This is a genomic window from Agrobacterium sp. SUL3, assembly GCF_001263295.1.
In the GTDB taxonomy this organism is placed as follows: domain Bacteria; phylum Pseudomonadota; class Alphaproteobacteria; order Rhizobiales; family Rhizobiaceae; genus Agrobacterium; species Agrobacterium tomkonis.
Map to the genome: position 1 here is coordinate 1 of NZ_KQ414517.1, position 57671 is coordinate 57671.

Consider the following 57671-nt stretch of genomic DNA (forward strand, 5'->3'; position numbering starts at 1 on the left):
ATCACGATCCTCAACGCTATCGCTCGATCAGACCCTGCTTTCCAGCAATAACTCCACGGTTGCTTGTCCCGAGGATCTAATCACGTCGAATGAAATCAAGACGTTGGCAGATCCTCGGGACAAGCCCGAGGATGACGTCAGTGTGATAGGCTCGATTTGCGATTCAATTAAAGGCATGATTCTTTTTCGGGTCCGAGGTGTAGCGGTTCGTCCGAAAACATAATGCAACCATTGCCGGGAAATCCAGACCGCACGGCAGCTGGGCCGGTCCCGAGCATGAAGAGCGAAGGCGGCCGTGAGGCCGCCTTCGTTTTCGTTCGATCAATCCGCCTTGTTGCGGCGCGCCGGGAAGAGGATGACGTCACGGATCGACGGGGCGTTGGTCAGAAGCATGATCAGGCGATCGACGCCGATGCCGAGACCGCCGGCGGGCGGCATGCCCTGGTCGATGGCATCGAGGAATTCCTCGTCCAGCTGCTTGTCCTTTTCGCCGCGGGCGTGCGCCTGCTCCAGCTGCTCCACCATGCGGCGGCGCTGTTCTTCCGGATCGTTGAGTTCCGAGAAGGCATTGCCCACTTCCCAGGCGTTGCAATAGCTTTCGAAACGCTCGACGAGGCGCGGTTCGCCCGGCACTTCCTTGGCAAACGGCGAAATGTCCTTCGGGAAATGCGTGACGTGGCTCGGCTGGATCAGCGTGCCTTCCACCTTCTCTTCGAAGATGAAGGCAAGGCATTCGCCCCAGGTCCAGTCCTTCTCCACCGCAAAACCGGCAGCTTTGGCGGCAGCGCGGGCTTCTTCGTCGGTCTTGATGGCGAGGAAATCGATACCGGTCGCTTCCTTCACAGCTTCAGGCATCGGTACGCGCTTGAACGGACCCTTGAAGGAGATCGTCTGGCCCTGGAATTCAACTTCGGTCGTGCCGTGCAAGGCAATTGCCAGCGTCTCGAACAGCCGCTCCACGAGACCCATGATGTCTTCGTAGTCGGCATAGGCCCAGTAGCACTCCATCATGGTGAATTCAGGATTGTGCCTTGTGGAAACGCCTTCGTTACGGAAGTTGCGGTTGATTTCGAAGACCTTGTCGGTCAGGCCCGAAACCAGCGTGCGCTTCAGGTACAGTTCCGGCGCGATGCGCAGATACATGTCCATCTTCAGCGTGTTGTGGAAGGTCTTGAACGGATCGGCCGTCGCGCCGCCATAGATGGTCTGCAGCATCGGCGTTTCCACTTCGAGGAAGCCTTCGGCCTCCATGAAGCGGCGGATGCCGGAGAGAATCTTCGAACGCTGCAGGAAGCGCAGCTTGGATTCCTCGTTGGAGAGAATATCCAGATGGCGCTTGCGGTAACGCAGCTCGATGTCGGAGACGCCATGCCACTTCTCGGGCATCGGCAGCAGCGACTTCGTCAGCATGGTGATTTCTTCGGCGTTGATCGTCAGCTCGCCGCGCTTGGTGCGGCGCACCTTGCCGGTGACGCCAATGATGTCGCCGATATCGATCATCGGCAGCAGGTTGCGCGCCGCTTCCGGCGTCGTATCCTTGTGGGAGAAGATTTGCACCTTGCCCGAGGCGTCATGGATATCCATGAACATGCCGGAATTGCGCGAGGAATAAACGCGGCCGGCCACCGTCACCGTATCGCCGGTTTCAACGTCAGCTTCGATATCGGCGTATTTTTCCGAAAGCTCCGCATTGGTCAGCGTGCGGTGGAAATGCGCCGGATAGACATCGCCGATCTGCTCGCGCAACAGCGCAAGTTTCTGGCGGCGCACTTCTGTCGCGTCGGAGGAGAGGGCGGTGGTTTCGGTCGTCTTGTCGTTCATGGTGTTCGCCTTTAGCGGGCTTGTTCGTTGCGGTTACCCTGTGCGCTCCGGGCTTACCCCCCTCTGTCCTGCCGGACATCTCCCCCTCAAGGGGGGAGATCGACAAGCGGCGGGCACCTTGCCCATGGAACGAGCGGGTGCGGCACCTGATCTCCCCCCTTGAGGGGGAGATGCCCGGCAGGGCAGAGGGGGGTAAGCCCCAAGCAGAGGGCGTATTCTAGAATGCTGCCGTCACCGCCAGCACGTCATCATCAGCTTCCGCTGCCAACCATCGTGGCCACAACGGCAATCGCCATCTTCAGCCGCTGGCGCACCACGGAGCGGCCAAGCAGCGCCATCGAGTCAAACAACGGCAGCGAGCGCGAGGAACCGGACATGGCGACGAAGAGCGGCGGCGTCACGATGCGCAGCTTCTTGCCGGTGCGTTCGGCGACATCGCGCAGCTCGGCCTCGATCGCTTCCACATTCCAGTCCGGCATTTTTTCGAGGTCTGCGGCAACCGTGGTGAGGATTTCGTGGATTTCCTCCGGCTTGCTCTTCAGGCCCGCAAAGGAGGCCGGTGTCAGGCCGACATCGCTTGCCAGCAGGAAGCCGGCAAGGTTCGGCAATTCGCCGAGCCTTGAAATGCGGCTCTGCGCAAGCTTCAGGCCTTCGGTCAGACGGGCATTTTCCATCGCCCATTCCAGCGTGCGGGAAATGAATTCCTCCGGCGAAAGCTTCTCGCGCAGCCAGCGACCGTTCAGCCAGTCCAGCTTCTGGATATCGAAGATGGCGCCGGCCTTGGACAGCGCTTCCGGGTCGAACTTCGCCGCCAGCTCGTCCATGGTCAAAAGCTCTTCGCCTTCGGCGATCTGGATGAAGAACAGGCCAAGGAAGTTCATCAGCGCTTCCGGCAGGTAACCCAGCGCGGAATAATAGGAGATCGAGGTCGGGTTCTTGCGCTTGGAAAGCTTGGACTTGTCGGCGTTGCGCATCAGCGAAAGATGCATGAACACCGGCTCCTGCCAGCCGAAATAACGGTAAAGCAGGATGTGCTTCGGCACGGAGGCCAGCCATTCCTCGCCGCGCGCCACATGGGTGATCTTCATCAGATGGTCGTCGATGACGTTGGCCATGTGATAGGTCGGCATGCCGTCGGCCTTGATCAGCACCTGCATGTCGACCGAATCCCAGGGTATCGAGACATCGCCATAAACGCCGTCATGGAAATCGCACGAGCCTTCGGTCGGGATTTTCATGCGCACGACATTGGCCTCGCCGGCGGCGACGCGGGCGGTGACTTCCTCGGCCTTCAGGTTAAGGCAATGGCCGTCATATTTCGGCGGCTTGCCGGCGGCGCGCTGCGCTTCGCGCATTTCTTCCAGCCGCTCGGGCGTGCAGAAACAGCGGAAGGCATGGCCTTTTTCCAGCAGTTCTTCTGCATAGGGCCAGTACATCGGCTTGCGCTCGGACTGGCGGTAGGGACCGTAAGGTCCACCGACATCGGGGCCTTCCGACCAGGTGAGGCCGGTCCAGCGCAGGGCTTCCAGCACCTTCTGCTCATATTCAAGGGTCGAGCGGGTGGCGTCGGTATCCTCGATGCGCAGGATGAATTCGCCGCCATGTTTCTGGGCGAAGAGATAGTTGAACAGCGCGATATAGGCGGTGCCGACATGCGGCTCGCCGGTGGGGGAAGGTGCGATGCGGACGCGAACGCCGGAAGTGGTCATGAAATTCACTCGTCGTGACGTGGCAGTGACATCGGGGCGGTTTCACCCTTCTGTCACGATGTTTTCGTTTGGATGCGGCAGGAAATCATGTTGGAAGACGCAATGAAAGCGTCTTTTGCACATTCCCGTTCGGCTTCGGCTTAGGCCATATTCTGCCGCAGGCGTCAAGGAAATACGAAGCCTGCGCTGTCTTCGCACGGCGACGGGACGCGCTGGTTCAGCGTCCTGGCCCAGAGTCCTAGTTCACTGGCCAGACGTAAAGCAGCATGGGAATGCTGGCAATGACGATCATGATCGACAGCGGCAGGCCGAGGCGCGGATAATCGCTGAAGCGGTAACCGCCGGGGCCCATGACCAGCGTGTTGCACTGGTGGCCGATGGGGGTGAGGAAGTCGCAGCCGGCACCGATCGCCACCGCCATCAGGAAGGCCTCCGGCCGGAACCCGAGCGTGGTGGCGAAACCGGCGGCGATGGGAGCCATGACCAGCACGGTGGCGGCATTGTTGAGGAAGGGCGTCACTGCCATGGCGGTCAAGAGGATCATGCCGAGCGCCGCGAAAGGCGGCAGCCCTTGCGCTGCCTGGCCCAGCCAGGCGGCGATCAATTCGCTGGCGCCGCTGGTGCGAAGACTGTCACTGACGGGAATAAGGGCGGCGAGCATGACGAGGATCGGCCCGTCGATCGATTTATAGACTTCGGCAAGCGGAATGGCGCCGACGACGATCATCAGGAAGGCGGCGGCGAAAAAGGCGACCGAGACCGGCACCAGCCCGCTGCCGGCGGCAAGCATGGCCGCGGCCAGCACGATGACGGGCAGAAGCGCACGGCGCTGCACACCGAGCAGGATTTCCCGCTGGGCCAAAGGCAGAAGGGAGAACTCCTGCAATACGTGCGGCAGGTTCTTGCGGCTGCCCTGCAGCAGGATGACGTCGCCCGCCTGCAAGGTCAGGTCGGAAAGCCGCTGGCTGACGCGCTGGCCGCGACGGCTGACGGCGATCAGATTGACGCCGCGCGTGTAGGACAGGGAAAGTTCGCGGGCTGAAATGCCTGTTAGCACCGATTCATTGCTGATCACCGCTTCCATGGAGATGAGATCGCCGGTTTTCTGGCCGTTTTCGGTTAGCGGTTTGCCGGACAGCAGCAATTTCGCCTGCGAAACGATGCGGTCCAACCCTTCGGGGCTGCCTTCAAGCAGAACCGTGTCTCCGGCCTTCAGCTTGACGTCGGGGAAGGGGGAGATGCGCCGCGGTCCGCGCAGGATGGTGCTGGCGATCACGTCGCCATCGGCCTGTTTCAAAAGTTCGCGCAGCGGCCTGTCGGCAAAGGTGCTGTCGGCCGGCAGCGTTGCCTCCGCCGTGTAGGCCGCCTGGTCGAGAGCATCCTCCACCGATGCCTGCTGGCGGTTGCGCACCGGCAGCAGCCGGTAACCGAAGGTCAGGAAGATGATGCCGATCACGGTCAGCCCCGCACCGACGGGGGTGAAGTCGAACATCGAAAAGCTCTGGCCGGTCATTTCCTCCCGCAACCGGGAAACGACGATGTTGGGCGAGGTGCCGATCTGCGTCATCAGCCCGCCCAGCAGCGCGGCAAAGGCCATCGGCATCAGATAATAGGAAACGGGGCTGCCGGATTTGCGGGCAAACTGGAAGGCGACGGGCATCATGATGGCAAGTGCGCCGATATTCTTGATGAAAGCCGACATGATGGCGACGACGATCATCAGAAAGGCCAGTTGCAGCCCCTTGGAATGCATCTCCGGGAAATATTTCTTGATCGTCATATCGACGACCCCCGAACGCGCCACGGCCGAACTGACGATCAGCGCGCTTGCCACGATGATGACGATATCGTCGGAAAAACCGGAGAAAGCCTTGTTGAAAGGCACGACGCCAAGCGCCACCGCCACCAGCAATGCGCTGCAGGCGATGACGTCGTAACGGAACCTGTCCCAGATGAATGCTGCCATCATGCCGGCGATCACGGTGAAGGCGAGGATCTGGTCAGTCGTCATGCTTGCCTATGCTTTCGAAGGAGAGGCACCGATAGAGGGCTCTATCGGTGATGGTGTCGAAGAACGCAAGGCGGGGTCATGCGGTTCCGGGCCGGAGCTTCATATCTCTCCTGTCATGCCGGGGCTTGATCCGGCATGACAGGGACAATGGCGTTGATATCCGGGCGTTAATGCCGGGTGTCGCCCGAAGCTTCTGCCTTCTTGCGCTGCCGCGCATTGCGCGCAAACATGTTGAGCACCTCCACCAGCGCCGAAAACGCCATGGCGGCATAGACATAACCCTTGGGAACATGGAAGCCCATGCCTTCGGCGATCAGCGTCGTGCCGATCATCATCAGGAAGGCGAGCGCCAGCATGACGATGGTGGGGTTGCGCTCGATGAAGTTGGCGAGCGGGGTTGCGGCGAGCAGCATGACGGCAACGGCGACGACGACGGCGACGATCATGATCGGCAGGTGCGGCGTCATGCCGACGGCGGTGATGATGCTGTCGACCGAAAAGACGAGGTCGAGCAGCAGGATCTGGCCGATGGCAGCGCCGAAGTTCATCGCCACCGGGCCACCCACCATGTCTTCCTTGTGATCTTCAGGATCGACATTGTGGTGGATTTCCTTGGTGGCCTTCCACACGAGGAAGAGACCGCCGGCGATCAGGATCATGTCCTTCCATGAGAAGGCATGGCCGAAGACTTCAAACACCGGTGTGGTGAGCTGCACGATCCAGGCAACGGTGCCGAGCAGACCGAGACGCATGACGAGGGCAAGGCCGATGCCGATCTTGCGGGCTTTTTCGCGCTGTTCAGGCGGCAGCTTGTTGGTGAGGATGGAGATGAAGATCAGGTTGTCGATGCCGAGCACGACCTCCATGACGATCAGCGTGACGAGCGCCACCCAGGCGGCGGGGTCAGATAGAAGAGGGAGAATGGACTCCATCAGGTAAGTTTTCCTTTCAGCAACAAGGCCAGCCGAAACATTCGGTGGGTGGAATTTATAGCGCAATACGCGAGAAACAAGCGCATGAGGCCCCCACCACGCAAGATTTCATCGAAATTTCGCGCAGGCCGGGTGTCGGCGCTGGTGCCGTTGCTGAATGAAATCAGGCCCTGTTGGTTCCGTAAGCCGCCATGAATACCGTGATGGCGCTGTTGATCACCCGGTCGAGTTCCTCTTCGGGAACCGGGCCGTCGATTTCTCCGAACAGGCGCAGCTTGAAGAAGGTGCCGGTGGAAAGCTCTATATATTGCCGGGCGGCAAGCTCGACATCATCCACTTTCAGGTGTCCGAGCGCCACGTGGTGCTCGATGAAATCCTGAAGCACGGTGCGCACATTATTGGGCGCCGCGATGAAGAAACGCTGCGCCAGCTTCGGCATGCGGTCGATGACGCCGATGACCGAGCGCATGGCAGGGACCATGTCCGAACAGATCATCTTGTTGGCGAAGGCCTTGCCGAACTGCTTCAGGCCTTCGCGCACCTCTTCGGTGCCGGCCAGAATGTTGCGCATGGAGGTGGCGAATTCCTGCCGGTGCTGATCGACGAGGGCGGCGAACAGATCTTCCTTGTTGGAGAAATAGACATAGATCGTACCCTTGGAAACGCCCGCTTCCCGGGTGATGTCGTTCATGCTGGCGGCGTCGAAGCCCTTGCGTTTGAAAACGCGCCAGGCGCCGGCCAGAATCTGCTCGCGCTTTGCCGGGTCCTCACCCGCCGCAAAACGCCCGGCGGGGTTTCCGGGACAGCCCGTTTCCATGTCCGCTTCCATATCCATGTTTCCCCCTGCCATCGTTATCGCCTCCTAGCACCACAATGGCGTAAAAAAAATTAACCAGACGTCGAACCAATCGGTTCGATAACACTTGATATGTGTCAGGAAAGAGATTAAGTCAATCGAACCGAACGGTTCAGTTCGAAAAACTTTTTTCAATCTATCACGGTATACTCTCATGTCGGCCCAGAAGAATAGCGCGGTTCGCGCCGTCAACGATGCGGAAGAGGCGGATATCTCCGCCAAGGCCGAGACCTCTCCGGCAAAGCCGGCTGATGCCCCGCCGCAACAGCCGCCCCAGACAACCGCTGCTCCGAAGCAGAAGAAGCGTTCGAAGCTCCTGCCGGTCATCGCCGTCGCCCTTCTCGCCGGTGCCGGCTGGTACGGTTACAACTGGTGGATCGATGGCCGCTTCATGGTCTCGACCGATGATGCCTATATAGAAGGTGACATCGCCGTCATCGCGCCCAAGGTGTCGGGTTACGTTGCCAAGGTGAATGTGGTTGAAAACCAGGAAGTCAAGGCGGGCGATCCGCTGGTGACGCTGGATGATGGCGACTATCGCATTGCGCTTGAACAGGCTGAGGCGCAGATCCGCACAGAGGAGCTGTCGCTGAAGCGTATCGATGCGCAGATCATTGGCGGCGAGGCATCGCAGGAACAGGCCGTTGCCCAGAAGGGTGCGCTGGATGCCGCCCTTCGCGGGGCGGAAATCACCCAGAAGCGTGCCAGCGAATTGCAGGCGAAGGACGTCGGCACCGTTGCCGCTTCCGACAATGCCCAGGTTGCGCTCGATCAGGCCAAGGCGAATGTCGTGGCCGGTGATGCGGCGATCTCCTCCGCGAAAGCCAATGTCGAGCTTCTGCGCGCCCAGCGCGAAGAGGCCGAAAGCACAATCCGCTCGCTGCAGCTTTCCCGCGACAAGGCTGCTCGCGACCTGTCCTTCACAGTGCTGAAAGCGCCCTATGATGGCGTCATCGGCAATCTGGCGGTGCAGACGGGTGATCTCGTCTCAGTCGGCAAGCGTCTGGCTTCGCTGGTGCCGATGAATGAGCTTTATATCGACGCTAATTTCAAGGAAACACAGCTGGCCAGCGTTGTTCCCGGCTCGAAGGTTCGTGTCCATGTGGACGCCTTCGATGATGCGACCATTGAAGGCACGGTGCAGTCGATCTCGCCCGGCTCCGGTTCGGTCTTCTCCATGCTGCCGCCGGAAAATGCCACGGGCAACTTCACAAAGGTCATCCAGCGCGTGCCTGTTCGTATCGTCTTCTCGAAGGACGATCTTGCAAAGCACAATCTGCGTGCGGGCCTGAGCGTTGTCGTTGATGTCGACACGCGCACGGCGCCTGAAAATACGAAAACGGCGCAAGCCAAGTAAAGCGTCGTCGAGGGCAAGATCATGGCGGCTACGGTTGTCGGTACGGGCGGGGCGTCGATCCCCGCCGATCCTCCGATGGACAGGCGCAGGCTCATCGCGTTCTTCGCGATGGTCTTCGGCATGTTCATGTCCATTCTCGATATTCAGATCGTTTCCGCCTCGCTGGCGGAAATCCAGGCCGGCCTCGGCGCCGGCTCGGATGAGATCGCCTGGGTGCAGACCTCCTATCTGATCGCCGAAGTGATCATGATCCCGCTGTCCGGCACGCTGGCGCGCATTCTCTCCACGCGCGTGCTTTTCGCCACCTGTGCGGCCGGCTTTACGCTTTCGAGTGCGCTCTGCGCCACCGCCACCAATATTGACCAGATGATCGTCTACCGCGCGATCCAGGGCTTTATCGGCGGCGGCATGATCCCGTCGGTCTTTGCTGCCGCCTTTACGATCTTCCCGCCCTCGAAGCGTTCGGTCGTGTCGCCAATCATCGGTCTCGTCGCCACGCTTGCGCCCACCATCGGGCCGACGGTCGGCGGTTATCTCTCCAATGCCTTTTCCTGGCACTGGCTGTTCCTCGTCAACATCATCCCCGGCATCATCGTCACCATCCTCACCTGGAGCCTGATCGATTTCGACAAGCCGGAAAAGTCGCTCTGGAAGAAGTTCGACTGGTGGGGGCTGATCTCCATGGCGGTCTTCCTCGGCTCGCTGGAATATGTGCTGGAAGAGGGCAATAACAAGGACTGGTTCAACGACGAGCATATCGTCCTTGGCTCCGTCGCCATGGTCATCGGTGCCGTCGTGTTCTTCTGGCGCGCCTTCAAGGTGGAATTCCCGGTCGTCGATATCCGCGCCTTCGCCGACCGAAACTTCTCCATCGGCTCGCTGTTTTCCTTCGTCATGGGCATCGGGCTTTATGGCCTGACCTATCTTTACCCGCTCTATCTCGGCCGGGTGAGGGGGTATGATGCGCTGATGATCGGTGAGACCATGTTCGTCTCCGGCCTTGCGATGTTCTTCACCGCGCCGATTGCCGGCAAGGTCTCCACCAAGCTCGACCCGCGGGCGATGATGGCCATCGGCTTCATCAGCTTCGGCTGCGGCACGTGGATCATGACCTATGTGACGACCGACTGGGACTTCTATGAACTGCTGATCCCGCAGATCCTGCGCGGTTTTGGCCTGATGATGTGCATGGTGCCGATCAACAACATCGCGCTCGGCACGCTGCCGCCCGCCCGTATCCGCAATGCATCGGGCCTGTTCAACCTCACCCGTAACCTCGGCGGCGCGGTTGGCCTTGCCGTCATCAACACCCTGCTGTCGCAGCGCACCGACGATCATTATGTGCGGCTGGCGGAACATATCAGCTATTCCAATCCGCAGGCGCTGGAATGGCTGAACAATGTCGGCGCGAACTACGATTCCTACGGGTTGGACGGCGCTTCCGTCGCGATCAAGAAACTGGTCGGCATGGTCTCGCAGCAGGCATGGATATTGGCCTTCGCGGATGTGTTCTTCGCGCTGACCCTGCTGTTCGGCAGCCTCATCTTCATGACAATCCTGATCCAGAAACCCAAGGCAGCGCCGCCGCCAGACGCGGCGCACTGATAAAAATCCCCTCCCATCCACCGCAGAGCTGGGGCCGTCGAAAATGACGGCCCCTTTTTTGTTTTGAATATGGAGCGAGCGGGGGCGGCATATTTCTTCTCCCCGCCGGGGAGAAGTCCGCGGCAGCGGGATGAGGGGGCGACGGTAGCGATAGACCGAGAGCTGGCCCCCTCATCCGACCCTTCGGGCCACCTTCTCCCCGGCGGGGAGAAGAAACGCGCGGCACCGTTTCGCCAAGAGCCGCCAACCCGATACCGCCTTCCGAAGAAATATGAGGTACGTACATCATTTTTCGGTTTACCTCGGCCTCAAAGCTGGATATTCAAAGGCGAGGGGAGGAGCCATGAAGCCGACAGTTCATGATATTGCCGAGCGCGCAGGCGTCAGCCTCGCCACCATCGACCGGGTGCTGAACATGCGTCCGGGCGTTCACGCCGCCACCCGCGCCCGCGTGGAGGCGGCGATTGCCGAGCTTGGTTATGTGCGCGATATCGCCGCCGCCAATCTCGCCAAGGGCCGTAATTATTCGCTGGTCTTCATCCTGCCGGGCAACGACAATTCCTTCATGGCAACGCTGAGGGCCGAGGTTCGGGCCGCCGCCTCCCGCTCCCATCTGGAACGCACGGCGATCCGCATCATCGAGGTGCCGCCCTTTAATGCCGCGGCGCTGACCGAGGCTCTGGAGGTGGCACGGCGGGAAAAACCGTCGGGCGTGGCTTTCGTCGCCACGGATTCGCAAGATGTGGCGGAAGCGGCAGACCGGCTGGCGGAAGACGGCATCGCCACGGTGACGCTGGTGTCCGATCTTTCCGGCTCGCGCCGCGACCATTATGCCGGTGTCGACAATGCCGCGGCGGGACGCACGGCGGCGAGCCTGATGGGACGTTTCCTCTCCAGCTGCGGTGGCGATATCGCTGTTGTCGCCGGTTCCATGCTGGTGCGCGACCATCGCGAACGTCTGGAGGGTTTTCGCGCGGTCATCGAAGCCGAATTTCCGCAATTGCGGCTTCTGCCGGTGCTGGAGGGCAAGGATGACCCAGCAACCGTCGAGGCGCTGGTTTCCGGAGCGCTTGGCAATGCTGCACTCTCCGGCATCTACAGTCTCGGCGCCGGCAATCGCGGCCTCATCCGGGCGCTCCGAGCCGCCGGCGGTGAAAGGTCGCTGTCTGTCATTGCCCATGAACTGACGGAAAACACCGCCAATGCGCTGCGGGAAGGCGTGCTTGACGCCGTGCTCAATCAGGATGCCGGCCATGAGGTGCGCAGCGCCATCCGCGTATTGAAAGCGCGTGCCGACGGCCAGCCCGTCATCGCAGCGCAGGAACGTATCCGTATCGACATATTCCTCAGGGACAATCTTCCCTGATGAGAGCATTTCCAGGAAAAGTGGCCGCCGGTTTTCCGTCCGGAAATGCGGTGACTTTTAAAAAACGCTGAAAGTGGCGCATGGAGCGCCGGAATGGAGAAATACATGTATCTCGGTCTCGATCTTGGCACGTCAGGCATCAAAGCCCTGCTGATGGATGGCGATCAGAAGATTGTCGGTTCGGCCAATGGCTCGCTGGAGGTTTCGCGTCCGCATCATGGCTGGTCGGAACAGAATCCGGCGGACTGGATCGCCGCCGCGAAAACCGCCGTCGGCGGCCTGAAGCAGAAGTTCCCGAAGGAGCTTGCCGCAGTGAAGGGCATCGGCCTTTCCGGCCAGATGCATGGCGCGACGCTTGTTGATGCCGAGGGCAAGGTACTGCGCCCCTGCATCCTGTGGAACGACACCCGCTCCCATGCCGAGGCCGCAGCACTCGACGCCGATCCACGTTTCCGCAGGATCACCGGCAATATCGTCTTCCCCGGCTTCACCGCGCCGAAGCTTGCCTGGGTGGCGAAGAACGAACCTGAAATCTTCGCCAAAGTGGCCAAGGTGCTGTTGCCGAAGGATTATCTGCGGCTGTGGCTGACGGGCGAATATATCTCCGAGATGTCAGACTCCGCCGGCACCTCATGGCTTGATACCGGCGCGCGCCAATGGTCTTCCGAACTTCTCGCCGCCACCGGCCTGGATGAAAAACACATGCCGTCACTGGTGGAAGGCACGGATGAGGCGGGCGTTCTTCGCGCCGAACTCGCCGGTGAATGGGGCATTTCCGGCCGTGCCGTGGTGGCCGGCGGTGCGGGTGACAACGCCGCCTCCGCCTGCGGCATGGGCACGGTGAAGGAGGGCCACGCCTTCGTTTCGCTTGGCACATCCGGCGTGCTCTTCGCTGCCAATGCCTCCTATCTGCCGAAGCCGGAAAGCGCCGTGCACGCCTTCTGCCACGCGCTGCCCAACACCTGGCACCAGATGGGCGTCATCCTCTCCGCCACCGATGCGCTGAACTGGTATTCCCGCCTCACCGGGCAATCCGCCGCCGATCTGACCGGCGAGCTGGGCGAGACACTGCTTGCGCCCACCGGCGTTACCTTCGCGCCCTATCTTTCCGGCGAGCGCACCCCGCATAATGACGCGGCCATTCGTGGCTCCTTCATCGGTCTTTCGCATGAAAGCGACCGCAAGGCGCTGACCCAGGCGGTGCTGGAAGGTGTGACCTTTGCTATCAGGGACAATCTCGAAGCGCTGAAATCCGCCGGCACCTCGATCTCCCGCGTCACCGCCATCGGCGGCGGCTCGCGTTCGGCCTATTGGCTTGCCTCGATTGCCACCTCGCTCGGCGTGCCGGTGGATATTCCGGCGGAAGGCGATTTCGGTGCGGCCTTCGGTGCTGCTCGCCTTGGCCTGATCGCCGCGACAGGCGCCGATCCGGTGGCGGTCTGCTCCCAGCCGGAGACGGCGCGGACGATTGAGCCGGTGGCTGATCTGGCCGGGGCCTATGAGGAGGCCTATCGGCGGTATCACGCGCTTTATCCGGCTATTCGGGCGCTTTCGCATTGAAGCGCGGAGTGTGCGGTTTACCCCCCTCTGCCCTGCCGGGCATCTCCCCCTCAAGGGGGGAGATCGGCAGGACGCTACCTCTCGCTCCATCTTCAACCTCGCGTGAGGACAAGACTTAGCCGCTTGTTGATCTCCCCCCTTGAGGGGGAGATGTCCGGCAGGACAGAGGGGGGGTGAGCCGCGCCCTCCAACCTATACCGAACACCACCTAACCCACCCCAAGAGGAGGATCACCATGAGCACAGGTTTTTTCGGCGATATCGCCAAGATCAAATATGAAGGCCCAGACAGCACCAATCCGCTGGCCTTCCGCCACTACAATCCCGATGAAGTCGTTGCCGGCAAGCGCATGGAAGACCACCTGCGTTTCGCGGTGGCCTACTGGCATACCTTCACCTGGCCGGGCGGTGACCCCTTCGGCGGCCAGACCTTCCAGCGCCCGTGGTTCGAAGACAGCATGCAGGCTGCGAAGCTGAAGGCAGATGTGGCCTTCGAATTCTTCTCGCTGCTCGGTTCGCCATTTTATTGCTTCCATGACGCCGATGTGCGCCCTGAAGGCCGCAACTTTGCTGAAAACACGAAGAACCTCAACGAAATCGTTGATTATTTTGCTGAAAAGCAGGCTCAGACCGGCGTGAAGCTGCTGTGGGGCACCGCGAACCTTTTCTCCAACCGGCGTTTCATGTCCGGTGCGGCAACCAATCCGGATCCGGATGTCTTTGCATTCTCCGCCGCCACGGTGAAGACCTGCATGGACGCCACCAAGAAGCTCGGCGGCGCGAACTACGTTCTGTGGGGCGGCCGCGAAGGTTACGAAACCCTGCTCAACACCGATCTGTCGCGTGAGCTTGACCAGCTGGGCCGCTTCCTCAACCTGGTGGTCGAATATAAATACAAGATCGGCTTTGAAGGCACGATCCTGATCGAGCCGAAACCGCAGGAGCCGACCAAGCACCAGTACGACTACGACGTCGCCACCGTTTATGCCTTCCTGCAGAAGAACGGTCTGGAAAAGGAAGTGAAGGTCAATATCGAGCAGGGCCATGCCATTCTCGCCGGCCATTCCTTCGAGCATGAGCTGGCCATGGCCAATGCCTTCGGCATTTTCGGCTCCATCGACATGAACCGCAACGATTACCAGTCCGGTTGGGATACCGACCAGTTCCCCAACAACGTGCCGGAAATGGCGCTCGCCTATTACCACGTGCTTGCTGGTGGCGGCTTCAAGAATGGCGGCACCAATTTCGATTCCAAGCTGCGTCGCCAGTCGCTCGATCCGCAGGATCTGCTGATCGGTCATATCGGCGGCATGGATTGCTGCGCCCGCGGCCTGAAGGCGGCGGCGAAGATGGTCGAGGACGGCGCGCTGTCGAAGCCGCTTGCGGAGCGTTACGCCAAGTGGGATTCGCCGGAGGCCCAGAAGATGCTGCGCGGCGAACTGAAGCTTGACGAGATTACCGCGCTGGTGGAGCGGGAGGATATCAATCCCGAGCCGAAATCCGGTCGTCAGGAATATCTGGAAAACGTCGTCAATCGTTACATCTGACACGCAAGTCCATTGTTGAAAAAGCGGGGCGGGGGATCATCTCCCGCCTTTTTTGTGCGCTGTTCCAGGGCAATTTCGCGCCGGTCTCTCGCCTTCTTTTGTTGCGCAATTGTCACAATCTTCGCTCGTACGTCGTCTGTAGGGGGCAATGCCGTTACGGTTTGATCCATCTCAATTGGTGTGTCCCGCCCTTCGCCATAGTGGCCGTGACGGTCTTGGCACCGAGGATTCGCAGCCGGCCGTCATCAGCCGGTTTCTGGGTTGCCCGGTGACGGCTGTGGCATCGGCAAGTTCCGATGCGCCGGTTCGAGAAGGTGAGACGCGCCCTGGGGAATGTCCGAACGGATGCAGGCTGCGCTAAAGGAGAGATGGAATGATGAACAGGAACAAAAGAACCGCCTTGCTTGCCAGCGTCGCGGTTAGTGTTGCGGCGATGCTGGTATCGGCCAATGCCATGGCCGCCGATCTGGCCGCGCCAGCACCGGCGCCCACCGCCGAAGAGGCAATTGCGGCGGCAAGCCCGTGGATGCTGCGCGTGCGCGGTCTTGGCGTCATCACCAATGACAGCGGCAGCGTCGACGGTGTGCCGGGTGCCGGCCTCTCCTATTCGGATACAGTGATCCCGGAACTGGACATCACCTATTTCTTCACGCCGAATTTTGCCGCTGAACTCATTCTCGGCACCACCTATGCCAAGATCAATGGCGAGGGTGTGTTGGCCGGCACGCCGGTCGGCAAGACATGGCTGCTGCCGCCGACACTGACGCTGCAATATCACTTCACCGATTTCGGCGCCTTCAAGCCCTATATCGGTGCAGGCGTGAACTATTCGCTGTTCTACAACCAGTCCGAAGAGCCCGGCTTCAGCAATCTCGACGTCAAGAACAAGCTAGGTGCTGCCGTGCAGGTCGGTTTCGACTATATGCTCGACGAGCATTGGGGCGTGAACTTCGACGTGAAAAAAATCTTCCTGAAGACCGACTGGACCGCCGAACTGGGCGGCACACCGATCAGCGGCAAGGCGAAGCTCGATCCCTGGCTGATCGGCGCTGGCATCACCTATCGCTTCTGATCCCGGAACGGCTTCAACGCCGCCTTTGACGGGCGGCGCGTTCTGAGTTATACGGACGGCCACGGGCAGAGAGCCCCGGCCGTCCGCAGGCATTTTTGCCCCTGGTGAAGCTCTTATCCCTGATAACGGTCATCCCATGTTTTGCATGTCGTCGATGGCAACGCGGACCCCCTTCGGAAAATTCGGCATGTCAATGTTGGAGAACCGTTATGCACGTGTCCAAACCGCTTCCCGCCCTTGAGGGGCTGAAAGAACAGGCAAAACGCCTGCGCTCAGCGCTTGAGGAACAGGGACAGGCAATCACCCACTCAAAGGCGCTGGAACTCATCGCCGCGCAATATGGCTTCCGTGACTGGAATACCCTGCATGCGGCAGCCGGAAACCGCCCCGCCTTCAATCCCTATCTTCTGGGTTCGAGAGTGGAAGGCCTTTATCTCGGCCAGCCTTTCGTCGCCTCCGTGCTCGGCGTCCAGACGCTTGGCGGTGACCCGGAACGCTATCGCCTCACCCTCCATCTCGATAATCCCGTCGACGTCGTGACCTTCGAAAGCTTCTCCGCCTTCCGGCAGCGCGTCCACTGCAATATCGACGCATCCGGCCGCACGGTGGAAAAAACCTCCAACGGCCGGCCGCAGGTGGAGTTGGCGTGGTAGGGGACTGCCCGAGGTTTTGGCGATGCTCGAACACCCGCCGAATGGCGGGTGTTCGATTTTCGTCGATAAGTTTAAATCCGCTTGCCCGTCATATCGAACAGATGGAAATCCTTCGCCTGTGCGGCGATCTTCAGTGTCTCGCCGATGCGCAGTTGCGAGCGGCCGTGGACGCGGAAGACGATGGTGGTGCCATCGGCGAAGGAGCCGTGAACATAGCTTTCGGCGCCGACCAGTTCCACGGCGTCCACCTGCACGGTGCCGGCGAAGGCGGCGTCGGCAGGGGCTTCCGTGGCAAGGGTGATATCTTCAGGGCGAATGCCGAGCGTTGCGACAGTTTGCGGCAGCGCTGTCGCGCCGTTCACCGACCAGCCGGTCGAGCCAGTGGACGAAGCTGCGCCATGGGCGAGAAGGTTCATGGAAGGCGAGCCGATGAAGGTGGCGACGAAAGTGGTCGCCGGCTTTTCGTAAAGCTCGATCGGTGTGCCCATCTGCTCGATGCGGCCGGCATTCAGCACCACCAGCCGGTCGGCCAGCGTCATGGCCTCCATCTGGTCATGGGTGACATAAACGCTTGTCGTGGCGAGCGAGCGTTGGAGGCGGCGGATTTCCACCCGCATCTGCACGCGCAGCTTGGCGTCGAGGTTGGAGAGCGGCTCGTCGAACAGGAAGGCTGCCGGCTTGCGCACAATGGCGCGGCCCATGGCCACACGCTGGCGCTGACCGCCGGAAAGCTGGCGCGGCTTGCGCTCCAGGAACTGTTCGATCTCCAGCGCCTTGGCCGCCTCGGTGATGCGCCGTTCGATCTCCTCCTTCGGCGTGTTGCGGTTCTTCAGGCCATAGGCAAGGTTCTGGCGCACCGTCATATGCGGATAAAGTGCATAATTCTGGAACACCATGGCGATGTCGCGGTCGGAGGGTTCAAGATCGTTGACGACGCGGTCGCCGATGACGATTTCGCCGCCCGATATGCTTTCCAGCCCGGCGATCATGCGCAGCAGCGTGGATTTGCCGCAGCCGGAGGGGCCGACCAGCACGATCATTTCGCCATCGGCGATGTCCATCGATACGCCCTTGATCGCATCGACATTGCCGCCATAAACCTTGCGGACGTCTTTCAGCGCAATTTTTGCCATTATTTTTCGGTCTCCACCAAACCTTTGACGAACCAGCGCTGCATCAGCACCACAACCATAATCGGGGGGATGATGGCGAGGATCGCCGTCACCATCACATAATTCCAGGGCGTCGAAGCGTCGGTGAAATCCACCATGCGCTTGAGGCCGATGATGATCGTGTTCATCTTGGCGTCGTTGGTCACGAGCAGCGGCCAGAGATACTGGGTCCAGCCATAGATGAACAGGATCACGAAAAGTGCTGCGATATTGGTTCTCGACAGCGGCAGCAGAATATCGCGCATGAAGCGGAACGGACCGGCATTGTCGATACGCGCCGCCTCGACCAGCTCACCGGGAATGGTCAGGAAGAACTGCCGGAACAGGAAGGTTGCCGTGGCAGATGCCATCAGCGGCAGCGTCAGTCCCGCATAGGTATCGATCAGCCCAAGATCGACGATGACCTTGTAGGTGGGCAGGATACGCACTTCCACCGGCAGCATGAGCGTGATGAAGATCATCCAGAAAAAGCCCATGCGGAAGGGAAAGCGGAAGAACACGATGGCGAAGGCCGACAGGAACGAAATGACGATCTTGCCGATGGCGATGGCGAGCGCCACGACGAAGCTGTTGAACAGCAGCCGCTCGAGGCTGACGCCGACCACTCTTTCAACGCCACCGACCATGGCTTCGGTGTAATTGGCGCTCAGATGGTCGCCGGGCAAAAGCGACATGGGCGGGCGGATGATATCCGTCGATGTCATGGAAGAGGCGACGAAGGTGTAATAGATCGGGAAGGCCACAACGATGATGCCGAGAATGAGCATCAGATGCGCGACCATGCGGGCGACCGGGCGATTTTCAATCATTGTGAAATCCTCAGCCGTAATGCACGCGCTTCTCGACGAAGCGGAACTGGAAGGCGGTGAGCGCAATGACGATCACCATCAGGATGACCGATTGCGCGGCGGAAGAGCCGAGGTTCAGGTTCACGAAACCATCATTATAGACCTTGTAGACCAGCGTTTCCGTCGCCTTGGCGGGGCCGCCGCCGGTGACGGCATGGATGATGCCGAAGGTATCGAAGAAGGCGTAAACCGTGTTGACGACCAGAAGGAAGAAGGTTGTCGGCGCCAGCAGCGGGAAAACGATGGTCCAGAAGCGCCGCGAACCGCGCGCGCCGTCAATAGAAGCGGCTTCCAGCAATGATTTCGGAATTGCCTGCAAGCCTGCGACAAAGAACAGGAAATTATAGCTGATCTGCTTCCACGCAGCGGCGGCGACGACCAGCAGCATGGCCTGATTGCCGTCGAGCAACGGATCCCACATGATGCCGTTGCGGCGCAGGATATAAGAGAAGGTTCCCATGGCCGGGTTGAACATGAACAGCCACAACATGCCGGCGACAGCAGGCGCCACGGCATAGGGCATGATCATCATGGTGCGGTAAAAGCCCTTGCCGCGCACCACGCGGTCAGCCGCCGTCGCCAGAAGCAGCGCAAGTCCCATGGAGACGAGTGCGGTCAGCACACTGAAGATGACGGTGACGTGCAGGGAGTTGAGATAGCTCTCATCTGACAGCACGGCGGAAAAATTGGCCAGCCCGACGAAATTGCTGTTCAGCCCGAAGGCGTCCTCGCGCATGGTCGACTGGTAGAGCGCCTGGCTTGCGGGCCAGAAAAAGAAGATCACCGTCAGGATGATCTGCGGTGCGACCAGCAGATAAGGCAGGATCTTGTTGGGGAATACGACGCTTTGCACGGCGATCTCCTGATGAGATGGAAACGCCGCCCGCACCCTGTGAGAGCGCGGGCGGTGGCAGGGATCGTTTAGTTGCCGGCGGCCTGCTTGATGGCTGCGTCACCGCGCTCCACGATCTTGTCGAGGGCGGCTTTCGCATCCTGCTTGCCGGCCAGCATCGCCTCGAACTCTTCGTTCATGATGTCGCGCACCTGCGGCAGGTTCACGAGGCGCACGCCCTTGGAGTTTTCTGTCGGCGGCTTGCCCATCATCTGCAGCAGCGGCGTTTCGCGGGCAGGGTTCTTGTCGTAGAAGCCGGATTTCTTGGTTTCCTCATAGGCCGCGATCGTTACCGGCATGTAGCCGGAAACCTGATGCAGGCGAGACTGGATCTTGGTCTGCGAGAGGAAATGGAAGAATTCGGCAACGCCCTTATATTCGGCGTCGCTCTTGCCGCCGAAGACCCAGAGGCTGGCGCCGCCGGGAATGGTGTTCTGCGGACCATGGCCCTCGTAATAGGGCAGCTGGCCGATGCCGTAATTCATGCCGGTCTTGACGATATCGCCGAGACCGCCGGAGGATTCGGTCAGGATGCCGCATTCGCCGGACATGAACAGCTGCTTGGCCTCAGAGGTGCGTCCGCCATAACGGAAGGTGCCGTCCTTGGCGAGATCGGCGATGGCCTGGAAATGCTCGACAAAGAGCGGCGCATTGACCGCAAGCTTCACATCCGTACCACCAAGCCCGTTTTCATTGCTGCCATAGGAGACATTGTTCCAGGCGGCGAAGTTTTCGGTCTGGATCCAGGTAAGCCAGGTGGAGGTGAAACCGCACTGCGCGGCACCGCTGGTCTTGATCTTCTTGGCGGCTTCGAAAACTTCCGGCCAGGTCTTCGGCGGATTGGCGGCATCGAGGCCAGCCTTCTGGAAGACATCCTTGTTGTAATAGAGGATCGGCGAGGACGAATTGTAAGGGAAGGACAGCATGGTGCCATCAGGCTTGGAATAATAGGCGACGATGCCGGCCAGATATTCGTCCTTGTTGAAGGTGTATCCACCTTCCTTCAGCACATCCGCCACGGGCTTGATGGCGCCGGCGGCACCCATCATCACGCCGGAACCGGCATCGAAGACCTGAATGATGGCCGGCGGCTGCTTGGCGCGGAAGGCGGCAATGCCGGCATTCAGGGTTTCCGGATAGGTGCCCTTGAACACGGGCGTGATCTTGTAGTCTTTCTGGCTTTCGTTGAACTCTTTCGCAAGCGCGTCCACGACTTCGTTATTGGCGCCGGTCATGGCGTGCCACCACTGGATCTCCGTCGCAGCGAAAGCATTCGATGTGACAAAAAACGAAAGCGCGGATGCCGCAGCAAGGCGGTAGCTGAGTTTTTTCAAGGCGATTCCTCCCATTGTGAAAACAGTAAAAGATACAGTCCCTTATTACAGCCTTCCTCCTCGATCCAGCTGTGGGCGATCTTTTCTGTATTAGCATTTGGAATTAAAAACGAACTTGAACGAAAATGCAATAGAGCGTGGAACGAATAAAACGAAAGTGAAAGAAACGATTTTATTATTCCATTTTTCCGGCTCATGGTTTTTTCATGCGTCTCTATGCCGACGCCTCGGGCCGCATGATTTTTCGCAGCCGGGTAACGATGATGGGGAGTTTCGGATGCTTTCAGAATAGTATTGATATGTTATTACATTACATACTAAGCTGCCGCGGATTTTATGCGGTTGAAAGGTGTGGATGTGTTCGGAATGAAGCGGAAGAAAACGGTTGCGCGAGGAGATGACACGGCTGTCTCTCCGCCCGTCAGGACGGTGCCGGTCACCCTGCTTACCGGCTTTCTGGGTGCGGGAAAGACTACCTTGCTGAACGAGCTTCTGAACGAACCGGCCATGCGTGACGCCGCCGTCATCGTCAATGAATTCGGATCCGTGCCCATCGATCACGGTCTGGTTCGCAGCGGTTCGGAACGGTATTTCAGAACCACGACCGGTTGCATCTGCTGCAACGCGACCAGCGATATCCGCACCTCGCTTTACGAATTGCATCAGGCCTTTCTGGAAGGGGTGATGCCGGAAATCTCGCGTGTCGTTATCGAAACGACGGGACTTGCCGATCCCGCGCCGATCATCAACAGCCTGATTGCCGGCGGCACACCGGCGCTTGGCCTGCGCGACCATATCGTCGCCCGGCACTTTCATCTTTCCGGCGTGGTCACTGTCTTCGATGTCACGTCCGGCCGGGCGATGCTCGACAGTTTCATTGAAGGCTGGAAACAGCTTGCCTTTGCCGACCACATTGTCCTGACGAAAACCGACCTTGCCGACGCGACCGCGATGGACCGTGAAGGCCTTGCAGACCTCAACCCCGCCGCCCTGTTGCATGACCGCAATGCAGCCGGCTTCGATCTCATGTCGCTTTTTGCAACGAAGAATTACTCGCTGCGCGGCAAGCCGGAGGATGTGCCGGGATGGCTGGCGGCCGACAGGCTGAGCCTGCATGCGGACCATGTCCATGATATCAACCGCCATGGTGTCGGCGTCGAGGCTTTTGACCTCACTTTCGACGGCGCTCTTGATCCGCAGATGATCGTTACCTTTCTCGAACTCGTCACCAGCAACGTGCATTCCGGCCTGCTGCGGCTGAAAGGTATTTTCCAGGCGACGGACGATCCGGATCGGCCGGTGGTTGCCCACGCCGTGCAGCACCGGCTTTACCCGCTGGCAAGGCTGGAAAGCTGGCCGGATGGCGACCGTGCCACGCGTCTCGTGCTGATCGGCATGGATATGCCGCAACAGCCGATCCGCGACCTTTTCGACACATTGGCCTCGCAGGCGAGGCGAAAGGGTGTTTCATGAACAACCCCCTTGCGCGCAGCGGCTCCGCGCTCGTCTCGCAGGCCCGGCTTCTGAAACAATGGGCGCGCGACCTGTTAAATCTGCATGCGGATGACATCGTCACCGTCAGCGAGCTGTCCTGCGCCCTGCCGGATTGCCCGCCACGCGAAACGGTGATCGTCATCCTGTCCGCATCCGGCGATATCAGGCAATTGTCCATTCACAAGGCGCTGCTGGAGGTGGATCATGACGATATTGTGCGTGTCATCGCGACGAATTCCGCCTGATATCCCCTCAGTGATGTCAGGGCGTGCTTGACGGTGCGTGCCATCATCCGGCACTTCAGGGGCAGCGGCGGAATTCGCTGATGATGAAGGGCGGACAATGGCCGATCTGGCGATATATGCGGGTTTGTTTCTGACGGCCTTTGTGGCGGCGACCATTCTGCCCATGCAGTCGGAGGCGGCGCTGGCCGGTCTCATCCTCCTGAAATCGCAGCCGGTCTGGCTGCTGGTGGCCGTCGCCAGTGCCGGCAATGTGGCCGGCTCCTTCGTCAACTGGCTGCTTGGCCGCGGTATCGAAGGTTTCAGGCACAGGCGCTGGTTTCCCGTCGGCGAGGCCGCGCTGCAACGCGCCCAGAACTGGTACCGGCGTTACGGCCGCTGGTCGCTGCTTTTAAGCTGGGCGCCATTGATCGGCGATCCGCTGACGGTTGCGGCCGGCATCATGAAAGAGCCGCTGCCGGTCTTTTTGCTGCTGGTCACCATCGCCAAGGTCGGGCGCTACCTTTTGCTGGCGCTGGTGACGCTGAATTTTCTCTGATTCTTTTCAGGGCGTTGCGACCCGTTTCTCGCTTCCGAAGACAGGGGAGCGGCAGTCTCTTCAGGGCGTCTTGATCGCCTTCTGGGTCCGGTCCTTGCCCACCTCGATCACGTGGCGCATGGCTTTTATGGCGGCATCGGCATCACGTGCGGCAATGGCATGCACGATGCGCAGATGGTTCGAGGCGATTTCGGCGATGGTGCCGGGTGAGGCGGCCGGTGACGAAAGCTGGAAGGAAATGGCGAGTGCGGCTTCAATCAGCCCGCTTGCCGAGCGCATGAAGGGGTTGCCGGACATATGCGCCACGGCAAGGTGGAATTCGAGATCGACCTTGGCGATGCTTTCCGGCGTATGCTGAGGATTATCGAATTTCGCGGCGATGACGTAAAGCGAAACGATATCATCATTGGAGGCCTGCAGGGCTGCTGCTGCTGCGGCTGCCGGCTCCAGTGCCAAACGGATTTCCGCCAGATGCGTGACGAACTCCTCGTCTATGCCGGCTTCGCAGCGCCAGCCGAGCACGTCAGGATCGAAGAAATTCCAGCTTGAGCGATCAAGAACGCGGGTGCCGACCTTTGCTTTCGGTTCCACCAGCCGCTTCGCCGCCAGCGTCTTCATGGTTTCGCGCAGCACGGTGCGCGAGACGCCGAAACGTAAAGACAGTTCGGCGTCGTTGGGCAGCAGGGAACCTTCCGCAATTCGGCCCGAGACGATGGCGCTGCCGAGTTCGGAGACCACATGGGCGTGGCTGTTCCGGCGTTTTCGTCCGCTTATCGTCGTTTCGAGCAGCCCCAAGCAAGCCTCCGTTTGCGGTTATGCCGGATGCGGTCCGGCCAGTCTCCTGTTTGAATACCAGATGATTGCGCGCTGCAACACGATGAAGACGAAAAGCAGCACGCCGATGACGATTTTCGTCCACCAGGAGGACAGTGTTCCGTCAAAAACGATATAGGTCTGGATCAACCCCTGGATCAGCAGGCCGATGAAGGTTCCCGCCACCAGCCCGGTGCCGCCGGTGAGCAGCGTTCCGCCGATGACGACGGCGGCAATGGCGTCGAGTTCAACCCCGACCGTCGCCAGCGAATAACCCGACGAGGTGTAGAGCGTGTAGACGATGCCGGCGAGGCCGGAGAGGAAACCGGAAAGCGCATAGATGCCGATGGTGGTCGCACCGATCGGCACGCCCATCAGCTCGGCCGATTGCGGGTTGCCGCCGAGCGCATAGATATTGGCGCCGAAGCGGGTGCGGCTCGCGATCAGCATGCCGGCGGCAAAGACGAGAAGCATCAGCATGGCGAGCGCCGTCAACCTGCCGCCGCCGGGGAAACGGTAATAAAACCCCTGTATCGCATCGATGAAGGGATGCGAGATCGGCACAGACTGGGTGGAGATAAGGTAAGCCGCGCCGCGCGCCAGAAACATGCCGGCCAACGTCACCACGAAGGGCGGGATGGACAGGAAACGGATCATCGCCCCCATCAGGCAGCCGAACAGGGTGGAGACCACCAGCACGATGGCGAAGGCCAGCAGCGGATGGATATTATAGGTGCCGACCATGACGGCGACGAAGACGCTGGTGAAGGCGATGACCGAACCGATGGACAGATCGATGCCGCCCGACAGGATGACGAAGGTCATGCCCACGGCCGCGATGCCGAGGAAGGCATTGTCGGTCAAGAGATTGCCGATCACCCGTGTCGAGAAGATCGCCGGATATTGCAGCACGCAGAGAAGATAGGCGATCACGAATATCGTCAGCGTGGTGAGGAAGGGCAGGTTGCGGCTGTGGATCATCGCGCGGTTCCTTCCTTGGTCATGCCATTGGTGGCCGCCGGTTTGACGTGCGGCTTCGGCGCTTTCACGAAACCGAGGACGGCCATGATCGCCGGCGATTGCAGCGTCAGCACCACCATGATGATGCCGGCCTTGATGATGAGGTTGAATTCCGGCGGAAAGCCCGAGACGAGAATGCCGGTATTGATGGTCTGGATGATGAGCGCGCCGATCAGCGAGGCGGTGATGGAGAAGCGCCCGCCATTCAGCGATGTGCCGCCGATGACTACCGCCAATATGGCGTCCAGCTCCAGCCACAGCCCGGCATTGTTGGCATCGGCGCCGCGAATATCGGCGGTGACGATCATGCCGGCGATGGCGGCGCAGAGACCGGAAACCGCATAGACGAAAAACAGGAGGAAGCGGGCCCGTACCCCGGCAAGCGCTGCCGCGCGGCGATTGATGCCGGTCGCTTCGATGAGGAAGCCCAGCGCGCTCTTGCGCACCAGAAGGCCGATGACGAGCGCCGCCGCCACCCAGATGATGACGGGCAGCGGAATGCCTGCGAATGAGCCGGAGCCGATGGCGGAAAAACCGTCATTGTTGAAGGTGAGAATGACGCCTTCGGTGATGAGCTGGGCGATGCCGCGCCCCGCCACCATCAGGATCAGCGTGGCGATGATCGGCTGTATGTCGAGAAGGGCGACAAGCACGCCGTTCCACAACCCGCAGGCAATGCCGACCGCAAGCGAGATGACGATGACAGAAGGGATGGAATGGCCATTGCTGATGAGTGTGGCCGCGACCGCGCCGCAGATGGCGATGACAGCGCCGATGGACAGATCGATGCCCTTGGTGGCGATGACCAGCGTCATGCCGATGGTCAAAAGCGCGACCGGTGCGGCGCGCACCAGAATATCCACCAGACTGCCATAGAGCCTGCCGTTCTGGAACGAGACATGCAGGAAACCCGGCGAAAGGATTGTTATCGCTGCCAGAATTATGAAGAGCGCGGCAAGCTGCGGAGCAAGCCTTTTCAGGCGTCGTGTCACTGCTGCCATCATGCCGCCTCCGTTTTTGCCGCATCGGCAATCGCCCGCATGATGTTATCGGCGGTCACTTCGCCGCCCTTCAATTCGCTGACATGGCGGCGGTCGGACAGCACGACGACACGGTGCGCGACGGCGGTGAGTTCCTCCAGTTCGGAGGAGATGACGACGAGCGACATGCCGTCGCTGCAAAGTTTTTCAATCATTTTCAGAATTTCCGCATGCGCGCCGATATCGATGCCGCGTGTCGGCTCATCGAGAATCAGCAGCCGGGGATGGGTGGCGAGCCAGCGCGCCAGAATGGCCTTCTGCTGGTTGCCGCCGGACAGGAATTTGATCGGCCGGTCGGGGTCGGCGGGGCGGATATCGAGCGACTTGATAAAGCTTTCGGCCAGTTCGGCTTTCTGCCGACGTGAGATCGGCCGCGCCCAGCCCTGACGGGCCTGAAGCGCCAGCGCTATATTGTCGGTGACGGAAAAGTCGCCGATGATGCCGTCCGTCTTGCGCTCTTCTGGACAGAAACCGAACCCGGCGGTGATGGCGGCCTCCGGCGAAGAAATCGCCACCGTCTGGCCGTCGATGACAGCCTTTCCGGTATCCGGCCGGTCGATGCCGAACAGCAGGAAGGCTGTTTCCGTTCGGCCCGAACCGAGCAACCCGGCAACACCGACGATTTCGCCGGGGCGGATGCCGAGATCGAAGGGGGCGATGCTGCCGCGTTTGCCGTAACCTTCGAAACGGATCGGCGGCTCGCCCTCGGCAACCGTATCTTCGGTCGCCTGATGTTCGTGGGTGATGTGCTGAAGCTCGCGGCCGAGCATCATCGAGATCAGTTCGGATCTCGGCAGGCTGCCGATATCGCGGGTGCCGACAAGGCGGCCGTTGCGCAGCACCGTCACCCGGTCGGCAATATCATAGACCTGATTGAGGAAGTGGGTGATGATGACGATGCCGATGCCGCGTGCGCGCAGGTTTCTCAAGACGCCGAACAGCATCTCGACCTCATGGGCATCAAGGCTGGCGGTGGGTTCGTCCAGCACCAGCACCTTGCCGGAAAGATCGACGGCGCGGGCAATGGCGATGATCTGGCGGATGGCGACGGAATAGCTTGAAAGAAGCGCGTTGACGTCGATGGAAAGCCCGTATTGGGCAAGCAGCGCCTGCGAATCCTTCTGCATCGTGCTGCGGTCGATCAGCCCGAAGCGGCGCGGCTGGCGGCCGAGAAACAGGTTTTCGGCAACCGTCAGGTTTTCGAGAAGGTTCACTTCCTGATAGACCGTGCCGATCCCAAGCGCCTGCGCCTCGCCGACATTGGCGGGTGAAATCTCTGCGCCCTCCAGAAAGATCGAACCGCTGTCGCGGTGGTAAACCCCGGTCAGGATCTTGATCAGCGTCGATTTGCCCGCGCCGTTTTCGCCGAGCAGCGCGTGGATTTCACCGCGTCCCAGCGAAAAATCGACGCTATCAAGCGCCGTGATCCCGAGAAAGGATTTGCCGATGACGCGTGCTTCCAGAAGTGGTGCCGTTTCGGACATTGAGCAGGTTCCGTATCGAAATGGGTCTCGGTGGAGTGATCGCGTAGGGAGCGGCGGGTTTCTTCTCCCCGCCGGGGAGAAGGTGGCCCGAAGGGTCGGATGAGGGGGTAACCTCTCGGTCTATCGCTACCGTCGCCCCCTCATCCCGCTGCCGCGGACTTCTCCCCGGCGGGGAGAAGAAACAAGCAGCACCGGCTCGTTCGATACGCAATGACTCTGCGGACTGAACCGGAAAGGTCTTTCCTCTCCTCAGCCGAAAGAAACGGCGCAAACCATGCGCCGCTCCCTCCGAAGACATGGCTCAGTATCCCAGGCCCTTCTTCGCCTCGTAGACCTTCATCGGGTCATCGGACGCCGTATAAAGCTTGGATTCCGTCTGGATCCACTTCGCAGGCGCCTTCTTGTCCTTCAGATAGGCTTCAAGCGCGTCGAAGGCAGGACCTGCCATGTCCGGTGTCAGTTCCACCGTTGCATTGGCCTCGCCATCCGCCATGGCCTTGAAGATGTCAGGCACGGCGTCGATGGAGACGATCTTGATGTCGGTTCCGGGCTTCAGGCCGGCTTCCTTGATCGCCTGGATGGCGCCGACGGCCATGTCGTCATTATGGGCGTAGACGGCACAGATATCCTTGCCACCGCCTTCGGCCTTGATGAAGCTTTCCATCACTTCCTTGCCCTTGGTGCGGGTGAAGTCACCCGTCTGCGAGCGCACGATCTTGATGTTCTTGTGGGATTCGATGGCCTGCTCGAAACCCTTCTTGCGGTTGATGGCGGGCGAAGAGCCGGTCGTGCCCTGCAATTCCACCACCTTGCAATCCTTGGAGCCGACATCCTTGACCAGCCAGTCGCCGGCAACCTTGCCTTCGTGCACCTGATCGGAGGTCACGGCGGTCAGGTAAAGATCATCAGGCGCCTCGATCTGGCGGTCGAGCAGGATGACGGGGATTTTTTCTTCCTTGGCTTCCTTCAGCACCGCGTCCCAGCCGGTGGCGACAACGGGCGCGATCAGGATTGCATCGACACCCTGCGCGATAAAGCCGCGCACCGCCTTGATCTGGTTTTCCTGCTTCTGCTGTGCGTCGGCGAATTTCAGCGTGACGCCGCGCTTTTCGGCCTGCTGTTTGGTGACTGTGGTTTCAGCCGCGCGCCATCCGGATTCCGAGCCGATCTGCGAGAAACCGACGGTAAGCGATTGTGCGGAAACACTGGATGCAAGGCATGCGGAAACGGCGACAGTGAATGCCGCAAGAGCTTTTCTCATCTTATCCTCCCAGAGATGATGTCAGCGTGACGGCGATACTATGAGCATATAGTAATACTCTTGAAAAGTGGTTTTTTAGCGCTTTCGAAATTTGCTTGATGTCAGCTGGGACGAAATTTCATCTTAAATTCCAATGAATCAAAGATTTATGCGTGTTTTACTCATCTTTTTTCTCTTCGAAAATGCATTCGAAATGGCGCCCAATCCGCCTTGACAGGCCAAGATGACATCTAATAGTAATACAAATAAATAGATCAGCTTGACACGGAGCGTGGCGCCCAAGGCCAGTCGCTATCCGCCAGGGCAGGGAGGGAGAGACCGTTGCACATAGCCGGTATCATCGTAAGCACCGAAAAATATTCGGCTAAAGCCGAAGAACGGTGCCGATCCACTCGTCTGGACCGGCTCTGTCGGTTATGCGTGATCTCCGAAAGCTGATTCCATTTTCCTTGCGCACAACATAAGCTTGTCGCATTTCGTAATATTTTACCGTTGGCCACTTCCGGCTGGAGACCTGCATCATGACCAAATCCGACAATCTGCCTGCAACCCAAGGCAAGCTTCGTTCGCGCGCGTGGTTCGACAACCCCGCCAATGCGGATATGACGGCACTTTATCTCGAGCGTTACATGAATTTTGGTCTGAGCCAGGCCGAACTTCAGTCCGACCGCCCGATCATCGGCATTGCCCAGACCGGTTCGGATCTTTCGCCGTGCAACCGTCACCATCTGGAACTGGCAAACCGCCTGCGCGAAGGCATCCGCGAAGCCGGCGGCATCGCGATTGAATTTCCGGTCCATCCGATCCAGGAAACAGGCAAGCGCCCGACCGCCGGCCTCGACCGTAACCTTGCCTATCTCGGCCTCGTGGAAGTGCTTTATGGCTATCCGCTCGATGGCGTCGTTCTGACCATCGGCTGTGACAAGACCACGCCTGCCTGTCTTATGGCGGCGGCCACCGTCAACATTCCGGCCATCGCCCTTTCCGTCGGCCCCATGCTGAACGGCTGGTTCCGTGGTGAACGCACCGGCTCAGGCACCATCGTCTGGAAGGCGCGCGAACTGCTGGCCAAGGGTGAGATTGATTACCAGGGCTTCGTCAAGCTCGTCGCCTCGTCGGCGCCGTCCACCGGCTATTGCAACACCATGGGCACGGCAACGACCATGAACTCGCTGGCCGAAGCGCTCGGCATGCAGCTTCCCGGCTCCGCCGCCATTCCGGCGCCTTACCGTGACCGTCAGGAAGTCTCCTACCTTACCGGCCTGCGCATCGTCGAAATGGTCAAGGAAGACTTGAAGCCTTCCGATATCATGACCAAGGATGCCTTCATCAACGCCATCCGGGTCAATTCGGCCATTGGCGGCTCCACCAACGCGCCGATCCACCTGAACGGCCTTGCGCGCCATGTCGGCGTCGAGCTGACCGTGGATGACTGGCAGACCTATGGCGAAGACGTGCCGCTGCTCGTCAACCTGCAGCCGGCTGGTGAATATCTCGGCGAGGATTATTACCATGCCGGCGGCGTTCCCGCAGTCGTCAACCAGCTGATGACCCAGGGGCTGATCATGGAAGATGCCATGACCGTCAACGGCAAGACCATCGGCGACAATTGCCGTGGCGCGATCATCGAAGACGAAAAGGTCATCCGCCCCTATGAGCAGCCGCTCAAGGAACGCGCCGGTTTCCGCGTTCTGCGCGGCAATCTGTTCTCCTCGGCCATCATGAAGACGAGCGTGATCTCGGAAGAATTCCGTGGCCGCTACCTCTCCAACCCGAACGATCCGGAAGCCTTTGAAGGCCGTGCCGTGGTGTTCGACGGTCCGGAAGATTACCATCACCGCATCGACGATCCGTCGCTCGGCATCGACGCCAACACCGTCCTCTTCATGCGCGGTGCAGGCCCGATCGGTTATCCGGGTGCAGCGGAAGTGGTGAACATGCGCGCACCGGATTATCTTCTGAAGCAAGGCGTCAGTTCGCTGCCCTGCATTGGTGACGGCCGCCAGTCCGGCACATCAGGCAGCCCGTCCATCCTCAATGCGTCTCCGGAAGCAGCAGCCGGCGGCGGTCTCGCCATCCTGCAGACGGGCGACCGCGTCCGCATCGATGTGGGCCGCGGCAAGGCGGATATCCTGATTTCAGGTGAAGAACTGGCCAAGCGTTACGAGGCGCTGTCGGCTGAGGGCGGTTACAAGTTCCCCGACCACCAGACGCCATGGCAGGAAATCCAGCGCGGCATCGTCAGCCAGATGGAAACCGGCGCGGTTCTGGAACCGGCCGTGAAGTATCAGCGCATCGCCCAGACCAAGGGCCTGCCGCGCGACAACCATTGAGGCGGCCTAAGGCTTACGCTTTTCTCATTAGCCTCGGGTTTACGCCCGGGGCTGAAACGTCCTTGATAAATTCATCTGCTTACGAAATGTCGTAGCCGGTCAATTCGCTGCTGGCTTTGGATAGGACGCGAGGTTGCCACGCATTTCTTCTCCCCGCCGGGGAGAAGGTGGCCCGAAGGGTCGGATGAGGGGGCAAGCTCTCCGAATATCGCTGACGTTACCCCCTCATCCCGCTGCCGCGACCTCCTCCCCGGCGGGGAGAAGAAACAAGCGGCACCCGCTCGCTTGATTGAGCCTCGGGAACAGGTGTGGGGTTGGCATGCCTTCACAAGTTCAGATCACCGGATAAAGCGACCAGAAGAATAGTTCATATTCCTGGTCACGGTCGTCATCATGCTGTTCGTCGTCCGGTCTGCGCGGTGTCTTGTCCTGAAACTCGGTCTCCACCCGCTCATTGACGACGGGCATTCTTCGGCCGATGCCAAAGAGGTCAAAGGAGAGCATGTTGAACCCTGCTACCATGGCCAGTTCCCTTCTTCACGCGAGTTAACGGTGTGTTAAGTTTCGCGCGTTGCCTTGATTTCGTCAAGATTGGCCATGGAATTTGTCTACTATTTTTAACAACAATGTCGTGATTGGTATTTCACCGGAGCCGGATTTCACGCAATGAATGTTTGTCGGCGGCGTCAACCGTCGTTCGAAGCAACCTCGGAGTAGCTCTTTGCAGCCGCTTCCAGTGCGGAATCGGTATCGGTGGCATGGCCGAGGTTTTTCAGGGCGCTTGAGACGGCTGCGATGTTGGCTTTCACCGCCTCCGGATGCGCGCGCCGGCCGGTGTGGTTGAGCCTTATCAGCCGTTCCGCGCCGGGCCCGACGCCGGCGGAAATATCCGCGCCATGCTCCTTGGATATGGCGGCGAGAAACGCTCCGGCTTCGACGGTATCCGGCAGGATCGCCGTGGAAACGAGGGCTGACGCGTGCGCGTCTTCCACCCAGGTGGGGATGCCGAGTGCCCTGATGCCATGACGGGTGGCCGCCGCTGCCCGCTCGTGGCGCGCATTGGCGGCTGGCAGGCCCTCCGCCTCAATCCTGTCGAGCGCCGCCTCCAGCGCGTAGAATTCCAGCGGTGCCGGCGTTCCGGGCAGGGCGCCGCGGCCGGCATCCAGCCAGAGCTGCTTCTGGTCGAGAAGCGAGAGCATGGAATTGGTGGGCGCCTTGTCGTGCGAAAGAAGTTGCCACGCTTTTGGGCTGACCGAAATGGCCGATATGCCGGCCGGGCCCGCCAGCGCCTTCTGCGGCCCGATGACGGCGATATCAATGCCCAGCTTATCGGCCTCGAAGGCATGGCCGCCAATCGAGGCGACGGCATCGACAAGGGTGACGACGCCTCTCGCCCGCGCAAGCGCGGCGATGGCGGGCAGGGGGTTGAGGATGCCGCTTGCCGATTCCGCATGCACGATGGCGAGAAGATCGAAACCCGGCCCTTCATCCAGCGCCCGTTCCACCTCGGCCAGCGTCACCGGCTTTGCCGGGCTGGCCGTCAGGTTGCGCACCGTTGTGCCGCCGCGCTCCAGCCAGCCGCCGAACCACGCGCCATAGGGGCTGGTGACGATGTTGAGCGCCCTCAGCCCCGGCCGCGCAAGGCTTGTCGCCGCCGCCTCCAGCGCCAGCACGGCTTCCGCCTGTATCAGCAGCACGTCGTTTTTTGTGCCCATCAGGGCCGCCAGCCGGTCGGCCAGCATGGCGTAACGTTCAGCCGGGAAAGCGGGCGGGTCGAGGAGCAATGCGTAATCCGGGGCGGGCATGTCTTATCCTTGCATGGTGGTGGTGAGCCGAGGGGCAGCGGCGATCAGGCTTCTGGCGGTTGAGGATTGCGGCGCGGAAATGATGGCCCCGGTCCCACCGATTTCGACGATCCGACCCGTCTCCATGATCGCGACACGGTGGCAGACGGCGCGGATGACGGCGAGATCGTGGGACACGAAAATACAGGAAATCGCCGTTTCCCGCTGTATTTCCACCAGAAGTTCGAGAATCTGCCGGCGAACCGAAACATCGAGCGCCGAGACCGCTTCGTCCAGAATGAGAAGCGACGGTTTGGGCGCAATGGCGCGCGCAATCGCCACACGCTGCCTCTGCCCACCGGAAAGCTCGAAAACGGAGCGGCCGGCATAGGCGGCGGGCAGGCCGACACGGTCGAGAAGGCGGCGTATCTCCGCCGGGCGGTCACGCCTCTGAACGATGCGGTGAATGCGCAGCGGCTCGCCTATGGCATCTTCGACGGTTGCGCGGGGGTTGAAGGCGCCATGCGTATCCTGAAACACCATCTGCATCTGCTGCCGGGCGGTGCGCAACGCGCTGCCGCCGAGTGCAAGCCAGTTGCGGTTTTCAAAACGGACCGCGCCTTCGTCGGGGGGGATCAGCCGCATGAGGATGCGCGCCAGTGTCGATTTCCCGCAACCGGAGGGGCCGGCAAGCCCCAGCGTCTCGCCACGCTTGAGCGAAAACGAGATATCGGAGAGCGCCGTCACCGTTCTTGCGCCGGTGCGGTAGGTTTTGGAAAGGCCATCCACGCCCAGAAGGGTTTCGTTCATGGCGCGGCCTCGCTGACGAGCGGCGGGGTCGAAAGATCGAGGTAATCGGCAAGCAGGGTTCGGGTGTAGGCATGCGCGGGCGCGGAAAGCACCCGCCGGGCCGGGCCGTGTTCCACCAGCTCTCCGGCGCTTAAAACCGCGATGTCGTCAGCAAGGCTGGAGGCAAGACCGATATCATGGGTGATGAAGACAAGCGTCCTTTCTTCCTCGCGCACGAGATCATCGAGAAGGGTGGCGATGGCCGCCTGGGTGACCGTGTCGAGCGCGCTCGTCGCCTCGTCGGCAATCAGGATCGAGGGGCGCGCCGCAATGGCGGCGGCAATCGCCACACGTTGTCTTTGCCCGCCGGAAAGCTGGTGCGGATAGGCGGTTAGCAGATGGGAGGGATGTGGCAGCCGCACCTTTTCCAGAAGATCGCGGGCAAGATCGCGCGCCGCTTTCCAGGAGAGACCGAGATGCCGCACCGCGCCTTCCGCCACCTGTTCGCCGATGGTCAGGACCGGGTTCAGCGTCGCGCCGGTATCCTGAAAGATCGTGCCGATATCGCGCCCCGGCATCGGCCTGCCGGTGAAAAGACCACTGTCGCGGCTCCAGGATATATCGCCCGAGACCCGTACTGTTCTGGGAAGAAGACCGGCGATTGCCTTGCCGAGTGTGGATTTGCCCGAGCCGCTTTCGCCGATGATCGCCAGCCTTTGTCCCTGCCGTATCGTCAGGGAAACCTTGCACAGCGCCGGGCTGTCGGCCGCGGTGTAGCGGACGCTGAGGTCGTCGATCCGGCAAAGGGCGTTGCCGCTCATGGCGCTTGCCTCCTCGTTGCCATCGCCCTGTTGATGCCTTCTCCGAGAAGGTAGACGCCGAGCACCGTGACCAGCAGGCCGATGCCGGGGATGACGGACAGGAACGCCGCTGAGCGAAGCACGTTGCGTCCTTCCGCGATCATCGAACCCCAGGTGACGATATTGGGATCGCCAAGGCCCAGGAAGGAGAGCGCCGCCTCGGTGAGGATGGCCGCGGCAACGATGATGGCGGCGAGCGCCAGAACCGGCGGCAGGGCATTGGGCAATATCTGCCGGAAGGCGATTTCCAGCGGATGGATGCCGATGGCGCGGGCGGATTGCACATAATCGCGCTCGCGGATGCTCAGCACCTGCGCCCGCATCAACCGCGCCGGATCCGCCCATGCGCCGAGCGCAATGGCCAGAATGACTGTCGGCATGGAGGGGCCGATGGTGCTGACGAAGGCAAGCGCCAGCAGGAAGTTCGGCACGATCTGGAAGGCATCGGTGACGCGCATCAGCGCTTCATCCACGAGGCCGCCGGCAAAACCGGCAATCGTGCCGATAACGGTGCCAAAAACAAGTGCTGCGGCGGCCGCACCCATGCCGACGAGCAGCGATGCCTGCGCGCCATGGGCAAGTTCGGCCAGCACATTGCGGCCCAGCCGGTCGGTGCCGAGCGGCAGGGCGACATCCGTAAAGGGCGCAATCAGCGGCTCGCCGACGATCGCCAGCGGGTCGCCGGGAAACAGGAGGGGTGCGGAGAGCGCAATTACCGCCAGCAATGTGAGGATGACGGTGCCCGTCACACCTTCGAAGCTGCGCAGGAGCCGGAGAACGAAATTCATGCCGCACTCTCCCCGCTGCCGATGCGCGGATCGAGAACGGAATAGAGAATGTCGACGACGAGATTGATTAGGATGACGAAGACGGCGCTGGTGAGGATAATGCCCATGAGAAGCGGCGTATCGCGGCCGCTGACGGCCTCCTGCGCCAGCCGGCCGAAACCCGGAATGGCAAAAACGCTTTCGATCACCACGCTGCCACCCAGCATGGTGGCGGCCTGCAGGCCAAGCACAGTGATGAGCGGCAGGGCCGCGTTGCGGGCAACGTGACGCAACACGATGCGCCGTCTGGAAAGCCCCTTGGACGCGGCAAAAAGCACGAAATCCAGCGGCCAGACCGCCGCCATGGCGGTGCGCATGACGCGCAGGAACAGCGCCAGATAGATGAGGCCGAGACTGGCGACGGGCAGCACGAGATGGCGGGCAATATCCAGCGCCCTTGCAAATCCCTGTTTGCCCGAGGCGATGGTTTCGATGCCCGAGGTTGGCAGCCAGCGAAGCTGCACGGCAAAGACGATGGCCAGAACGAGGCCGAGCCAGAAGCCGGGTGTGGCGTAAAGCATGAGCGACAAGGTGGAGAGTACGCGGTCCGTCAGCCCGCCGGGTCGCGCGCCGGCGACGATGCCGAGCGCGGTGCCGAGGATGAAGGCGAGTGCCGTGGCGCTGCCCATCAACAACAGCGTGTTCGGCAGCCGCTCAAGGATCAGCCCCAGCACCGGCCGGTCAAAGGCAAGCGACCAGCCGAGATCGAGCCGCAGCACCGAACTGGCATAAAGCCAGAAACGGGCGAGCATCGAACCGTTGAGGCCATATTGTTCGCGCAGCGCGTCCCGCAGCCCGGCATCGCCGCCGCCGATGGAAACGAGATAGGCATCCACCGCATCACCGGAGGCATTTTCAAGCAGGACGAAGGTGAAGATGAGAACGATCAGCAGCACCGGAATGGCGCTGAGTGCCCTTCGCCGCAGCAATGTCGCCGTGCGTCTCACGGCGCTGCCTCAGGTATCGACCGCGGTGTCCGCCCAGTTGGAAACCGCCCAGCGCGGATTGCTGGCGACATGTTTGACCGTATCGCGCGCCACGGTGATGAAACCCCATTCGGCGACGTTGATGAGCGGCAGATCGGCTGTAACCTGCTTCTGGAAATCCTTGTAGAGCGCGGTGCGCGCAGTCGTATCCACGGTTTCCGCCGCCTTGTCGATCAGCGTATCGAGCGTCTTGTTCTCATACCCGCCCTGATTGGAGAAACCGACGCCAGCGGGAATGCCGGATCGCACGAGAATGGTGGTGGAGATTGCCGGATCGCCCCGGAACACCGGCGGCGCGACGGCCAGATCGAAGGCGTGGTCGGTATAGACGGCCTTCTGGTGGGCGGCGGCATCATTATTGACCAGCTCGGCATCGATGCCGATTTCCTGAAGCGCCTGACGAAGATAGGAGCCGAATTGTTTGGTTTCGTTGAAATAGGGCGCGGGCAGAAGCTTCAGTGCGAAACGCTTTCCGTCGGGTCCGCGCGCATAACCGGCCTCATCCAGCAGGGCATTGGCCTTGGCGGCGTCGAAATCATAGGTTTCGACATCGTCGGTGTAAAATTCCGGTGCGTTTTTCGGCACGGGACCTGTCGATGCCGTGGCATAACCGAGGAACACCTTGTCGATGACGAATTTTTTGTCGATGGCGTGGGCAATAGCCTTTCTGACCTTGAGGTCGGCCAGTTCCTTGCGGCGGTGGTTGATTTCCACCACCAGCTGATAGGTCAGCGCTTCGTAGCCGTCGGCAATCACCTTGATGCCCGGCTGCTTGGCGATGCGGGCAAGATCGGCGAGCGGCACGGCGGAGAAGGCGGCCAGCTGTATTTCTTCCGCTTCCAGCGCCGAGGCGGCCCCTGCGCGGTCGGGCAAGACGCGATAGATGATTTCCTCGAGCTGCGGCTGGCCTTTGTCCCAGTAATTCGGGTTGCGGGTCAGGCGGTAATATTCGCCGGGTTTGTATTCGGCAAAAACGAAAGGCCCGGTGCCGACCGGTTTGGTGTTGGCCGGATTGGTGGCGATATCGGTGCCTTCATAGAGATGTTTCGGCACGACGCTGGTGACGACCGGCAGCGCATTGCGGATGAGCTGGAACGGCGTGGGCTTGGAAAAGCGGAAGACGGCCGTGTGGTCATCAGGCGTCTCCACCTTTTCCAGATTGGCGAAGACCAGCCGGCCGAGGTTCTGCAACGGTTTCCACACGGAGAGCGCCGAAAAGGCCACATCCGCAGAGGTGAAGGGCTTGCCGTCATGCCAGGTCACGCCTTCGCGCAGCTTGAAGGTGGCGCTGAGGCCATCATCCGATCCCTGCCATTCGGTCGCAAGCCGCGGCTCCAGCCCGTCCTTGCCATTAAAGGAGGCTTCCGCCAGCGGCTCGACGATCTTGCTGGCGATATAAAACACGCCGTTCGAGGCGACGATGGCCGGATTGAGGTTCTTCGGCTCCGAATCGGCCGCGACGATCAGCCGGCCTGCGGCTTTCTCCTGCGCTGCGGCAATCCCCGCCAGTCCCGTGGTTGCGGCAAGAGCAAGCGAGGTCTTGAGAAGCGAGCGGCGGGAAAGCTGGGCAGGCGACATGAATTTCACTCCGGAAATGAGGGCGAGACGGGCTTTTCCGCTTGGCCCGCGGCACGCCGATCTTAAGACTGCAACCTCGGCAGTGTCCACGTTAATTCGCGGCCTTTACAGCAATGATTTTACGTTGCGGGTGAGTTTGAAGAAACAATATGCCTCACGCACGCCAATCTGGTTTTCCCCGGTTGCTGCGGAATATCCCCCAGCCTGCGGAAAAATCGATTTAATTAAATGAAAACAAATTGTTGATCTTCGTTTTTGCCATGGGCGCATACCCAAAAGGGCCAGTGGGTGAGGTGAAATCTGCCGCCGAGGCGCCGTTTGGAAAGGGGTAATTAACCTTTATTTTCTATTTCAGGGAGACCGAAATATGTACGTTTATGATGAGTGTGCACGCTGCCATGAGCTTCTCCCGATCCAGATTCCAGAATTCGTCCAATAACGCAGGGGAGGGGAGCGAAAACGCCCGTCATGCCGGCGGCAAGGCGGTTGCCGGGCAGCAGACGGCGATGAAGGCAAGTGCCGCGCCCCGTCCAAATGCCGATGTCAGCGCAGCCGACGCCATTGAAGGCCGTGCCGAAATGCCCGGCTGGCAGAATGCTTTTGTGCTTGGCCCCAATGTGCGCTTTACCCGCACGCCGGAAAGCGCCTTCAGCCGACGCATGCCGGTCGAGACGCCGAATATTCCGGAAGAACTCCATATTCTCGAAGAGGAAGTCGTGGCTGTCGCTGCGCCGGACACGGTGGAGCCGGAGGCGACGGCGCAGCAGGCCGTCGCGCATGAGGACGCTGCTGCCATATCTCAGCCGGTCGTAAAGCCGGCGGAGCAGCGTGTGCCGCCGCCGCGCATGCCGTTCCTGCCGCAGCCGCCCGATGCGCGCGGTGCCAGGGCGCTGACCTATAAATTGCGTCTCGAACTTGCCCGCAAGCAGGCGGAAGAAGCCGCTGCCGCCGCACAGGCGCCAGCGGAGGTCGCGACATTCGCGCCCATGGTGCAAGCGCCGTTACAGAGGGTATTCTCCTCCGTTCAGCCGCTGCCTGCCGTCCAGCCAGTTGCTGCGGCGCAGGGCCCCCTGCCGGCTGCATCCGTTCCCGCCTTTGCCGCCCATCTGCCGGATGAGCTGTTTTGGGAAGTCATGACGCTTGATTTGCCGGTGGCAGCGGGCGAGACCGTTCCCGCCTATCTGCGTGCCAATTTTGCCGATCCGGCCCTTGCACATCCCGCCCTGGTAAATCCCGCTTTGACGAACCCGGCGCTGACGGTGTCGATCCCTGCCGTTTCTGTGTCGGCGGCCGCTGCCGTCGTGCTTTCAGCCGAGCCTCCGGTCGTCACCGTGCCGGGCGGTTCCGCGATCCGGCTTTACCGGGAAATCGGCGTGCGTCAGGCTGTCGTTCCGGTCGCCACTCCGGCCGCAGAACAGGAAATCGCGCCGCAGCCTGTGGCGGAAGTCCCCGTCTTCGTCGAGCCGCAGCGGCCGATCGAGCAGGCCCAGCCGATTGAAAGCCAGCCGGCAGCAAGAGTGGCGGCAGAGCCGCGCTTCACGCCCCGCGCACCTATTCAGGCTTCGCAGCCGATGTTCCGCGAAGCGCCGGTCTTTGCCGAGGGAGAGTATCAATATCCCTCCATCGATCTGCTGCAGGAAGCCCGTGTCCAGCAGACCACGACCATGACGCCCGAAGCGCTGGAACAGAGCGCCGGGCTTCTGGAAAGCGTGCTGGAGGATTTCGGCATCAAGGGTGAGATCATCGATGTCCGCCCCGGCCCTGTCGTGACGCTTTACGAATTCGAGCCGGCCCCCGGCGTCAAATCCTCGCGCGTCATCGGTTTGTCCGATGATATCGCCCGCTCCATGTCGGCGCTCTCGGCCCGTGTCGCCGTCGTCCCCGGCCGCAATGTCATCGGCATCGAACTACCGAACCCGGTGCGCGAAACGGTCTATCTGCGTGAACTGATCGAAGCGACGGATTATGCCGAAACCCGCCAGAAGCTCGCGCTCTGCCTCGGCAAGACCATTGGCGGCGAACCCGTCATCGCCGAACTGGCCAAGATGCCGCATCTGCTGGTTGCCGGCACCACCGGTTCCGGCAAGTCGGTCGCCATCAACACCATGATCCTGTCGCTGCTCTACCGTCTGAAGCCGGAAGAATGCCGCCTGATCATGGTCGATCCGAAGATGCTCGAACTGTCGGTCTATGACGGCATTCCGCATCTGTTGACGCCGGTTGTTACCGATCCGAAAAAGGCGGTCATGGCGCTGAAATGGGCCGTGCGCGAAATGGAAGACCGTTATCGCAAGATGTCGCGTCTCGGCGTGCGCAATATCGACGGTTATAATGCAAGGGCCGCCGCTGCCCGCGCCAAGGGCGAAACGGTGTTCTGCAACGTGCAGACCGGCTTTGACCGCGCCACCGGCGAGGCTGTTTACGAGCAGGAGGAAATGGACCTTACGGCCATGCCCTACATCGTCGTCATCGTTGACGAGATGGCCGACCTGATGATGGTCGCGGGCAAGGAGATCGAAGGGGCGATTCAGCGCCTGGCGCAGATGGCGCGTGCCGCCGGCATCCACCTCATCATGGCCACCCAGCGTCCTTCGGTCGATGTCATCACCGGCACGATCAAGGCGAACTTCCCGACCCGCATCTCCTTCCAGGTGACGTCGAAGATCGACAGCCGCACCATCCTTGGCGAACAGGGCGCAGAGCATCTGCTCGGCCAGGGCGACATGCTGCACATGATGGGTGGCGGCCGCATCGCCCGTGTCCACGGTCCGTTCGTATCGGATGAGGAGGTGGAAAAGGTCGTCGCACATTTGAAGACGCAAGGGCGCCCGGAATATCTCGGTACCGTCACGGAAGACGCCGAAGAGGCGGATGAAGAGGCGGAAGAGGATACCGCCGTCTTCGACAAGACTTCGATGGGCGACGATGACAGCGACGACCTCTATGAAAAGGCCGTCAAGGTGGTGATGCGCGACAAGAAGTGCTCGACGTCCTATATCCAGCGCCGCCTGTCGGTCGGCTACAACCGCGCCGCCTCGCTGGTGGAGCGTATGGAGCAGGAAGGTATTGTCGGCCCTGCAAACCATGTCGGCAAGCGCGCGATCATCGCCGGTGAGCGCGATCCCTATGATGCGATGGGTGCGGACGACTGATTTGACTATTAGAGCGCCCTGCGCCCGTTCGGGCGCGCAAAGGACGCTCCAACACTCAGAGTCCGCACATCGTTCCTGTCGAAAATCGTTCCGATTTTCGGGCCGATATGCTGGGCGCGATATTCGATTGCAAAAACGCGCTCCGTGAATAGCCTGTGCGGCATGGATTCTGGAATCGGGAGGGTTCCCCGCATGTCGCACAGCAATGAAAACGCCACCGTTCTCGCAAGGCTGGATGAGCTGGAGCGGTTCTGCCGCAGCACCTTCCTGGCCGCCGGCACGGATGACGAGACGGCCGATGCCGCAACCCGCGCCATGATGCATGGCACAAGGCTCGGCGTCGACAGCCACGGCGTGCGCCTGCTTGCCCACTACATCACCGCCCTTGAAGGCGGACGTCTCAATCGGCGGCCGCAGATCCGCCGTGTCTCGGGCTTCGGCGCGGTGGAGACCATCGATGCCGACCATGCCCACGGCGCCCGCGCCACCTATGCGGCCATGGACAATGCCATGACGCTGGCCGAAAAATTCGGCATCGGCGCGGTGGCAATCCGCAATTCCTCGCATTTCGGCCCCGCCGGCGCCTATGCGCTGGAAGCGGCGCGGCAGGGTTATATCGGCCTTGCCGTCTGCAATTCCGACAGTTTCGTGCGCCTGCATGATGGCGCGATGCGCTTCCACGGCACCAACCCGATTGCCGTTGGCGTGCCGGCGGCGGATGACATGCCCTGGCTTCTGGACATGGCCACCAGTGCCGTGCCCTATAATCGGGTTCTGCTTTACCGCAGCCTCGAACAGCAATTGCCTGATGGTGTCGCGTCTGACGGTGACGGCATCGACACGCGCGATCCCCATGCCGTTGAAATGCTGGCGCCGCTCGGCGGCGCTTTCGGCTTCAAGGGCGCGGCGCTGGCGGGCATGGTCGAGATTTTCAGCGCCGTTCTCAGCGGCATGAAACTCAGTTTCGACATAGACCCCATGGGCGGGCCCGATTTTTCCACGCCGCGTGGACTAGGAGCCTTCGTTCTGGCGCTGAAGCCCGAAGCCTTCCTTGAACGGGAAGTGTTCGATGAGGGCATGAAACGTTATCTCGAAGTGCTGCGCGGCTCGCCCGCGCGCGAGGACTGCAAGGTCATGGCACCGGGCGACCGGGAATGGGCGGTTGCGGCAAGGCGGGAAAGGGAAGGCGCGCCCGTCGATCCCGTTACCCGCGCGGCCTTTGCGGAACTGGCGTCGAAATTCTCGATCGTGCCGCCCGCCTATCACTGAGGCAGGGGCCGTAGTCCGTCAGGCGGGACGCAGCAGCATGTTGGGACGCGGATAGGGGGTTCTCGCCGCCCCCAGCCGTTCGGCGACGACCGGGCGTCCGAGATAATAGCCCTGCGCATAATCGATCTCCAGCTGGCGTACCAGCCGCAGCTGTTCTTCCGTCTCCACGCCTTCAATCAGGATTTTGTGGCCACGGTTGCGGATGAGGCGGATCATGTCCTGCAGCATTGCCCGGCCGCGCGGCGTATTGCTGTCATGCAGGAAGGAGCGGTCGATCTTGACGGTGTCGAAATCGGTCATGCGCAGCCAGGAAAGGCCGGCAAACCCGGTTCCGAAATCATCGAGCCAGATGTTGATACCGAGCGTTTTCAGGTCATTCAGGCAGCGCAGCACATCCGAATGCATCTCCATATCCAGACCTTCGGTGATCTCGAAGGCGAGCCTGTTGCCGGCGATGCCGGCCTCGACGAGGATTGCTGCAACCGAGGTGGCAAAGCCCGGATTCTTCAGCTGCATCGGGGATACGTTGACGCTGACTACGTCCACCCGGTCATCGGCAAGAATCTGCTTGCAGACGGTCTTGATGGTCCAGAGGCCGAGTTCCATGATCGTACCGGTGCGCTCGGCAATCGGAATGAAGATGCCGGGCGAAACGGCGCTGCCATCGAGCAGGCGAAGCCGCATCAGCGCTTCGGCGCCCGGCGTTTCATTGGTCGAGACGTTGAGGATCGGCTGGTAGACGAGGGAAATGAGGTTTTCCGCAATGGCGATCTTCAGAAGCGCTGCGATGTTTTCCGTCTCGTCGCTGGTTTGCGGATCGTCCGGATCGAACAGCTTCATGCAGTTGCGGCCATTGCCCTTGGCAATGTAGAGCGCCCGGTCGGCCTCGTTGATGATTTTCTCCAGCTTGCCGTCCGGATTGGCGCGGGTGAAGGACGCGCCGATGCTGACGGTGACGACGAAGGTGCCGTCCCGGCGCTGGTCGTGGGCAAGCGACAGGTCTTCGACGGTGTGGCGGATCGTTTCGGCCAACTCGCCCACCTGCTGCTTGGATTTGAACGGCACGAGAACGATGAACTCCTCACCGCCATAACGGCCGATGGAAGCGCCATGCCCGGCGATTGCATCCTGCAGCGCATTGCCCACCGTCACCAGGCACTTGTCGCCTTCCTGGTGGCCATAACGGTCATTGTATTTCTTGAAGAAGTCGACATCGATCAGGAGAACGGCGAAACCTTCCTCCTTCTTGCTCCAATTGTCCCACAGCAGGCGCAGCTGATGGTCGATGGCGCGACGGTTCTGCAGGCCCGTGAGCGAATCCGTATTTGAAAGCCGCAGCAGCGCCTGGCCGCGTTCATCCGCAGCCTTCTGCTGGGCCTTGGCCTCCAGCGCGTTGAGAAAGACGTGATACCGTTCCCGGTTCAGGTTCCAGTTCACATAGGAGGTGAAAACGAAGCAGGAAATATAGAAGGTGCCGAAAGCCACCTTGTAGAACACATCTTCAGGAAACTGCGTCAACGCCAGAAAATAGGTGACGAGAATGATACCTGATGACACGAGCGACAGGTGGAAACGAAAGGTAAAGAACAGGTTGGCGCCCATCATGAAGATCGCCCCGAAAACCATGTAATAGGACATGTTTTCAAGGTTGTCGGTCAAAAGCGAAGGCAGCAGCCAGCCGATATAGCCCATGACGAGCGCAGTCGCGCAGGTGAGGTCGAGGGCAGCCGTGCTGGCGCCCCTGTGCAGCTGGATTTCCAGCGTCAGCAGCGAGGAGAAGACCACGACCAGACGGGCGATGATGGCGTAGAAAGCGACGTCGGGTATCAGAATGATGTCGGTGACGGCAAACAGAAGATAGATGAAAACGGCCGTCCACAGGCCCTGTCTGATCGAACCACGGCGGCTGCGCTCACCTTCCTGCTGGTAAAGGGCAAGAAGTTCATCAGAAAACCGGGAGTCCGGCCGCCGATAGTCTTGCTGTCCACCCACCTCTCCCAATGTGTGCTTCATGCACTTTCCCATAGTGTTGCGTATACTTTATTAAGTAACTGCTTATTCCACTTTTCCGTGTGCTGTCGCACCCGGTGCGGGTTCCTGCCGATCTCCGCCGATGCGTGCGGAGAACATGGAAAGGAAGAACGCATCATACGTTCGCAACATTAAGTTTCACTAAATCGCGTATCCGCTTTCTCCTATGCCCACGAGTGTGACCAAAAAAATACGCTAATCTACTAATCTATCCCTACACCGCTCAAAAATCGAAAGCGAGTGGCCTTCCGTCTCCGAGAAACGTATAGTTAACAATGTGTTAATACTGGAGGCTGAAGTGGTGCGGGTAAAGAAGAAAAATCTTGACGGGGCAAGTCTGATTACCCCGGATACTGTCGCAAAAGAGATTTTTGCACGCAGAACGGAGACATTCGATGAGCAGTTCGCAGTTGCGAAAGCAGAGATCGCCATCATTCTCGAATTGGCACAGCAGCAATTCGACAATGGCGTTTCGGCGCGTGAGATAATACATCGAACGGCGGGCGCACTGCATGGATTGCGAGATAAGCTCCACTCCAGCGTGTGGGCGGAGTTGATCCCCCTGGTGCAGAATCACTCCGTGTCGGAGCGTTTTCTCGAAGATCCCTTCACCCGGTGGTCGTTCGAAAAGCCGAGGGGCTATTCCGGCGACGCCCAGTTGCTCGACTTCATCTACGCTCATGACAGCGTTGCCGAACTGGTGAAGAACGCCTCGCCGCTGGGGGCCGCCCTTTACGATTACACAAAGGACGCCAGTTCCTCGGTTGCCGTGCGCGAGCGGCGGGATCTGCTGACGCGCTTCGTGGATGAGGCTGCCGCCCGCCACGGCGAAGAGACGGAAATCCTCACCATCGCCTCCGGCCACCTGCGTGAGGCCGATGCTTCGGTGGCGCTGAAAGAGGGCAGGATCAAGCGCTGGGTGGCACTGGATCAGGATCCCTTGAGCGTCGGCTCCGTCGCCCGTGATTTCGGCGGTCGCGGTGTGGAGGCAATTGACGGTTCGGTCCGCGATATCGTGCTGCGCACGCAGGAGCTCGGCAGCTTCGATCTGATCTATGCGGCCGGCCTGTATGATTATCTGAACGACCGTGTGGCGATCAAGCTGACACGGCGCTGCATGGAGATGCTCAAACCCGGCGGCATGTTCCTCTTCGCCAACTTCTCCGAAGATATCGTCGTCGACGGTTATATGGAGACCTTCATGAACTGGGCGCTGCTGCTGCGCTCGAAGGCGGATATGTGGCGGATCGTCAATGCCAGCGCCGATCCTGCAAGTATCGAGGCGGAGGTGTTCTTCGGCGAGAACCACAATATCGTCTATGCGACGATGCGTAAGAAGGTGTGAGACAGAAAGCCGCGCTCGTTATTCCTTTGCGGGAAGCGAGCGCGTGCCGCTTGTGTCTTCTCCCCGCCGGGGAGAAGAAATGCGCGGCCACCTCCGTGCCCAATGTCATCGTTGTTTAGGCCGCCCTCTGCCAATAACCATTTGATTAAACCACATCGCGGGCCTAAGAATCCGCGCGGAATGCGTTGCAGAATGGAATGGCTGAAATGAAGAGATATTATTCGGATATGGGCGGTCTGCCGGGGCAGACGGAACTGCTGTCGAGCAAGGCTGTTTTCAAGACCGCCTATGCGGTCATCCCCAAGACCGTGATGTCCGATATCGTGACAAGCGTGCTGCCGTACTGGACCGGCACGCGGGCCTGGATCATCGCCCGGCCGATGACGGGGTTTTCCGAGACTTTCGCGCAATATATCGTCGAAGTGCAGCCCGATGGCGGCAGCGAGCGGCCGGAGCCGGACGAGAGGGCGCAAGCGGCGATCTTCGTTGTCGAAGGCGAAATGACCGTGACGTTCGAGGGCGCGCAGCATGCGCTGCGGGAGGGCTCGTTTGCCTTCCTGCCGGCCGGTGCGCGCTGGCAGGTCAAGAATTCCGGCAAGGCGCCGGTCAAGTTCCATTGGGTCCGCAAGGCGTTTCAGGCGGTTGACGGGCTGGAGCCGCCGCCGGCGATCTTTTCGCATGAAGACGAGATCGCCATGTCGGCCATGCCCGATACCGATGGCAAATGGGCGACGACCCGCTTCATCGATCCCGAAGACGTGCGTTACGACATGCATCTCAACATCGTTACCTTCCAGCCGGGTGCGACCATTCCCTTCATGGAAACCCATGTGATGGAACACGGTCTTTACGTGCTGGAGGGCAAGGCGGTCTACCGGCTGAACGAGGACTGGGTGGAAGTTGAGGCGGGCGACTTCATGTGGCTGCGCGCCTATTGCCCACAGGCCTGTTACGCGGGCGGCCCGGGCCGGTTCCGTTACCTGCTCTACAAGGATGTGAACCGTCACGTGAAGCTCTGGTAAAGGGCATCCCAGCGGCGAAATCCGTGAATTATCGCGCAATCCGGCAGGTTGCGCGATAAATGCTTGCGTTAAATCGAATATCCCTAATAAATCCCGATATGCGGGCGGTCGTCGCCGTGCCGCACCGTTTGGCATCCGCCTGCATCCACCCTTGAGAAGACTGCCCGTATGAGTGAGACGATCGATACCAATATCTTCAATCTCGCGCCGGTGGCGATGTGGATCGAGGATTTCAGCGCGGTGAAGAGCCAGTTCGATATCTGGCGGGCTGAGGGCGTCGAGGATCTCAGGGCGTTTCTTCTGGAAGATTTATCGCGTGTGGCGGCGTGTTCGCAGAAAATCCGCGTCATCCAGGTCAATGCCAAGACGCTGGAACTGTTCGAGGCGCGCGATCAGGCGCATCTCGTCGACAATCTGCATCGGATTTTTCGCGACGACATGCTGGAAAGCCATGTGAACGAGCTTTCCGAACTCTGGGCGGGGCGGACGGAATTCACCAGCAATGCGGTGAATTATTCGATCGGCGGCAGGCGGCTTGATATCCAGCTGCGCGGCGCGGTCATACCCGGCCACGAGAACACGCTCGGCCGGCTGCTTTTGACCACCGAGGATGTGACGGAACGGGAAGAAGCCCGCCGCAAGGAGCTTCTCAACCGCCGTTATGCCGAGGGCATGTTCAAGCATTCGCCGGTTTCGCTCTGGGTGGAGGATTTCAGCCGGGTGCGGCGACTGATCGAGGAAGTCCGGGAACGCGGTATCATCGATTTCCGCGTGTTCATGGATGTGCATCCCGAATTTGTGCGCCAATGCATGAGCGAAATCCGCGTCATCGACGTCAATCGTGCCACGCTTGACCTGTTCTGCGCGCCGGACCGGCAGGTTCTATTGCAGCGGCTCGGCGATATTTTCCGCGGCGAGATGGAAAAGCCGTTCCGGGAACAGCTGATGGAGCTTTGGAACGGCAATCTCACTCACCATCGCGAGGTGGTGAATTATGCGCTTGACGGCTCGGAGCGTCATGTTCTCCTGCATTTTTCCGTCTTCCCCGGCCACGAGCGTGACTGGTCGCTGGTGCAGGTGGCGCTGACGGACATCACCGCGCGCAAGAAGGCGGAAGCCTATCTCGAATATCTCGGCAAGCACGACGTGCTGACCAAACTGCATAACCGCGCCTTTTATTCGGATGAGTTGAACCGGCTGGAGCGCAGTGCGCTGCGGCCCGTTTCTGCCATTGTCATCGATCTCAACGGCCTGAAAGAGGCCAATGACAAGCTCGGCCATGATGCCGGCGACGCCCTGCTGCGGCGGGTGGGCGAGGTGCTGAACGGCGTGGTGGCCGCGCCCAACCATGCTGCGCGCATCGGCGGCGATGAATTCGCCATTCTTCTTCCCGGCGCCGACAAGCAGATTGCCGCTGCCATGGTCGAAACAGTCTATGAGCTGCTGAAGATCAACAACCAGTTTTATTCAAGTGCGCCGCTCAGCCTGTCGCTGGGAGTGGCGACCAGCGAAGCCGGCGAGGCGATGGAATCGCTGGTGCGCCGCGCCGATATGAATATGTACGAACATAAGAACGCCTATTATGCGGCCCTGCGCAGCAGATCCGCCGACAACAGCGAGACGCCGAAGAGCAGTCCGCAGCCGGAAGCCACTTCGCTGAAACGCCTGTTCTAAGCGGGCAGGCGAGGGCGCTCCCGCTCCCGTCTCTCCACCGGCCGCTCCCGCAATTCCGGCCGTCCGATTGCGGCCGGCCTTTTCACCGTCCGGTCTGGGTGCCTTCGGCTATCCAGTGACCACGAGTTCCGTTTCTCAAGAGACACGCATCTTCACAAGCGCGTGAGACCGCTGTTGCGCTGCAACAATTCCATTGCCCGAATTTTACATACGTCTTAGTATGTATGTAAATGTGACCTTTTTTGTGGATTCGGAGCGCAGTATGGCGAAGAAATTGGGGCAGATCGTAGCGGTGTTGTTGACGGGCATCGTTCTGGTCGGATGTAGCGACGAGCAGGCATCTGCGCCTGGCGCGCCGCCGCCCGGCGCGGTCAAGGTCGTGACCGTGAGCCAGGAAGAGCTGCCCATCACCAATGAATTGCCGGGACGCATCGCGCCGACGCGGCTTGCCGAAGTACGCCCGCGCGTCTCCGGCATCATTGTCGAGCGGGTGTTCGAGCAGGGCTCGCTGGTGAAGGAAGGCGATGTGCTCTACCGGATCGACCCCGCGCCGTTCCAGGTGCGCGTCGATAGCGCCGAAGGCACGTTGCGCCGGGCGCAGGCCGCACAGCTGCAGGCGCGGCAGACGGCTGACAGGCAGCAGCAGCTGCGCCGCTCGAATGTTGGTTCGCAGCAGGAATTCGACAATGCTATCGCCCAGCTGGCGCAGGCGGATGCCGAAGTGGCGGTGGCCGAGGCCGGCGTTGCGGAAGCCAAGCTCAATCTGCAATATGCCAATGTCACCGCACCCATCAGCGGCATGATCGGCCGGGCGCGCATTACCGAAGGCGCACTCGTTAGCGCCACCGGCTCGGAGAACCTTGCAACGATCCAGCAGCTCGATCCGATCTATGCCGACTTCACCCAGCCCGCCGCCGATCTCATTCGCCTTCGCAAGGCCTTGCAGGATGGCCAGTTGATGACAGGCCCGAACGAGGCGGAAGTCAATCTGCTGTTTGATGACGGCACCCGTTATCCGATTTCGGGCCGCCTGCTGTTCTCGGAGGCGGCGGTGGATGAAACCACCGGCCAGGTGACGCTGCGCGGCGAATTCCCCAACCCGAACGGCGACCTTTTGCCGGGCATGTATGTCCGCGTGCAGATCCAGCAGGGCATCCAGAAGGCGGCCTTTGCCGTGCCGCAGCAGGCGGTGCAGCGCGATTCGGGCGGGCAGGCGAGCGTGCTTGTCGTCAATGCCGAAGACACGGTCGAACAGCGCCGCGTCAGCGTCGGCCGCTCGATTGGCGATCGCTGGGTGATTACGGAAGGCCTGAAGGACGGCGACCGCGTCGTTGCCGAAGGTTTCCAGAAAACCGCGCCGGGCGCCAAGGTGAAGCCTGAGCCATGGTCTGCGGAGCCCGATGTCGCTGCCGCCGCCGGCAGCGAAGGCGCGGCTTCGGCCGAGACCTCGTCTGAGACCCCGGCCGCGAAGCAATAAGGACCGATTTTCATGGCACGTTTTTTCATCGATCGGCCCATTTTTGCCTGGGTCGTCGCCATCTTCATCATGCTGGCGGGCCTGCTCGCCATTCCCATGCTGCCGATTGCGCAATATCCGAATGTGGCCCCGCCGCAGATTTCCGTCGGCACGACCTATCCGGGCGCATCGCCGGAAGATATCTATCAGAGCGTCACGCGTCCCATCGAGGAAGAGCTGAATGGCGTCCCGGGTCTGATCTATTTCGAATCGACGTCGGAATCCTCCGGCCGTATCTCGATCAACGTCACCTTCGAACCCGGCACCAATATCGGTGAGGCGCAGGTCGAGGTTCAGAACCGTATCGCCCGTGTCGAACCCCGGCTGCCGCAGGCGGTAACGCAGCAGGGCCTGCGCGTTGAGCAGGCCGGAACCTCGTTTCTGATGATGGTGGCGCTGACGTCCGTGGACGGCAATACGGACGCCATCGGCCTTGGCGACTATCTCAGCCGTAACGTGGTCGGTGAGTTGCGTCGCGTTCCCGGCGTCGGCAGCGCGCAGCTGTTCGCCACCCAGCGCTCCATGCGCATCTGGATGGACCCCGACAAGATGCTGGGTCTCAGCCTGACCTCGAGCGATGTCATCGGCGCAATCCAGGCGCAGAACTCGCAGGTCGCGGCTGGCCGCATCGGCGCATCGCCAAACCCCGTTGGCCAGCAGATTTCTGCCACCGTCAACGTGCAGGGCCAGCTGACCTCGCCGGAAGAATTCGGCTCCATCGTGCTACGCGCCAATCCGGATGGTTCCTCCGTCCGGCTGCGCGATGTCGCGCGGGTCGAGGTGGGCGGGGAAAGCTACACCTTCTCGAGCCGCCTGAACGGCAAGCCCAGTGCGGCCATCGGCGTCCAGCTTTCGCCGACGGGAAATGCGTTGCAGACTTCCGAGGGCGTGCGCGCCACGATGGAGGAGCTGTCGCGTTATTTCCCGGCGGGTATCGAATATGAAATTCCCTACGATACCAGCCCCTTCGTGAAAATCTCGATCCAGAAGGTGATCAACACGCTGGTGGAGGCGATCATCCTCGTCTTCGTGGTGATGTTCGTCTTCCTGCAGAACATCCGCTACACCATCATCCCGACGCTGGTCGTGCCCGTGGCGCTGCTCGGCACCTGCGCCATCATGTATATTTCGGGCTTCTCGATCAACGTTCTCACCATGTTCGCCATGGTTCTCGCCATCGGCATTCTCGTCGATGACGCGATTGTCGTGGTGGAAAATGTCGAGCGCATCATGGCGGAAGAGCATCTGTCGCCGAAGGAGGCGACCCGCAAGGCGATGGGCCAGATTTCCGGCGCCATCATCGGCATCACGCTGGTTCTGACGGCGGTGTTCGTGCCCATGGCCTTCTTCCCCGGCGCCGTCGGCATCATCTACCAGCAGTTCAGCCTGACCATGGTGGTCTCCATCCTGTTTTCCGGCTTCCTTGCCCTGTCGCTGACGCCGGCGCTCTGCGCGTCGTTCCTGAAGCCGATCAAGGCCGGGCACCATGAGAAGAAGGGCTTCTTCGGCTGGTTCAACCGCGGCTTCGACAAGGCCTCGCATAAATACTCCTCGTCGGTCGGCAGCATCATCAAGCGTTCCGGCCGCTTCATGGTCATCTATGCGGCGCTGCTTGCTGGTCTCGGCTGGGCCTATATGCAATTGCCCAGCTCCTTCCTGCCCAATGAGGACCAGGGTTACCTGATCGTCGACATTCAGGCGCCGGCGGAAGCCAGCAGCGAACGCACCCTGCAATCCATCCAGGAAATCGAAAAGATCTTCCTGGCGGAGCCGGCGGTTGATCGCGTGATTGCGGTTTCGGGCTTCTCCTTCTCCGGTTCCGGCCAGAATGCCGGTCTCGCCTTCGCGACGCTGAAGGACTGGAGCGAGCGTGGGCCGGAGGATTCCGCCTCCGCCATCGCCCAACGCATCAACGGCAAGCTGTGGGGCCTGCCGGGTTCCATGTCCTTCACGCTGTCGCCGCCGCCCATTCAGGGTCTCGGCAATTCCAGCGGCTTTACCTTCCGCCTGCAGGATCGCGGGGGTGCCGGGCAGACGGCGCTGAGCGCCGCCGGTGCACAGCTGATGGCGGCAGCGCAGAAAAGCCCCATTTTGGCCGGCCTGCGTGTCGAAGGCATGCCGGACTCTCCGCAGGTCAACCTCATCATCGACCGTGAAAAGGCCAACACCTTCGGCGTGACCTTCAGCGACATCAACGCCACCATCTCGGCCAATATGGGTTCGTCCTACGTCAACGACTTCCCCAATGCCGGCCGCATGCAGCGCGTGACGGTGCAGGCGGAGCAGGGCCAGCGCATGAAGACCGAGGATCTTTTGAACCTCAATGTCCGCAATGCCAATGGCGGCATGGTGCCGGTAAGCTCCTTCGCCTCGGTGGAATGGGTGCGCGGCCCCTCGCAGGTGGTGGGTTACAACGGCTATCCGGCGATCCGCATCGGCGGCCAGTCGGCGCCCGGTTATTCCTCGGGTGATGCGATTGCCGAAATGGAGCGTCTGGCGGGCGAATTGCCAAACGGCTTCGGTTTCGAATGGACCGGCCAGTCGCTGCAGGAAATCCAGTCCGGCTCGCAGGCGCCGGCCCTCATCGGCCTCAGCGTGCTGTTCGTCTTCCTGCTTCTCGCGGCGCTTTACGAAAGCTGGTCCATTCCGCTCTCCGTCATGCTGGTGGTGCCGCTCGGCGTCATCGGTTCGGTGGCGGCGGTGATGCTGCGCGGCATGCCGAACGATGTCTACTTCCTGGTTGGCCTCGTCGCGATCATCGGGCTTTCGGCCAAGAACGCGATCCTGATCATCGAATTCGCCAAGGATCTGCGGGCGGAGGGCAAATCCACCTATGATGCGACGGTGGAGGCGGCACACCTGCGCTTCCGACCGATCCTGATGACCTCGCTCGCCTTCTCGCTCGGCGTGCTGCCGATGGCAATTGCGTCGGGCGCCAGTGCGGCGAGCCAGAACGCCATCGGTACCGGCGTTCTGGGCGGCATGATCTCGGCGACGATCCTTGCCATCTTCTTCGTCCCCGTCTTCTTCGTGTTTGTCATGAAGTTTTTCGGGGATCGGAAGAAGGACGACAAGATTGCTGCTGACGCCGTGTCGCCGGCGGAATAAAACGGATGTGAAGGCCTGGCCGAAAGTCATGTGAGTGTATTCATGTGAATGACAGCCCGGCACGACAAGAAAAGGCACGGTGCGAAAGCGCCGTGTCACGATTGGAAGGAGACATCAGCATGCGCCGTACCAAGGCCGAGGCAGAAGAGACGCGTCAGGCGATCCTTGCCGCTGCCGAGCGTGTGTTCTTCAAAAAGGGCGTGGCCAATAGCTCGCTGGACGAGGTAGCGGTCGCGGCCGGGGTGACGCGCGGGGCGATATACTGGCATTTCTCCAGCAAGACGGACCTTTTCATCGGCCTTTACAAATCGGTGGCGCTGCCGGAATCGGATCTGCTTGATTTCGATGATCCTGATCTCAAGGGGTTGACCCTGCTGGCCAAGATCGAGGAGGCGGCCTGCAAGTGGCTGGCACTTCTGGCGCAGGACGAACAACGCCAGCGCATCATGACCATCAGCCTGCGTACCAGCTATTCGGACGAATTCGCCCCTGTCCTGCATGCACAGGAGGAGCTGGACCGCTACCACAAGGATCGGCTGGAAGCCGCTTTCGAGCGGGCGCAGGCGGAAGGTGCCTTCAACGACAACTGGACAGCGGAATCGGCGCTCGGGGCACTCTACTGGCTGCTGAAAGGCATCTGTTCCGACTGGCTGCTGTTCGGCAAGCGCTTCGACCTTGCAAAAGACGGCGGCAAGGCCGTGCATAGCCTGATGAAAGGCTTCAGGCGCGCCGCAAATCCCTGACCCGATCCGCCGCTGGGTCGGGAAGTCCCCTTCAAATTTCAGTGTATTCTAAAAGACGAGCGAAATTTGCTTTACGTACCTCAAAACGGACGTTAGCTTCTTCCCTGAGCTTTGGGAGGAGTTCGCCTATGGTCAAATCAGGAAAAATCGAGGGGCAAAAACCGTTCGTTCTCACCGGCTGTCGGTGACGGCGCATGGCTTCTGCTGACGAAACTTCAGCCCCCGTTCTTGTCCGGACGGTCGGGCTGTCGAAATCCTTCGGGCCGGTTCAGGTTCTGAAGGATATCGAGATCGCGGTGCGCGCCGGCGAGGTCCACGCCATCATCGGCGAGAACGGCGCCGGCAAATCGACGCTGATGAAGCTGCTGGCCGGCAATGAAAAGCCATCGGGCGGTGAAATCCTCATCGATGGCGCAGCCGTTACGCTTGGCGGGCCGGTGGATGCCGAACATCGCGGCATCGTTCTCGTACATCAGGAAATATTGCTGGCGCCAGATCTGACGGTGGCGCAGAACATCTATCTCGGCCGCGAATTGCATAAAGGTCCAATGATGGACGACCGCGCCATGCGCGATGGTGCGCGCAAGGCCGTTGGCGATCTCGGCGGCACGATCGATCCCGACGCCATCGTCGGCAGCCTGTCGATTGCCCAGCGGCAGCTGGTGCAGATCGCCCGTGTGCTGCTGGTGCCGCATCGCGTGGTGATTTTCGACGAGCCGACCGCGAGCCTGACGCCCATCGAAACCGATGCGCTGCTGAATGTCATCCGCGACATCCGGGCGAAGGGTGTGGCCGTGCTTTATATTTCACACCGCCTGCCGGAAGTGAAGGAGATAGCCGACCGGGTGACAGTGCTGCGCGACGGCAGGCTGGTCGCCTCGCATCCGGCCTCGGAGGTGGAGCCGGCTGATATGGCGCGGCTGATGGTGGGGCGCGATGTGGCCAAGCTCTATCCCGACCGAAACGCTGGCGGCGAGCGTGAGCCGGTTCTTGAGGTGGAGCATTTCACCGTCCCCGGTTATGCGCAGGATGCCGGTTTCAGCCTGCGCAAAGGCGAAATACTCGGTTTTGCCGGTCTGGTCGGCGCGGGCAGGACTGAGCTTATGGAGGGCGTGCTTGGCCTTCGGGCCGGGCGGGGCACGATCCGCCATCTCGGCAAACAGGTGCATTTCGCCAAGGCCGAAGACAGCCTGAAGGCCGGGATCGTTTATCTGAGCGAAGACCGCAAGGGCAAGGGATTGCTGCTGACCAAGGATTTGCGGGTCAATCTCACGCTTGCTTCGCTCAAAAAATTCAGCCGGCTGTTCCAGATCGATACCCGCCGGGAAACGGCGGCGCTGGATGATGCCATCCATGATTTCGATATCCGCACCGGCCGCAAGGATTTGCTGGCGGGCCAACTTTCCGGCGGCAACCAGCAGAAGCTGCTTCTCGCCAAGATGATGCTGCTCGATCCGTCCATCGTCATCATCGACGAGCCGACGCGCGGTATCGATATCGGCACCAAGGAACAGATCTACCGCTTCATCGCCAAGCTTGCAGACGAAGGACGTTCGATCATCGTCGTCTCCTCGGAAATGCCGGAACTGATCGGCATCTGCGACCGCATTCTGGTGATGCGTTCCGGCCGGATCGTCGGCGAGGTAACGGGCGAGCGCATGACCGAAAACGACATCGTGGCGCTGGCGACCGGCGTTCACACGCAGGAACCCGCCTGAGGCTGCGGGTTTCGAAAGATATGGCCTGAAGAAAAGACAATTGAGGGGAAACATGACCGAGGCCGCAACTGACACTGGCAAGACGCCGAAGACCTCGAAGGACTGGGACCTGCGTGCCGTGGCGCCGTTCGTGGCGCTGGCCCTGCTGCTGGTTCTCGGCACCATCGCCAATCCCAATTTCATCGGCATCGACAATCTTCTGAACGTCGTCACCCGCAGCGCCTTCATCGCCATCATCGCGCTTGGCGCAACTTATGTCATCACATCGGGCGGGCTTGATCTTTCTGTTGGCGCCATGGTTGCCTTCGTCGCCAGCCTGATGATCCTGTTCATGAACAGCGGCGTCATCGCCAGTCCGCTTTTGATGCTGCTTGCCGCCATGGCGCTGGCGCTCGCCATCGGCGCGGCCTGCGGGCTGGCGAACGGCCTCATCACCACCATCGGCCGCATCGAGCCCTTCATCGCCACGCTCGGCACCATGGGCATCTATCGCGGGCTGACCACATGGCTGTCGCAGGGTGGTGCTATCACGCTGCGCAATCCGGAAATCCAGACGCTTTATCGACCGGTCTATTTCGGCAATGTTCTGGGCGTGCCGGTACCAGTCATCGTCATCTTCGTCACTGCGGCAATAGCCGCCTTCGTGCTGTACCGCACCCGTTACGGCCGGCATCTGACCGCAGTGGGGTCCAGTGAGGATGTGGCGCGTTACTCCGGTATTTCGGTCGCCCGGGTTCGCACCATCGCCTATGTCGTGCAGGGGCTGTGTGTTGCGGTGGCGGTGCTGCTTTATGTGCCGCGTCTTGCCTCCACCTCGGCCACCACGGGCATGTTGTGGGAGCTGCAGGCCATCACCGCCGTCGTTGTCGGCGGCACGGCGCTGCGCGGCGGGGTGGGGCGCATCTGGGGCACGATCTGCGGCGCCTTCATTCTGGAGATCGTCGGCAACATCATGATCCTGTCGAACTTCGTCAGCGAATATCTGATCGGCGCCATTCAGGGAGCCATCATCATCATCGCCATGCTGGTGCAGCGTTCGCTCAGCCGCAGGTGACGTATCACGCCGCGCCATGTGGGGCAGGTGCGGTTGAAGGAGGAACGCCCCGGTCTTGGGAGGAAAGAGACTATGCGTAGAAAATTCATCGGCGTGGCCTTTGCCGCGCTGGCTGCGGTGCTGGCGGGCTCGGCCCATGCGCAGGACAAGAAGGTCACGATCGGCGTATCCATTCCGGCCGCCGATCACGGCTGGACGGCGGGTGTCGTCTACCATGCCGAGCGGGTGGCGAAGCTTTTGATGCAGGAGCATCCGGGGCTCAATGTGATCGTCAAGACATCGCCGGACGCCGCCAATCAGGCTAACGCGCTTCAGGATCTGGCCGTGCAGGGGCTGGACGCGCTGGTCGTGCTGCCGTCCGATCCCGATCCACTGGTCAACGCCATCAAGGAGATCAAGGACAAGGGCACCTTCGTCGCGCTGGTGGACCGCGCGCCGAGCGTCAACGATAATTCCATCCGCGATCTCTATGTTGCCGGCAACAACCCGGCGCTTGGCCAGGTGGCGGGCGAATACATCAAGAAAACCACGCCGGATGCGGAAGTGGTGGTCATTCGCGGCCTGCCGATCCCCATCGACCAGCAGCGCCAGGATGGTTTCGACAAGGGCATCGCCGGCTCGAACGTCAAGGTTCTCGACCGCCAATACGGCAACTGGAACCGCGACGACGCCTTCCGCGTGATGCAGGACTATCTGACCAAATACAAGAAGATCGATGTGGTCTGGTGCCAGGATGACGACATGGCGATCGGCGTGCTGGAAGCGATCCAGCAGGCGAAACGCACCGATATCCAGTATATCGTTGCGGGTGCCGGCTCCAAGGACATGATCAAGAAGGTCATGGATGGCGACAAGCTGGTGCCGGTCGACGTGCTCTATCCGCCGGCGATGGTGGCGACCGCCATGCAGCTGACGGCCGGGCATTTTTACGATCAGGTGCCGGTTGCCGGGAATTATATTCTCGACGCGACATTGATCACCAAGGAGAATGCCGAGCAGTTCTACTTCCCGGATTCGCCGTTCTGATAAGGGCTCCGGCCATGCGACGCCCGCTGAAAGGCGGGCGTGGTGATGGGTGGAAAAACTTGCAGAGATCAGGTTTTAATGAGGCCGTTGCATCCGCACACCGTCACCCCGGACTTGATCCGGGGTCCAGCGCGATCAAGTCCTTGATCGCAAAAGACTCTTTCACGGCGCAGACGCGCCGTGGCTGGATGCCGGATCAAGTCCGGCATGACGGAGGGGTGCTCGGTGAA

Annotated in this window: 45 protein-coding genes; 23 read left to right on the plus strand and 22 right to left on the minus strand. The window is 60.8% G+C overall.

From position 1 onward, the window contains the following. Window positions 1-223: hypothetical protein (locus tag AKG12_RS30920; protein WP_210168243.1), on the plus strand; the 223-nt coding region annotated here is incomplete at its 5' end. A gap of 98 nt (window positions 224-321) precedes the next feature. On the opposite strand, the gene lysS is transcribed toward AKG12_RS30920, so the two are convergent. The 5 genes from lysS to AKG12_RS24420 all read right to left on the minus strand — a co-directional run bounded on the left by lysS (window position 322) and on the right by AKG12_RS24420 (window position 7323). Continuing rightward, entirely contained in the window at window positions 322-1821 is a 1500-nt protein-coding gene (lysS, locus tag AKG12_RS24400; RefSeq protein WP_046800818.1) for a lysine--tRNA ligase, read from the minus strand. A gap of 251 nt (window positions 1822-2072) precedes the next feature. Next, the gene (gene gltX, locus AKG12_RS24405; RefSeq protein WP_052820839.1) at window positions 2073-3530 is read right to left on the minus strand and encodes a glutamate--tRNA ligase; all 1458 of its coding nucleotides are present in this window, start codon (window positions 3528-3530) and stop codon (window positions 2073-2075) included. A 238-nt stretch (window positions 3531-3768) separates the two neighbouring features. Continuing rightward, window positions 3769-5541, minus strand: coding sequence for an SLC13 family permease (locus AKG12_RS24410; RefSeq protein ID WP_052820790.1), 1773 nt, complete (start codon window positions 5539-5541; stop codon window positions 3769-3771). A gap of 167 nt (window positions 5542-5708) precedes the next feature. Then, window positions 5709-6473 (minus strand): TerC family protein, encoded by a 765-nt coding sequence (locus AKG12_RS24415; protein WP_046800820.1) that lies wholly within the window; start codon window positions 6471-6473, stop codon window positions 5709-5711. 163 nt (window positions 6474-6636) lie between these two features. Continuing rightward, window positions 6637-7323 (minus strand): TetR/AcrR family transcriptional regulator, encoded by a 687-nt coding sequence (locus AKG12_RS24420; protein ID WP_046800821.1) that lies wholly within the window; start codon window positions 7321-7323, stop codon window positions 6637-6639. A 160-nt stretch (window positions 7324-7483) separates the two neighbouring features. Here AKG12_RS24420 and AKG12_RS24425 point away from each other — a divergent pair, with 160 nt between their 5' ends. From AKG12_RS24425 to AKG12_RS24460, 7 genes are all read left to right on the plus strand, one after another. Beyond that, window positions 7484-8686, plus strand: a complete 1203-nt coding sequence (locus AKG12_RS24425; protein WP_052820791.1) for an HlyD family secretion protein — start codon at window positions 7484-7486, stop codon at window positions 8684-8686. Window positions 8687-8707: 21 nt separating this feature from the next. Beyond that, window positions 8708-10291, plus strand: a complete 1584-nt coding sequence (locus AKG12_RS24430; protein WP_052820792.1) for a DHA2 family efflux MFS transporter permease subunit — start codon at window positions 8708-8710, stop codon at window positions 10289-10291. Between the two features lie 343 nt (window positions 10292-10634). Then, window positions 10635-11657, plus strand: coding sequence for a LacI family DNA-binding transcriptional regulator (locus AKG12_RS24435; protein ID WP_046800824.1), 1023 nt, complete (start codon window positions 10635-10637; stop codon window positions 11655-11657). A 105-nt stretch (window positions 11658-11762) separates the two neighbouring features. After that, window positions 11763-13217 (plus strand): xylulokinase, encoded by a 1455-nt coding sequence (xylB, locus tag AKG12_RS24440; RefSeq protein ID WP_052820793.1) that lies wholly within the window; start codon window positions 11763-11765, stop codon window positions 13215-13217. A gap of 235 nt (window positions 13218-13452) precedes the next feature. Next, on the plus strand, window positions 13453-14763 hold the full coding sequence (xylA, locus tag AKG12_RS24445) for a xylose isomerase (RefSeq protein WP_052820794.1): 1311 nt from the start codon (window positions 13453-13455) through the stop codon (window positions 14761-14763). Window positions 14764-15136: 373 nt separating this feature from the next. Beyond that, window positions 15137-15835 carry an OmpW/AlkL family protein gene (locus tag AKG12_RS24455; RefSeq protein WP_052820796.1) on the plus strand — a complete coding sequence of 233 codons (699 nt, stop codon included), beginning with the start codon at window positions 15137-15139 and terminating at the stop codon, window positions 15833-15835. Between the two features lie 209 nt (window positions 15836-16044). Next, entirely contained in the window at window positions 16045-16488 is a 444-nt protein-coding gene (locus tag AKG12_RS24460; protein WP_052820797.1) for a glyoxalase superfamily protein, read from the plus strand. A gap of 71 nt (window positions 16489-16559) precedes the next feature. On the opposite strand, the gene AKG12_RS24465 is transcribed toward AKG12_RS24460, so the two are convergent. The 4 genes from AKG12_RS24465 to ugpB form a co-directional block, all read right to left on the minus strand. Further along, window positions 16560-17621 (minus strand): sn-glycerol-3-phosphate import ATP-binding protein UgpC, encoded by a 1062-nt coding sequence (locus tag AKG12_RS24465; protein WP_052820798.1) that lies wholly within the window; start codon window positions 17619-17621, stop codon window positions 16560-16562. Further along, complete coding sequence (gene ugpE, locus AKG12_RS24470) at window positions 17621-18469, minus strand: sn-glycerol-3-phosphate ABC transporter permease UgpE (RefSeq protein ID WP_052820799.1); 849 nt, start codon at window positions 18467-18469, stop codon at window positions 17621-17623. Before ugpE ends, AKG12_RS24465 begins: the two co-directional genes overlap by 1 nt. A gap of 10 nt (window positions 18470-18479) precedes the next feature. Next, window positions 18480-19361: a sn-glycerol-3-phosphate ABC transporter permease UgpA gene (gene ugpA / locus AKG12_RS24475; RefSeq protein WP_046800832.1), complete on the minus strand. Its 882-nt coding sequence runs from the start codon at window positions 19359-19361 to the stop codon at window positions 18480-18482. A gap of 68 nt (window positions 19362-19429) precedes the next feature. After that, window positions 19430-20740: a sn-glycerol-3-phosphate ABC transporter substrate-binding protein UgpB gene (gene ugpB / locus AKG12_RS24480; RefSeq protein WP_197283350.1), complete on the minus strand. Its 1311-nt coding sequence runs from the start codon at window positions 20738-20740 to the stop codon at window positions 19430-19432. A gap of 360 nt (window positions 20741-21100) precedes the next feature. Here ugpB and AKG12_RS24485 point away from each other — a divergent pair, with 360 nt between their 5' ends. The 3 genes from AKG12_RS24485 (at window position 21101) to AKG12_RS24495 (ending at window position 23008) form a co-directional block, all read left to right on the plus strand. Next, window positions 21101-22207, plus strand: coding sequence for a CobW family GTP-binding protein (locus AKG12_RS24485; RefSeq protein WP_052820801.1), 1107 nt, complete (start codon window positions 21101-21103; stop codon window positions 22205-22207). Further along, window positions 22204-22473, plus strand: a complete 270-nt coding sequence (locus tag AKG12_RS24490; protein WP_046800835.1) for a hypothetical protein — start codon at window positions 22204-22206, stop codon at window positions 22471-22473. Before AKG12_RS24485 ends, AKG12_RS24490 begins: the two co-directional genes overlap by 4 nt. Window positions 22474-22570: 97 nt before the next feature. After that, entirely contained in the window at window positions 22571-23008 is a 438-nt protein-coding gene (locus AKG12_RS24495; RefSeq protein ID WP_052820802.1) for a YqaA family protein, read from the plus strand. Window positions 23009-23068: 60 nt separating this feature from the next. Here the strand turns inward: AKG12_RS24495 and AKG12_RS24500 are convergent, their stop codons facing one another. The 5 genes from AKG12_RS24500 to ytfQ all read right to left on the minus strand — a co-directional run bounded on the left by AKG12_RS24500 (window position 23069) and on the right by ytfQ (window position 28626). Then, window positions 23069-23803 carry a FadR/GntR family transcriptional regulator gene (locus tag AKG12_RS24500; RefSeq protein ID WP_046800837.1) on the minus strand — a complete coding sequence of 245 codons (735 nt, stop codon included), beginning with the start codon at window positions 23801-23803 and terminating at the stop codon, window positions 23069-23071. 18 nt (window positions 23804-23821) lie between these two features. Further along, the gene (yjfF, locus tag AKG12_RS24505; RefSeq protein WP_080842777.1) at window positions 23822-24802 is read right to left on the minus strand and encodes a galactofuranose ABC transporter, permease protein YjfF; all 981 of its coding nucleotides are present in this window, start codon (window positions 24800-24802) and stop codon (window positions 23822-23824) included. After that, window positions 24799-25842, minus strand: a complete 1044-nt coding sequence (locus AKG12_RS24510; RefSeq protein WP_162249041.1) for an ABC transporter permease — start codon at window positions 25840-25842, stop codon at window positions 24799-24801. The genes yjfF and AKG12_RS24510 overlap by 4 nt, the downstream gene beginning before the upstream one ends. Next, on the minus strand, window positions 25842-27365 hold the full coding sequence (locus tag AKG12_RS24515; RefSeq protein ID WP_052820803.1) for a sugar ABC transporter ATP-binding protein: 1524 nt from the start codon (window positions 27363-27365) through the stop codon (window positions 25842-25844). Before AKG12_RS24515 ends, AKG12_RS24510 begins: the two co-directional genes overlap by 1 nt. A 301-nt stretch (window positions 27366-27666) precedes the next feature. Further along, window positions 27667-28626, minus strand: a complete 960-nt coding sequence (ytfQ, locus tag AKG12_RS24520; RefSeq protein WP_046800840.1) for a galactofuranose ABC transporter, galactofuranose-binding protein YtfQ — start codon at window positions 28624-28626, stop codon at window positions 27667-27669. A 521-nt stretch (window positions 28627-29147) separates the two neighbouring features. Between ytfQ and AKG12_RS24525 the strand changes: the two genes are divergently transcribed. Further along, complete coding sequence (locus AKG12_RS24525) at window positions 29148-30959, plus strand: IlvD/Edd family dehydratase (RefSeq protein WP_046800841.1); 1812 nt, start codon at window positions 29148-29150, stop codon at window positions 30957-30959. Between the two features lie 333 nt (window positions 30960-31292). Here the strand turns inward: AKG12_RS24525 and AKG12_RS30800 are convergent, their stop codons facing one another. The 7 genes from AKG12_RS30800 to AKG12_RS24560 form a co-directional block, all read right to left on the minus strand. Then, window positions 31293-31481: a hypothetical protein gene (locus AKG12_RS30800; protein ID WP_046800845.1), complete on the minus strand. Its 189-nt coding sequence runs from the start codon at window positions 31479-31481 to the stop codon at window positions 31293-31295. Window positions 31482-31645: 164 nt separating this feature from the next. Further along, complete coding sequence (locus AKG12_RS24535) at window positions 31646-32764, minus strand: pyridoxal-phosphate-dependent aminotransferase family protein (RefSeq protein WP_052820804.1); 1119 nt, start codon at window positions 32762-32764, stop codon at window positions 31646-31648. Window positions 32765-32767: 3 nt separating this feature from the next. Continuing rightward, window positions 32768-33553 carry an ABC transporter ATP-binding protein gene (locus AKG12_RS24540; RefSeq protein ID WP_052820805.1) on the minus strand — a complete coding sequence of 262 codons (786 nt, stop codon included), beginning with the start codon at window positions 33551-33553 and terminating at the stop codon, window positions 32768-32770. Further along, entirely contained in the window at window positions 33550-34353 is an 804-nt protein-coding gene (locus tag AKG12_RS24545) for an ABC transporter ATP-binding protein (protein ID WP_052820806.1), read from the minus strand. Before AKG12_RS24545 ends, AKG12_RS24540 begins: the two co-directional genes overlap by 4 nt. Then, window positions 34350-35180, minus strand: coding sequence for an ABC transporter permease (locus AKG12_RS24550; protein WP_052820807.1), 831 nt, complete (start codon window positions 35178-35180; stop codon window positions 34350-34352). Before AKG12_RS24550 ends, AKG12_RS24545 begins: the two co-directional genes overlap by 4 nt. Then, a complete protein-coding gene (locus AKG12_RS24555) occupies window positions 35177-36166 on the minus strand; it encodes an ABC transporter permease (protein ID WP_052820808.1) in 990 nt (329 codons plus the stop codon). The genes AKG12_RS24550 and AKG12_RS24555 overlap by 4 nt, the downstream gene beginning before the upstream one ends. A 9-nt stretch (window positions 36167-36175) precedes the next feature. After that, window positions 36176-37783 (minus strand): ABC transporter substrate-binding protein, encoded by a 1608-nt coding sequence (locus AKG12_RS24560; protein ID WP_052820809.1) that lies wholly within the window; start codon window positions 37781-37783, stop codon window positions 36176-36178. 377 nt (window positions 37784-38160) lie between these two features. On the opposite strand from AKG12_RS24560, the gene AKG12_RS24565 reads away from it, so the two are divergent. After that, the gene (locus AKG12_RS24565; protein ID WP_052820810.1) at window positions 38161-40935 is read left to right on the plus strand and encodes a DNA translocase FtsK; all 2775 of its coding nucleotides are present in this window, start codon (window positions 38161-38163) and stop codon (window positions 40933-40935) included. Window positions 40936-41127: 192 nt separating this feature from the next. After that, window positions 41128-42204, plus strand: coding sequence for an Ldh family oxidoreductase (locus tag AKG12_RS24575; protein ID WP_052820812.1), 1077 nt, complete (start codon window positions 41128-41130; stop codon window positions 42202-42204). Between the two features lie 18 nt (window positions 42205-42222). On the opposite strand, the gene AKG12_RS24580 is transcribed toward AKG12_RS24575, so the two are convergent. Continuing rightward, the gene (locus AKG12_RS24580) at window positions 42223-44217 is read right to left on the minus strand and encodes a putative bifunctional diguanylate cyclase/phosphodiesterase (RefSeq protein ID WP_046800855.1); all 1995 of its coding nucleotides are present in this window, start codon (window positions 44215-44217) and stop codon (window positions 42223-42225) included. A 316-nt stretch (window positions 44218-44533) separates the two neighbouring features. Here AKG12_RS24580 and AKG12_RS24585 point away from each other — a divergent pair, with 316 nt between their 5' ends. From AKG12_RS24585 to AKG12_RS24625, 9 genes are all read left to right on the plus strand, one after another. Beyond that, a complete protein-coding gene (locus tag AKG12_RS24585; RefSeq protein WP_046800856.1) occupies window positions 44534-45580 on the plus strand; it encodes a class I SAM-dependent methyltransferase in 1047 nt (348 codons plus the stop codon). 197 nt (window positions 45581-45777) lie between these two features. Further along, complete coding sequence (locus AKG12_RS24590; protein WP_052820813.1) at window positions 45778-46602, plus strand: bifunctional allantoicase/(S)-ureidoglycine aminohydrolase; 825 nt, start codon at window positions 45778-45780, stop codon at window positions 46600-46602. A gap of 168 nt (window positions 46603-46770) precedes the next feature. Next, a complete protein-coding gene (locus AKG12_RS24595) occupies window positions 46771-48276 on the plus strand; it encodes a sensor domain-containing diguanylate cyclase (protein WP_052820814.1) in 1506 nt (501 codons plus the stop codon). A gap of 262 nt (window positions 48277-48538) precedes the next feature. Continuing rightward, window positions 48539-49753, plus strand: coding sequence for an efflux RND transporter periplasmic adaptor subunit (locus tag AKG12_RS24600; RefSeq protein ID WP_082179033.1), 1215 nt, complete (start codon window positions 48539-48541; stop codon window positions 49751-49753). A 12-nt stretch (window positions 49754-49765) separates the two neighbouring features. Next, window positions 49766-52900, plus strand: coding sequence for a multidrug efflux RND transporter permease subunit (locus AKG12_RS24605; RefSeq protein ID WP_052820816.1), 3135 nt, complete (start codon window positions 49766-49768; stop codon window positions 52898-52900). A 119-nt stretch (window positions 52901-53019) separates the two neighbouring features. Next, window positions 53020-53643, plus strand: a complete 624-nt coding sequence (locus AKG12_RS24610; protein ID WP_082179031.1) for a TetR family transcriptional regulator — start codon at window positions 53020-53022, stop codon at window positions 53641-53643. Between the two features lie 194 nt (window positions 53644-53837). Further along, a complete protein-coding gene (locus AKG12_RS24615) occupies window positions 53838-55361 on the plus strand; it encodes a sugar ABC transporter ATP-binding protein (protein WP_052820817.1) in 1524 nt (507 codons plus the stop codon). 52 nt (window positions 55362-55413) lie between these two features. After that, the gene (locus tag AKG12_RS24620; protein WP_052820818.1) at window positions 55414-56415 is read left to right on the plus strand and encodes an ABC transporter permease; all 1002 of its coding nucleotides are present in this window, start codon (window positions 55414-55416) and stop codon (window positions 56413-56415) included. Window positions 56416-56487: 72 nt separating this feature from the next. Then, window positions 56488-57441 carry a substrate-binding domain-containing protein gene (locus tag AKG12_RS24625; RefSeq protein ID WP_046800863.1) on the plus strand — a complete coding sequence of 318 codons (954 nt, stop codon included), beginning with the start codon at window positions 56488-56490 and terminating at the stop codon, window positions 57439-57441. Window positions 57442-57671 lie beyond the last annotated feature (230 nt).

Bases quoted from the DNA above. Each gene is read 5' to 3' on its own strand.
- AKG12_RS24510 (WP_162249041.1), bottom strand. From the start codon at position 25,842: ATGGCAGCAGTGACACGACGCCTGAAAAGGCTTGCTCCGCAGCTTGCC.
- AKG12_RS24415 (WP_046800820.1), bottom strand. From the start codon at position 6,473: ATGGAGTCCATTCTCCCTCTTCTATCTGACCCCGCCGCCTGGGTGGCG.
- AKG12_RS24540 (WP_052820805.1), bottom strand. From the start codon at position 33,553: ATGAACGAAACCCTTCTGGGCGTGGATGGCCTTTCCAAAACCTACCGC.
- AKG12_RS24455 (WP_052820796.1), top strand. From the start codon at position 15,137: ATGATGAACAGGAACAAAAGAACCGCCTTGCTTGCCAGCGTCGCGGTT.
- AKG12_RS24430 (WP_052820792.1), top strand. From the start codon at position 8,708: ATGGCGGCTACGGTTGTCGGTACGGGCGGGGCGTCGATCCCCGCCGAT.
- ugpE (WP_052820799.1), bottom strand. From the start codon at position 18,469: ATGATTGAAAATCGCCCGGTCGCCCGCATGGTCGCGCATCTGATGCTC.
- AKG12_RS24515 (WP_052820803.1), bottom strand. From the start codon at position 27,365: ATGTCCGAAACGGCACCACTTCTGGAAGCACGCGTCATCGGCAAATCC.
- AKG12_RS24595 (WP_052820814.1), top strand. From the start codon at position 46,771: ATGAGTGAGACGATCGATACCAATATCTTCAATCTCGCGCCGGTGGCG.
- AKG12_RS24625 (WP_046800863.1), top strand. From the start codon at position 56,488: ATGCGTAGAAAATTCATCGGCGTGGCCTTTGCCGCGCTGGCTGCGGTG.
- AKG12_RS24495 (WP_052820802.1), top strand. From the start codon at position 22,571: ATGGCCGATCTGGCGATATATGCGGGTTTGTTTCTGACGGCCTTTGTG.
- AKG12_RS30800 (WP_046800845.1), bottom strand. From the start codon at position 31,481: ATGGTAGCAGGGTTCAACATGCTCTCCTTTGACCTCTTTGGCATCGGC.
- AKG12_RS24620 (WP_052820818.1), top strand. From the start codon at position 55,414: ATGACCGAGGCCGCAACTGACACTGGCAAGACGCCGAAGACCTCGAAG.
- AKG12_RS24575 (WP_052820812.1), top strand. From the start codon at position 41,128: ATGTCGCACAGCAATGAAAACGCCACCGTTCTCGCAAGGCTGGATGAG.
- AKG12_RS24615 (WP_052820817.1), top strand. From the start codon at position 53,838: ATGGCTTCTGCTGACGAAACTTCAGCCCCCGTTCTTGTCCGGACGGTC.
- AKG12_RS24485 (WP_052820801.1), top strand. From the start codon at position 21,101: ATGAAGCGGAAGAAAACGGTTGCGCGAGGAGATGACACGGCTGTCTCT.
- AKG12_RS24460 (WP_052820797.1), top strand. From the start codon at position 16,045: ATGCACGTGTCCAAACCGCTTCCCGCCCTTGAGGGGCTGAAAGAACAG.
- gltX (WP_052820839.1), bottom strand. From the start codon at position 3,530: ATGACCACTTCCGGCGTTCGCGTCCGCATCGCACCTTCCCCCACCGGC.
- AKG12_RS24525 (WP_046800841.1), top strand. From the start codon at position 29,148: ATGACCAAATCCGACAATCTGCCTGCAACCCAAGGCAAGCTTCGTTCG.
- AKG12_RS24590 (WP_052820813.1), top strand. From the start codon at position 45,778: ATGGCTGAAATGAAGAGATATTATTCGGATATGGGCGGTCTGCCGGGG.
- AKG12_RS24580 (WP_046800855.1), bottom strand. From the start codon at position 44,217: ATGAAGCACACATTGGGAGAGGTGGGTGGACAGCAAGACTATCGGCGG.
- yjfF (WP_080842777.1), bottom strand. From the start codon at position 24,802: ATGATCCACAGCCGCAACCTGCCCTTCCTCACCACGCTGACGATATTC.
- AKG12_RS24435 (WP_046800824.1), top strand. From the start codon at position 10,635: ATGAAGCCGACAGTTCATGATATTGCCGAGCGCGCAGGCGTCAGCCTC.
- AKG12_RS24545 (WP_052820806.1), bottom strand. From the start codon at position 34,353: ATGAGCGGCAACGCCCTTTGCCGGATCGACGACCTCAGCGTCCGCTAC.
- AKG12_RS24535 (WP_052820804.1), bottom strand. From the start codon at position 32,764: ATGCCCGCCCCGGATTACGCATTGCTCCTCGACCCGCCCGCTTTCCCG.
- AKG12_RS24490 (WP_046800835.1), top strand. From the start codon at position 22,204: ATGAACAACCCCCTTGCGCGCAGCGGCTCCGCGCTCGTCTCGCAGGCC.
- xylB (WP_052820793.1), top strand. From the start codon at position 11,763: ATGTATCTCGGTCTCGATCTTGGCACGTCAGGCATCAAAGCCCTGCTG.
- AKG12_RS24550 (WP_052820807.1), bottom strand. From the start codon at position 35,180: ATGAATTTCGTTCTCCGGCTCCTGCGCAGCTTCGAAGGTGTGACGGGC.
- xylA (WP_052820794.1), top strand. From the start codon at position 13,453: ATGAGCACAGGTTTTTTCGGCGATATCGCCAAGATCAAATATGAAGGC.
- AKG12_RS24560 (WP_052820809.1), bottom strand. From the start codon at position 37,783: ATGTCGCCTGCCCAGCTTTCCCGCCGCTCGCTTCTCAAGACCTCGCTT.
- lysS (WP_046800818.1), bottom strand. From the start codon at position 1,821: ATGAACGACAAGACGACCGAAACCACCGCCCTCTCCTCCGACGCGACA.
- AKG12_RS24610 (WP_082179031.1), top strand. From the start codon at position 53,020: ATGCGCCGTACCAAGGCCGAGGCAGAAGAGACGCGTCAGGCGATCCTT.
- AKG12_RS24420 (WP_046800821.1), bottom strand. From the start codon at position 7,323: ATGGCAGGGGGAAACATGGATATGGAAGCGGACATGGAAACGGGCTGT.
- AKG12_RS24600 (WP_082179033.1), top strand. From the start codon at position 48,539: ATGGCGAAGAAATTGGGGCAGATCGTAGCGGTGTTGTTGACGGGCATC.
- AKG12_RS24605 (WP_052820816.1), top strand. From the start codon at position 49,766: ATGGCACGTTTTTTCATCGATCGGCCCATTTTTGCCTGGGTCGTCGCC.
- AKG12_RS24565 (WP_052820810.1), top strand. From the start codon at position 38,161: ATGATGAGTGTGCACGCTGCCATGAGCTTCTCCCGATCCAGATTCCAG.
- AKG12_RS24465 (WP_052820798.1), bottom strand. From the start codon at position 17,621: ATGGCAAAAATTGCGCTGAAAGACGTCCGCAAGGTTTATGGCGGCAAT.
- ytfQ (WP_046800840.1), bottom strand. From the start codon at position 28,626: ATGAGAAAAGCTCTTGCGGCATTCACTGTCGCCGTTTCCGCATGCCTT.
- AKG12_RS24425 (WP_052820791.1), top strand. From the start codon at position 7,484: ATGTCGGCCCAGAAGAATAGCGCGGTTCGCGCCGTCAACGATGCGGAA.
- AKG12_RS24410 (WP_052820790.1), bottom strand. From the start codon at position 5,541: ATGACGACTGACCAGATCCTCGCCTTCACCGTGATCGCCGGCATGATG.